Genomic DNA, 47,078 nt, shown 5'->3' with positions numbered 1-47,078 from the left:
TCCCCCGCCCCCCTTACGGGGCGCGGGGCTCTGACATGTGCGGCCCCGCCGCGGGGCGCGCCCAGCCCCCACTACCCGCAGTCAACATCGCACTCACCCCACCGCAGCCGTCCCACCGGCCCCACTCCGCCCCGCCCAGCGGAGCGAACCCGACAGAAACTCCGACCGAACCCCCTGAACACGGAGAACAGACCGGCCGTACTACACGGCACGCCCCGGCAAGAGGGGTCAGACGCACCGCACCTGGAGGGTCGTCCGTTGTTCAGCATCACCGTCCGCGATCACCTGATGATCGCCCACAGCTTCCGCGGCGAGGTCTTCGGACCCGCGCAGCGACTGCACGGAGCGACGTTCCTCGTGGACGCCACGTTCCGCCGCGCCGAGCTGGACGACGACAACATCGTCGTCGACATCGGACTGGCCACTCGGGAACTGGGGGAGCTGGTGAGCGAGTTGAACTACCGCAACCTCGACAACGAGCCCGCCTTCGCCGACACCAACACCTCGACGGAGTTCCTGGCCAAGGTCATCGCCGACCGCCTCGCCGAGCGCGTGCACAAGGGCGCACTGGGCGAGGGCGCCCGCGGACTGGCCGGCATCACCGTCACCCTGCACGAGTCGCACATCGCCTGGGCGAGTTACGAGCGTGCCCTGTGAACAAGCACGCCGACATCATCCCCATGTCCCTGCGCGCCATGCACTTCGTGATGCCCGGCGGAGTGGACGACCTGACCAGGCCCAGCGGCGGCAACACGTACGACGCCCGGGTGAGCCTCGACCTGCCGAGCTTCGGCTGGCAGGTCCACAAGCACGCCATCTCCGGCAGCTGGCCCACGCCCGGAGCCCCGGCCCGCGCCGAACTGGCCCGCACCCTCGCCGAACTGGCCGACGACACCGTCGTACTCCTCGACGGAATCGTCGCCTGCGCAGTCCCCGAGATCATCATCCCGGAGGCCGAACGGCTGCGCCTGGTGGTCCTCGTGCACCTGCCGCTCGGCGACGAGACCGGACTCACGCCCGCGCTGGCCGCCGACCTGGACGCCCGCGAGCGCCGCACGCTGCGGGCCGTGCCCGCCGTCGTGGCCACCAGCGAGTGGGCGGCCCGCAGACTCGTGGCCCACCACGGGCTCGCGCCCGACCGGGTCCATGTCGCCGCGCCCGGCGCCGACATCGCGCCCCTCGCCCCCGGCACCGACGGCGTCTCGCGCCTGCTGTGCGTCGCCGCGGTCACCCCGCGCAAGGGACAGCACCGCCTCGTCGAGGCCCTCGCCACCGTCACCGAGCTGCCCTGGACCTGCGTCCTTGTCGGCGGCCTCACCCATGACCCCGAATATGTGACCGGGCTCCGGGCGCTGATCGACCAGCACGGCCTCGGTGACCGGCTGCACCTCGCGGGTCCCCAGTCCGGTGCCGCACTTGACGCGAGCTACGCGTCCGCCGACCTCATGGTCCTCACCTCGTACGCGGAGACGTACGGGATGGCCGTCACCGAGGCGTTGGCTCGTGGCATCCCCGTCCTCGCCACGGATGTCGGCGGGCTCCCCGAGGCGGTCGGGCGCGCGCCCGACGGCGGGGTGCCCGGCCTCCTCGTACCACCGGAGAACCCCGCCGCTCTCGCCGCCGAACTGCGCGGCTGGTTCGGCGAGGTCGACGTACGCCGTCGGCTGAAGGCCGCCGCGCGCGCCCGCCGGGCCTCGCTGGACGGCTGGGCCACGACGGCCCGGAGCCTGGCGGGTGTGCTGGGGCGACTGAAGGGCGAGGCGAGGAGGGGAGCGGCATGAGCAGGACGAGCATGACGCCGCCGGGGGGTCCGGGGCGCGGGGCGACGACCGCTGAATTCGCCCCTGGGCTCGACGAGGAGACGACCACGGCCTCTCTGGGACGTGGTGAGGGGACGAACCCGGCAGTGTGGCGCGACGAGAAGACGACGACCGGAGCCGTGGTGCAGGTACAGGGGCGGGACAAAGGAACGATTCGGCTCGGCGACCGCACCCGTGGTGAGGCCGACGACGACACACCTCGTTACGCCCCCGAGTGGCTGGAGTTGCGTGAGGGCGCCGACGCGGCCGCGCGGTCGGTCGAGCTCCTCGACCCGTTGCGGATCCGGCTCGCGAACCTGCCGCGGCGGGCCAACGGGCTCGTCATCCACGACCTGGGCTGCGGCACCGGCTCCATGGGCCGCTGGCTCGCGCCCCGCCTCGACGGTCCCCAGCACTGGGTGCTCCACGACCGCGACCCCTATCTGCTCCACTTCGCGGCCGTCGGCTCGCCGCGCTCGGCCGCCGACGGCAGCCGTGTCACGGTGGAGACGCAGCGCGGTGACGTCGCCCGGCTGACCGCGGACGCGCTGGCCGGCGCCTCGTTGGTGACCGCCTCCGCGCTGCTGGACGTCCTCACCCCCGCCGAGATCGAAGCGCTGGCCATCGCGTGCGCCGGAGCCGGCTGCCCCGCGCTCCTGACGCTCTCGGTGGTCGGACGCGTCGAACTCACCCCGGCCCATCCGCTGGACGCCGAGATCGCCGACGCGTTCAACGCCCACCAGCGCCGTGGTGATCTGCTCGGCCCCGACGCGACCACCGTCGCGTGCGACGCCTTCGCCCGGCACGGCGCGACGGTACGGGTGCACCCCAGCGCGTGGCGCCTCGGCCCGGACGAGTCCGCGCTGACGGCGGAGTGGCTGCGCGGCTGGGTCGGTGCGGCCGTCGAGGAGCGCCCGGAACTGGCCGCGCGCGCGGACGTCTACCTTCGCGAACGCCTCGCGGCGTGCGAGAAGGGCGAACTGAGCGCGGTGATCCACCACAGCGACCTGCTCGCGCTGGCCCGGCCGACGGGGGGAGCCTGATGAGCAGCGCCCAAGCGGTGGCGGACGACGCGCAGACCCTGACTGTCCGCGACGACGTGACGTCGCGGACGGGGGGAGACGGTGTCATGTCGCGGGCGGTGCCGGCCGACGCGAACGCGCGCGTGCTCCGGGACGGCATCAAGTCGCGCGCCGTCAGGGACGGAGGCGCGGATGAGCAGGCGGTACGGGACGGCGGGAGCGCGCGAGTCGTCTACGACAGCGTGACTTCGTGGGCCGAACGAGCGGACGAGCGCCGGCAGGCGGTTCAGGCACGGACAAGTGCCGGCCCGAGTACGCCGAGCCCGGCCGCCGACCCCCGTAACCGCTGGGCGCGCTTCACCATCCGGGCCCGCCTCAACTCCCGCACCCTGCGCACCCACTTCGGCACCATCGCCGGCGTGGTCATCCTCGTCGTGCTCACCTGGCGCCTCGGTACCGGTGTCTTCCTGGACGGCCTGCGCCGGATCGACGGTCCGACGCTGCTGGCGGCGTTCGGCATCGGCGTGCTCACCACGGTGTTCAGCGCCTGGCGCTGGTGCGTGGTGGCGCGGGGGATGAAGCTCCGGCTGCCGCTGGGACCCGCCGTCGCCGACTACTACCGTGCGCTGTTCCTGAACGCGGCGCTGCCGGGCGGCGTGCTCGGCGATGTGCACCGTGCCGTACGGCACGGGCAGAGCAGCGGGGACATGGGCCGCGGCGTACGCGCGGTGGTCCTCGAACGGGTCGCGGGACAGGCGGTCCTGGCCGCGGTCGGCGTGGCCGTTCTGCTCACGCAGCCCTCGCCGGTGCTGACGGAGACCCGGCAGCTCGTCGTGCTCCTGGCCCTCGCCTCGGTGTGCGGGGTCGTCACGGTGAGCGCGGTCCGCAGCAAGGGAAGGGCGCCGCGCGCGTCGCGCAGGTACCGGGCCGTGCGTGCCGGGCTCGCCGAGGCGCGTGGGGCGCTGCTGGCGCGCGGCAGCTGGCCGGGCGTGCTGGTCTCCTCCGTGGTGGTGCTGGCGGGGCACGTCCTGATGTTCCTGCTCGCGGCCCGCGCGGCCGGATCGGCCGCACCCGCCGCGGAGTTGGTGCCCCTGGCGCTGCTGGCCCTGATCGCCATGGGGCTGCCGCTGAACGTCGGTGGCTGGGGCCCCAGGGAAGGCGTCACCGCCTGGGCCTTCGGCGCCGCGGGCCTCGGCGCGACCCAGGGGCTGACCGTGGCCGTGGTCTACGGGGTGCTCAGTTTCGCCGCGAGCCTGCCCGGCGTCGGTGTACTGGTGGTGCGGTGGTACGCGGGGCTGCGGCGCCCGCGGGAGGAGAGCGCGGCCGCCGAGCCGGGCCCGGACTCGTACACGGAGTCACCGGGAGCCCGGATCTCGGCCCGCTCGGGAGGGGACGGGGACGACAAATGCCCATCAACGACCGCCGGGAGCCCGGCCTACGAGGTCAGTGGGGTCTCCGAGGTCAGCAGGGAGAAGTACGCCCCGAAGGAGTCGGCCAGCGAGGCCAGGAGGTCCTTCCCTTTCCCGGCGGACGCCATCGAAGGACGGCCGATGACACCGGACTTGGTATAGGCCGCCATGCCGAGGGAGAGCAGATGCCGGCGGTCGTCGGCGACGAAGTCGGTTGTCTCGTAGCCCGGTTTGACCAATTCCGGGTGGGCGTGCAGCAGAATGGAGGTCTCTATTTCCCCCGCGTGCATATCGCTGAGCAGCGAGGTCTGTATCCCGGCCCTGTCCAGCGCCGTCTCCCAGTCCTCCGCGGCCGGGAAAAGAGCCATCCGGGCACCGGCGGCGGTGGATTCCTGGACGACATTGCCGAGTACGTAATTCCCGCCGTGTCCGTTGATCAGGACGAGGGTGTCCACGCCCGACCGGCGCAGCGATTCGGCTATGTCCCGTACCACCGCATGGAGTGTCACGGCGGAAATGCTCACCGTTCCCGGCCAGGCCGCGTGTTCGTGCGAGCAGGAGATCGTCACCGGAGGGAGGAGGTGAACCGGAAATGCGGCAGCGACCTGCTGGGCGATGGCGCACGCGACGAGCGTGTCGGTGGACAGCGGAAGAAACGGACCGTGCTGCTCGTAACTGCCCACCGGAAGCACGGCGATCTGCCGGGAGACGCCGGCGCCTCGTGCCCTTACATCTTCCGTGGTGTCCGCCGGCAACGGTCCCGACACTGTGATCCGTGATTCCGAACCGCCCGAATTGACCATGTTCTCGCGACCTTTCGTCTCTGCTTAGGAACCAGAATCATGACAGAAATAGATGGCGCACTCGCCGGGAAAGCCAGTCCTTCAGGTGTCGAACGGGTCGTGAATGCCCCACTGCCCACGACGTACGGTGATTTCCAGGCCGTCGGCTACCTGGACCGTACCCGCGGAGACGAACAAGTGGCCCTGGTCTTCGGTGACATCCAGGAAGAGGGAATGCTCACCCGGCTGCACTCCGAGTGCCTGACCGGCGACGCGTTCGGGTCCAGGCACTGCGAGTGCGGTCCCCAACTCTCCAACGCCCTGCGGGAGATCGCGGCGGAAGGGCGCGGCATCCTCATCTACCTCCGCGGGCACGAGGGCCGGGGCATCGGCCTGCTCGCCAAGCTCCAGGCGATGAAGCTCCAGGCGGAGGGCCTGGACACGGTCGAGGCGAACCTCGCGCTGGGGCTCCCGGTGGACGCCCGCGACTACGGGGTGGCCGCGGACATCCTGCACGACCTCGGCGTGCGGTCGGTGAGACTGCTGTCCAACAACCCGCGCAAGCGCGAGGCGTTGCTGAGCAACGGCATCAAGGTCGCCGAGCAGGTCCCGCTGTTGATCCCGCCCTGCGAGGACAACATCACCTACCTGCGCACCAAGCGGGAGCGCCTGGACCACGACCTGCCCCACCTGGACGCCGTGGTCGCCCACCGGGTCTGACCCGCAGGGCGGGCGTGAGTGTCACCCGGACGCGCCACTCGCGGTGACAGCGGCCCGGATGCGGGAAGGGAAGGGGAATGAACGACGACGTCCTCTACCTCTCCCGCGACCAGGTGACGGTCCTGCTGGACACCGACGCCGCGATCCGGTCCCAGCGGGCCGCGTTCACCGCGCTCGGTGACGGCACGGCCGAACTGCCCGGGAAGATCATGCATCCGAGCCGGTTCGACGACAGCGTCATGTTCGCGTACCTCGCGCGGCTGTCCGCGGACACCGGGGCCGTCGCCAAGTTCGGCAGCGTCAATCCGGGCAACGCGGCCGCCGGACTGCCGAGCGTGCACGCGGTGATCAACGCGCTCGACCCGGTCACCGGGCAACTCGCCGCCGTCATGGACGGCACGGCGGTGACCACGCTGCGCACGGCCGCGGGCAGCGCCGTGGCCTTCGACGCCCTGGCCACCCCCGACAGCGCCGAACTGGGCCTCATCGGCTCCGGCACCCAGGCCCTGGCGCACGCGCGGGCCGTCGCCCGAGTGCGGGACCTGAGGGCCGTACGGGTGTGGAGCCCGACCCCGGACCGGCGGACACGGGCGGCGCGGCTGCTGGCGGCCGAACTCGGCATCCCCGTCAAGGCCGTCGGCTCGGCGGAGGAAGCCGTGGCCGGACTGCCCATGGTCGCGGCCTGCACACTCAGCAGCACGCCCGTCGTGCGCGGCGAGTGGCTGGCGCCCGGCTGCACGGTCGTGAGCGTCGGGTCCTTCGAGCCGACCCGGAGCGAGGTCGACGCCGAGGTCGTACGCAGGGCCGCTGCCGTAGTCGTCGACGACCCGGCGACAGCGGCGGAGCACGCCGGGCCGTTGGTGGACGCGCTCCATTCGAAGCTGCTGGCGTACGAGGACCTGATTCCGCTCGGCGGTGTGCTCACGGGCCGGTCCGGCGGACGTACGAACGCGCAGGACATCGTCTACTACAACAGCGTCGGCCTCGGCATCCAGGACGCCGCCGCGGCCTGGGCCGTGATCGACGCCGCACGGGAACAGGGACGGGGACGGGACCAAGCTCGCGGAAGGGAGTCGCGTTCATGACCGGTGTGCCCGGGCGTGCGGGGGTCGTCGTCATAGGCGGCGGGGTGATGGGCACGAGCATCGCGTACCACCTGGCGCGGGCCGGGGTGCCCGACGTGGTGCTGGTCGAACGGGACGAACTCGCCTCCGGTTCCACCTCGCGGGCCGCGGGCGGGATACGCGCGCAGTTCTCGGACGAGCTCAACATCCAGCTGGGCGCGCGGAGTCTGGAGGCGTTCGCCCGCTTCGGCGACGAGACGGGCCACGACATCGGGCTGCACCGCGTCGGCTATCTCTTCCTGCTGTCGACGCCGGAGGAGGTCGCGGCGTTCGAGGCCGGGGTGCGGCTGCAGAACGGCCTCGGCGTGCCCAGCCGCATGATGGATCCGGCCGAGGCGCGGCGCCTCTCGCCGCTGATCACCACCGACGGGCTGCTGGCCGCCGCCTTCTCGCCCGACGACGGCCACTGCACGCCCGAGGCCGTGGTCCACGGGTACGCGGCCGCCGCTCGCCGCCACGGCGCGACCGTCGTACGGCACTGCGAGGTCACCGGCATCGAGACGCGCGGCGCCGACATCACGGCCGTCGCCACGAGCCGGGGCCGTATAGCCACCCCGGCCGTCGTCTGCGCGGCCGGCGCCTGGTCACGGGCCGTCGGCGCGATGGCCGGGGTGGACCTTCCGGTGGACCCGCTGCGCCGCCAGATCGCGGTCACCGAACCGGTCCCGGACCTCCCGCCCGGCCTCCCCATGACCATCGACTTCGCCAGCAGCCTGTACTTCCACACCGAGGGCCCCGGCCTCCTCGTCGGCATGTCCGACCCCGACGAGACCACCGGCTTCGCCACCGAGACCCACGACCGCTGGATCCCCGGCCTCTGCGAGGCCATGGAGCACCGTGCCCCCGCTCTCCTCGACCTGCGCAGGACGGGCGGCTGGGCGGGCCTCTACGAGATCACACCGGACCACAACGCGCTGATCGGCGAGGCGAGTTCGGTGTCCCGCTTCCTGTACGCGACCGGGTTCTCCGGGCACGGATTCCTGCAGGGGCCCGCGGTGGGCGAGGTCGTCCGGGACCTGTTCCTGGGGCACGTACCCTTCGTCGACATCAGCCCCCTGCGCGTCGAACGGTTCGCCGCCGACGCCCCGCGACCGGAGGTCAACCTCGTATGACCGAGCTGTACTTGTGGCTCCGCCACGAGACCCGCACCACCGAACGCCGCACCCCGATCGTGCCGTCCGACGCGCGGCGGCTCGTCGAGAGCGGAAGAGTGCGGGTGACCGTCGAGGACTCCCCGCAGCGGATCTTCCCGATCGAGGAGTACGAGGAGGCCGGGTGCCGGATCGCCGACCCGGGCGGGTGGGTGTCGGCGCCGCCGCACGCGGTGATCGTCGGCCTCAAAGAACTCCCGGACGCGCCGGCCGAACTGACCCACCGGCACATCTTCTTCGGGCACGCCTACAAGGGGCAGCCCGGTGCCGAGCCGCTGCTGCGCAGGTTCGCGGCCGGGGGAGGGGCGCTGCTGGACCTGGAGTACCTGGTCGACGACCAGGGCCGCAGACTCGCCGCGTTCGGGTTCTGGGCCGGCTACCTGGGCGCCGCCCTCGCCGTGCTCCACCACCGGGGCGGCCTCGACACCCCGCTCACGCCCACCTCCAAGGAGGAGATGGAGGCCGAACTCCGCGCCTCCACCGGCGACTTGAGCGCCCTGGTGATCGGCGCCCTGGGACGCAGCGGCCGCGGGGCGCGCGTCGCACTCGGTGAGGCGGGCGTCGATCCCACCTGCTGGGACCTGGCCGAGACCCGAGACCTGGACCGACGGGCCCTGCTCGACCACGAGCTGATGGTCAACACCGTGCTCACCACCCGCCCGATTCCGCCCTTCCTGACGGACAAGGACCTCGACGGACCGGACCGCCGCCTGCGCACCCTCGCGGACGTGACCGTGGACGTCGGCTCGCCCATGAACGTCCTGCCGGTCTACGACACGACCACCGACTGGGACCACCCCGTACGGCGACTGCGCGAGCGGCCCCCGCTCGACCTCATCGCCATCGACAACCTGCCGTCCCTGCTGCCCCGTGAGGCCAGCACCGACTTCTCGGCCGCGCTGCTGCCCCAACTGCTCGACTTCGAGACCGGCGGACCGTGGGGGCGCTGTCTGGACCGGTTCCATGACGCCAGCCGTGCACTCGGCGTCGAGGCCACCCGTGAACTCGGTACCGAAGTAAGGGAGTCCGGCGATGAGTGACGCGCTCGCGGCGAGCGGCACCGTCCACTGGATCGGCGCGGGCCTGTCCACCGGCAGCGGTCTGGCCGCGCTGTGCGACGCGGCCGACCGCGTACGCCTCTGGCACCGCACCGAGGAGCGCGCGGCGCGGAGCCTGGAGGGCCTGGGCCTCACCGGTCGCGCCGAGCCCCGCGCGTACACGCTCGCCGCCCTTACCGCCGAACTGGCCCCCGGCGACGTGGTGGTCTCCATGCTCCCGGCCCCCGAACACGCTCCGCTGCTCGCCGCCTGCGTGGCCCGCGGCGCCCACTTCGCCTGCTCCAGCTACGTCTCCGAGGCGGTCCTCGACCAGGTCCCCGAGGCCACGGCGGCCGGCGTCGTGGTCCTCACCGAGGCCGGCCTCGACCCGGGCCTCGACCACCTCTTCGCCCAGGGTCTCATCGCCCGCGCCCGCGAGGAGATCGGCTCGGAGGCGGCCGCCGAGGTCAGCCTCACCTCGTACTGCGGTGGCATCCCCGCCGTCCCCAACGACTTCAAGTACCGCTTCAGTTGGGCCCCGGCAGGCGTCCTCAACGCGCTCCGCTCACCCGCCCGCTACATCGAGGACGGCGCCGAGACGACGGCCCTCCGACCCTGGGAGGTCACGCGCCCCCACGTGGTGGACGGCGAGCCCTTCGAGGTCTACCCGAACCGCGACAGCGTCCCCTTCCTCGACCAGTACGGACTGCCTCCGGCCTGGAAGCCCCAGACCTTCATCCGCGGCACCCTGCGCCTCGCCGGCTGGCTCGACGCCTGGCAGCCGGTCTTCGAGGAACTCCGGCAGGGCGACGACCGACGCATCGCCGCACTCGCGCAGGAGTTGGCGGCTCGCTACCCGACCACGGACGCCGACCGCGACCGGGTCGTCCTGGCCGTGTCGCTGGACGTGCGCGACAGCTCGGGACGGACGTGGTCGGGGCGCTATTCGCTGGACATGGAAGGCGATGCCGAGGAGAGCGCGATGGCGCGGTGCGTGTCGCGGACGCTGGCGCTCGGTGTGCGGCGGATTCTCGGGGGAGGCTTGCCGCCCGGCCTCAACCGTGCCGCGGAGACCGCGGCACGTTCCGAGGAGTGGCTCACCGAACTGGCCGAAGACGGGATCGACTTCACGCTCCGCACCGGCGGCTGAGTTCGGTGGCGGGGGCGGCGAGCGCGCCGCCCCCTTGCGGGTGGGTCAGGCGATCCGGGACTGGCTCACGACGGTGGCTGTCGGTATGCAGGAGTCCTCAGCTGCGAGCAGGAGAGACGGTCCGCTGAGGGTTGCGACAGCAATGATTGCCAGGATGGACAGCGTGAAGGGCGCTACCCGGAGAGTGCGGTTCACTCGAGCCTCTCGAACTTGTAGTGATTCGAACGCACGTATCTGCCAAGCAAGTTCGTGCGCGTCAGTACGGCGTGAGTACTAGGCGATCACCTGCGCGTAGATCGTCGATCAGCGGCATACGCGGCCAACCGAAGCGTTACAGGTCGCAACCGATCAACTTCGATCAGCCTGGCGCGGATTCGATCGGCGCTCCCGGAGTCGAGCCCTTCGAGGAGGGTCAGGGCGTGCTGCCAGAGTGCGCGAGCCTCGGTGAATCGGCCGGGTCGGCGATTCGTTGGTAGCGGTGCCAGCCGACCGTGTCGGGCTCGGCCAACAACGTGTACGTGTGCATGCGATGCGCGATCGCCGGACGGCTCACGGAGGCGGCTCCCTACCTGGACCAGGCCATCACCGCCTGGGAGGAGACGGGCTACTTCCGGGGCACCGGCCTGGCCCGCATCGTGCTGGGCGAGATCGCTCTGGCCTCGGGCGACCCCTCGCTCGCCGTGGCGCACTTCGACCGTGCCCACACCACCCTCGCGGCCGTACCGGATCCACACGACACGGCGCGTGCGCTGGCCTTCCTGGGCCGCGCACGCGCCTGCGCGGGAGAGTACGAGTCCGGTCTGGCCCAACTCACCAGTGCCCTAAGGACGTTCGAGCACTCCGGGTCGGTCCACTGGCAGGCCCGCACCCTGGAAATGCTCGGCCAGACCGCACAGGACGGCGACCACTTGGACACCGCCCGCGACTATTACCAGCGCTCCCTCGCCCTGTGCACGCCGATCAGCATCGAGGACGCGCGCCGGCTGAGGGAACGGCTCGACGGCTTGCCGACCGGTTGAGTGCGGGAACCAGCCACCCGCTCGCTCCGCGGCCACACAGCCACCGCCGACGAGCGGAAGCAGGACCAGCACACACCCGGGGTGCGAGGCCGGCAGCCCCTCCGCCTCCGCCGTCGCCCCCGCGACGTCCCGCCGCGGACGGCGGCCGTGGAGGACGTCCGCGAGGAGGCTCCTCCCCGCGCGGCTGGACGGTGTCCTTGCCGGGCGCTTGCAGAATCCTTGCCCCCTCGGGAATCGACAGGCAATGAGCCGACCCGCACCGCTCAGCCGCCGAGTGCTTCCCGCACGAACTCCTTCAGTTCCCGGAACGACGGCCTCCCGGCGGGCCGCAGCTGTGCCATGAACTGCACGGTCAGATCGTTGCGCGGGTCGACCCAGAACGTCGTACCCGCCGCCCCGCTCCAGCCGTACGCCCCCACGCTCTCCGGAGACTCCGTGCGGCCCGCGTCGATCACGACCGAGACGCCGAGACCGAAGCCGAGGCCCGCGTTGAAGGGCTGGGCGTGGATCGGGCTGCTGCCGAAGGTGTGGAGGTCGCCGGGGAGGTGGTTGGCGGCCATGGTGTCCACCGTTCCGGGGGAGAGAAGGCGGACGCCGTCGAGTTCGCCGCGTCGGCGGAGGAACTCCATGAACCGGTGATATTCGCGGGCGGTCCCCACAAGACCGCCGTTGCAGTTCAGCAGACGGGGACGCGCGCGCACCGGAGGGTCCGGGACCGGGGCGATCCCGCCGTCCTCGTCCTCCTGGTACAGCACCGCCAGCCGGTCCGCCTTCTGGGGCGGGACCCAGAAGCCGGTGTCCGTCATCCCCAACGGCTCCAGGACCCGCTCGGCGAGGAACGCGTCGAGCGGCCGGTCCGACACCACCTCGACGATCCGCCCGACCACGTTGGTGGCGACGGAGTAGTTCCACTCCGTCCCCGGCTCGAACTGGAGCGGCAGGCTCGCGTACGCGTCGCACACCTCGGCCAGATCCGCGTCCTTCGGCGCATGCGCCGGGAGGTCGATCCCCGCGGCCCGGTAGAGCGCGTCGACGGGGTGGACGCGGTAGGCGCCCATGGTCAGGCCGGCGGTGTGGGTCAGGAGGTGCCGGATCAGGACGGGGCCCTCGGCCGTACGGGTCCTGACGTCCTGGCCGGTGCCACTCTCGTAGACCCGAAGGTCGGCGAAGGCCGGCAGGTAGCGGGCGACCGGATCGTCGAGGCCGAACAGGCCCTCCTCCTGGAGCATCAGCGCGGCGACGGACACGACAGGCTTGGTCATCGAGTAGAGCCGCCACACGGTGTCCGCCGTGACCGGAAGCCCGGCCTCCCGGTCGCGGAGACCGTACGACGTGAGATGCGCGACACGGCCGTGACGGGACACCGCAACCAGGTACCCGGGGAGCGGACCGTCGTCCACGCGGCGGGCGAAATACCGGTCCATACGGTCCAGTGCCACCGGATCCAGGCCGACCTCGGCCGGATCCACCTCTTGTTGCAACCGAGTCATCGCCTGCCTCCGGCTGTCGGTCGTGGGCGGTATGAGGGAGGTGTCCCCCCAATGAAATCTATGGCCGTGGCCGCGCACCCGCGACCACCCGCGGTGCGGCGCGCGCACCCCCCGCCGCCCCAGGACATCTGACGGGCGCGCGAGGCGTTCGTCGGGCGATGGCGTGCGCCAGTGCGCTGAACTGCGGCGCGACCCCGGATCCGTAACCCCGGGTCGTACGTCATAAGAGGCGAATGGCTGCCCCATGCACGGAGGATCGGCCGAGCCGGACCGGACCAAGAACCGGATCAAGGACCGGACCGTTCAAATGATTACGGAGCGTGAGGCAACCATTCGCCTGTTCGATTCGTATATCTCCGTGGAAGCCCAGCAGACCCGCCGGGCGGCGTGACGCCGGAGCGTCACCGTCCGCTTGGTCGGGTAAGCACCGAGCAAGGAGAACCGATGCGACCGTTCGCGCTCAACTACGCCCGTCCGGCCCAGCAGTTGGAGGTCAGCGTTCCGTATGCGTACGACCCCAGACTGCAGTTGAACGTCCTCCCTGACGGGCGGCTCGCCGCCCATGACTACGCCCTGTTGCGGGAGTTGGGGGCCACCACCTCGACCGCGGGCTCGAAGACCCACTTCGACGACTGAAGACGGACCCGCGACAATGACGGTTCTGATCCTGACGTGCGAACAGGATGTGACCGCGGACATGGTGGTGGCGGAGCTGGACCGGAGTGGCGTCCCGGTCGTCCGCCTCGACCCCGCGGATCTGCCCGGCGCGGTGGCGCTGTCGGGCGAGTACGTGCACGGCGCCTTTCGCGGGCATCTGTCCGCCGGCGGCCGGCTGGTGAGTATGAGCGGACTGCGGTCCGTCTGGGTCCGCAGGCCCGGCGTCCCCGCGACCCGCGTCGACGAGCCGTCCGACTGGCTGACCGAGGAGTCCGGGCAGGCGCTCTACGGCATGCTGCGCTCCACCGGCGCGCGCTGGATGAACCACCCCGACGCGGCCCGCCGGGCCCGCCACAAGCCCTGGCAGCTGCGCCTTGCCCAGCGCAGCCGGCTTCCCGTGCCCGCCACCCTGATCACCACGTTCCCGCAGGCCGCCCGCGACTTCGCGGACCGCTTCCCGGACCTGGTGGTCAAGCCCGTCTCGGGCGCTCACCCGCAGGAACCGCCCAGGGCGGTGCCCACCAGCAGGGTCGCACCAGAGACGGACTTCGCGGCCGTCGCCTTCGGCCCGACCCTGCTCCAACGGCGGGTGGCCAAACGGGCCGACATCCGGCTCACCTGCGTCGGCGACCGGATCCACGCCGCCCGAAAGGCGGTCGACCCGGGCGCCGACCCCGGCGAAGTGGACGTACGGTTCGCCACCTCCGACGCTCCATGGCGGCCGGTCGAGACCCCGGCATACATCGCCGCGGGCGTGCACGCCTATCTCCGGGAGGCCGAACTGGCCTACGGCGCCTTCGACTTCGCCGAGGACGCCGACGGGATGTGGTGGTTCCTGGAGTGCAACCAGTCCGGCCAGTTCGGATTCGTACAGGTGGAGACGGACCAGCCCATCGCGCGCGAAGTCGCCGACTGGCTGGCCGCCCCCGGCGCGGACAGCGGTACGCCGTCCAACGACGGCAGGGCGCGGATCGCCGGGGGGCACGGATAGGACCGGCGCCGGGTCACGTCCCGGCGCCGGACACGACGAGGACCAGCGACTCGACGAGGCCTAGCTGAGCCGTACCGACAGTCCGCGCGCCGTGAAGACCGGCTCGGCGTGGAAGCCGTCGACCGTGATGCTGCCGAACCGGCCTTGCAGCGCCCGGGTGTTGATGACCGGGAGCGTGACGCCCCGCTTGGGGGAGAGGGATTCGTCGAACCTGATGACGAGCGCGCTGCCCCGGTCGAGCAGCACGCGGCGGCTCACCGTCAGGGCCGGTTCGCCGTCGTCCGCGAGCGTCACGTCGAGGGTCGTACCGGACGACTGGGTGTACGCGCCCCGTACCCGGAGCGGGGAGGTGGTCCGCAGGGTGCCGCCCTTCACTCGTACGTCGCCGCACCCCAGCGCGTCCGTGGAGCCGGTCGCGAGCACACCCGCCTCCAGCGTGGTGCCGCCGGTGTAGTCGTTCGCGCCGGTCAGGGTCAGCGCGCCGCTGCCCCGCTTGATCAGCGCGCCCCGGCCGCCGATGTCGTTGCGCCAGGTGTCGGCCGCGCCGAAGCCTCCGGCGGCGGCGTCCAGGGCGACGTGCACGTCCGCGTCGAACGCCCCGTAGCCGTCGGCGGCGGCGAAGAGGTTCAGGCGGCCCCACTTCTCCCAGCCGTCCAGCAGGACGTACCCGGCGGGCAGCGCCGTCGTGCGCAGCACCTCACGCCGCTGGGCCGCCGAGAGGTACGGCAGGCGCGTCTCCAGGAGGACCTCGGCGCCCTTCGGCACGCTCATGCGGTCCCACGCGGGCCGCTTGGGCAGGACGTACGTCAACCGGGGCCCGACCGCTGCCGAGTTGGCGGCGCGGTCCGCGTACGGGTCGGTGCCGGGGCCCGCCGAGTGCGCGTAGGCGTACAGGGTGTCGGCGGTCGTGCCGGTCCGCTCCTGGAAGTACGCGGCGGCCTGGGCGCGGGCCGCCGCCTTGAGGTCCGCGTTCTTCGGGTCGGCGAGGGCCGCGGCGGCGAGGGCCGTGGCGAGGACGCGGCCGCCGATCACGTCGACGGTGGAGTGCATGCCCGCCACGATGCGCGTGTGGGCGAGCTCGGAGGCGCGGGCCACCAGCTCCTGGAACCGCTCGGGGACCGCGTACGCCAGTGCCAGCGCCGCGAGGTAGAAGGCGTTGGAGTGACCGCTGGGGAAGCCCCCGTCGTCGTCCGCTGTGGCGCTGCGCTGCCACAGCAGCTGCGGGGCGACCACGACGTCGGAGTCGTAGACGGGGAAGCCCAGCGCGTCCTTCTCACCGGTGTCGATGGCCTCGCTGTCCTCGTTCAGGCGCCATGGACGGGGGTACTGGTAGGAGAACTTGGAGGGGTTGCTCGACGCGAACGGGCCGCGCACGGTGTCGACCAGCTGGGCCACCTTGCCGAGGTCCGAGGCGTGGGAACCGGCGCCCAGCGCGGAGCCCGCGGGCGCGTCGGCCGGCAGCGCGTCGCTGATCCGGCCCGACGGAGTGCCGTCCGGTGCCGAGGTGATGCCGGTGACGGCTTTCGCGCCGCTCTTGTAGAGGTCGGCGAGCGGACCCAGGCCGGCGATCATCGCGTAACTCTGGTGCTGGCGGTCGTAGATGAAGGCCGTCTTGGCCTCGGCCTCCGTGCGGCGCGCGGTGACGCGCACGGAATAGCGCACGTTGGCGCGCAGGACCTCCGGCATGAGCGGGGTGCCGGTGTCCCAGGTGGCGCCCGTCTTCCAGATGCGCGCGAAGCCGTCGAGGATGTGCACGGCCGCGTTGGTCTCGGGCGTGAGGTTGGCGACGACGTTCGTGGTGTACGAGTCGACGAAGGCGGCGGGCGCGTTCGTGGCGGCCGAGGCCGTGGCCGCCGGCCAGGCCACGATCACGGGGCCCGCGACCAGCCCGGCCGAGACGCCCACGGAACCGCGCAGGAACACGCGCCGGTCGATGGCGGACCTGCCGCGAGGGGGACGGGGGTGCGCACCGGGCATGGGGTGCCTCTCCTTCTGGAGTTATGACGGGGGGTGTGACAGGAGTGGTGACAGGGGTACTGGCGGGAGATGTGGCATGAGTGGTGACAGGGGTACTGGCGGGAGATGTGGCACGAGTGGTGACAGGGGCAGTGGCAGGAGTTGTGACGGGAGTGGGAACTCGTACTGATCACGTGAGCTGAACCCGGACTTCTGAACGCGAGTTGAACTCGTGGGTTCACCCTGGAGTGGCGAACCCGACAGTCTCGGAAACAGACCGGAGCTCGCGTCGCCTCACCGCAGCGACCGGGCCAGCGCCACGGCCCCCTCCACCGGCGGCGCCCGCAACGGCCGCGGCCGTGCCGACGGCAGCGCCTCGGCCAGCGCGGCGGTGAACGCCTCGTACAGCACCGGCTGCACGAGCACCGTGCTGCCCGCCACCACCACGTCGCCCACCGGCACCCCGCGCTCGGTCAGCCGGACCACGAGCGAAGCCAGCGCCCGACCGCCCTCGGCGATCACCTGACGGGCGAGCGGCGAGCCGTCCTCGGCCGCCGCGAACACGGTCGGCGCGTGCTTCCCCCACTCGGCGGAGACATCCTTCGCGCTCTCCAACGCCGCGCCCAGGGCAGGCACTTCGGGCACACCGAAGGCGGTGGTGAGACGGCCCGCGAGGACGTCCGGCGGGTCGCCGCGGTCGTACGCCGCCCATACCGCCCGCGCCGCCTCGCGCACCAGACCGGCCGAGCCGCCCTCGTCGCCGAGCACCGCACCCCAGCCGCCCACCTGGACCCCGGCGCCGTCGGCCAGCCGGCCCACCGCGACCGAACCGGTGCCGGCGACGAGACCGACGCCCTTGTCCAGACCGGCCGCGGGTACGAGGAGTTCGGCGTCGCCCACGACGAGGCAGGGGACACCGATGAGCGCGTGCAGAGCGGAGCGGATCTCCCCGCACTGGCGTGGCGTCTCACAGGCGTGCGCGCCGACGGCCACGGCTGCCGGGCGCGCGCCTTGGGGCAACGTCTCGTCGATCAGCGCGGCCAGCCACCCGGCGGCGGCCCCGGGATCGTGCGGTCTCCAGCCACTGCTCGTACGCACATGATCGGCGACCACACTCTGTCCGGAGCCGGAGCTGCCCCCGGCCTCCGCGCGGAGGTGCGTCTTTGTGCCGCCCACGTCGATTCCGACGGCGATGGGCGTGGGGTCCTGCACGGAGCCTCTTTCGTCGTTGCGCGGAAGTGCGCATGCGAAGCGAACGGCGGGCGAACCGTGTCTATGGACAAGCGGTGGCAAGCGGTGAAAGGAGTTAGGGAAGCCCCGGGACGGGCCTCTGGCGAGCGCGGCAGGCGAGTACCGCGAGAGTTCGTTAGGAAGTTAACTAACGAAGTAGGGTGCGTCAAGAGCTACGGAATAGGCAGGGAATCCCGACGCCGTACAGCCCTTACGACCAGACAGTCGCGGCACGACCTGAGGGAGAGCATGAACCTGAGCGAGAGTGCCCGCGCGGTGTTCGCCGTACTGGCGGCCGCGGGCACCGCCACCCGCCCCCAGCTGGCGGCCGGTGCGGGCCTGTCCAAGCCGACCGTCTCCTCCGCCGTGGCGGAGCTCGAGGCCGCCGAACTCGCCACCCACTCCGGCACCGTCTCCGGCGGTACCGGCCGTTCCGCCGCCGTCTACGCTCTCGGCCCGGCCGCCGGCGCCGTGCTCGCCGTGGACCTCGGTCCCACCCACACTCAGGTGCGAGGCTGCGCCCTGGACGGCACTCTGCTCGCCCAGGGCACCGGCTCCCGGGCGGATGCCGCCGACACCGTGCGCAAGGCCCTCGATGTGCTGCCCGTCGGCGCTCCGCTGCGCGCCATCGTCGTCGCCGTGGGCGACGTCACCGCGCAGGACCAGGAGGGCACCGGTATGCGCCCCGCGACCGCCAAGGCCGGCCCTGCCTTCGACGCCATGGCCGTCGCGCTGCCGCCGGGCGTTCCCGTCCACCTCGAGAACAACGTCAACTGCGCCGCGCTCGCCGAGCTGCACGAGGGCGCGGCCCGCGGCCGCCACACCTTCGGCTATCTGCGGATCGGCGTGGGTATCGGCCTCGGCGTCGTCATCGGCGGCCAGGTGCTGCGCGGAGCGAACGGCGCCGCCGGAGAGGTGGCCCGACTGCCCTACCCGTGGGACGAGAGCAGCGAACCGCGCCACGAGGCCCTGGAGGAGCGCATCGGCTCGCGCTCCCTCCTGCGCCGGGCCGCGGCGGCCTGGCAGGACGCCGACGGCCCGTGTCCCCGCACCGCCGAGCGGCTCTTCGCCCTGGCCGAGGAGGGCCATGCCGCGGCCCGCACCGTGGTCGGCCATCATGCGGCCGACGTGGGCCGGCTCGCCGCCGCCGTGGCCGCCGTGCTGGACCCGGGACTGATCGTGCTGGGCGGCGGCACCGGCGCGTACCCGCAGCTCCTGCCCGGTGTACGGGCCGAACTGGCCCGGCTGAGCTGGCCCACCGAGGTGGTCAGCAGCACGGTCGGCGACAGCGGCACCGTGGCGGGCGCGAGCCGTTTTGCCGTGGACCGTGGAATTCAAACCGTGACCGGTGGTATGCGAGTCAAGCATTGACGGGTCAGCCGTAGGTCTGCCAATGTCCGGACAAGCGCTTTCCATGGCCGGCGGGACCCGGCCCTGGGTGAGGCGTCCCGCTGTACGTGACGTACGGCAGCCGTGCGAGGGCGCGCTCGTGCGACGGCGGCCCTCAGTGGCCGGGGATCTCCACCCGTCAGTGCGATGCGGCCGGGCGAGGCCGCGCGCCGGAAGGCATACCCCAGGGAAAAGAACCCGAGCCGCTCGACGGCCAGGGGATCCGTCACGCACATCCAGGAGGACCCGGTGGGTCACCAGATCTCGCGCAGAACCCTGCTCCGCACCACGAGCGGCATCGCCGTCGCCGGCACGCTCGGCAGCGCACTCAGCGCCTGCAGCGGAGGAACCGGCGCCGGCAGCACCAGCAGCGACCTGACCATGATTTGGTGGGGCAGCGACGACCGGCACGCGGCCTACAAGAAGGCGCTCGCCGCCTTCCAGAAGAAGAACTCGAAGATCAAGATCCGGGAGACCTACTCCGGCTACGACGGGTACTTCGACAAGTTCAACACCAACATCGCCGGCGGCAGCGCCCCGGACCTGCTCCAGATGGACACCGCGCTGGTCGCGCAGTACGCCCGCAAGGGCGTCCTCGCTCCGCTCGACTCCTACGTCGGCAAGGACCTGGACCTCACCGGATTCGCCAAGACGCTCCTCGCGGCCGGCACCGTCGACGGCAAGCTCTACGGCGTCCCGTCCGGCATCGGCGTCAACCAGCTCACCGTCAACCGCACCGGCCTGGAGAAGCTGGGCCTGAAGCTGCCCGACCGCGAGTGGACCTGGGCCGACCTGAAGAAGATCTCCCAGGACGTCTACAAGAAGAGCGGCGGCAAGATCTACGGCGTCGACGACGGCGGTGGCGGCACGCTCCAGTGCTTCGAGATCTTCGCGCGAGAGAAGGGGCAGACCTTCTTCTCCGAGGACGGCAAGAAGCTCGGCTTCACCGCCGACACCCTCCAGGAGTGGTGGGAGTACTGGGCCGACATGCGCAAGGCCAACGCCTGCCCGCCCCCGGCGATCACCTCCGCCGCGCACAACGACCTCACCAAGAACGCGGTCGTCATCGGCAAGGCCCTGTTCACGTTCGACTCCGGCGTCTACGGCGCGGGCGGCTCCATCACCGACGCGCAGCTGGACTTCCTGCCCACCCCGCAGGGCGACTGGTCCGGCGCCCGCGAGGGCAACTTCGTCAACGGCGGTGTGCTGCTGAGCGCCACCAAGGCCAGCAAGAAGGTCGCCGACTCCGTGAAGATCATGTCGTTCTTCGCGCAGGACGAGACGGCGATCAAGGACATGCAGCTGCTGCGCGGCATCCCGCCGACGGAGAAGGCCCGCAACCTGATCGTCTCGGGCCTGACCGAGACGGACAAGCTGAACATGGCGAACGCCGACTACATCTCCCAGCGCGTCGGCAAGGCGGCCAACGCGCTGGCCGCGCCGGTGCCGCCGCCGCAGGGCGCCGACCAGATCTGGGACCTGCTGTTCCAGTCCAATCTCGCCGTCGCCTTCGGCAAGAAGTCGATCAAGGGGCAGCTGGGCGAGTTCTTCGACCAGGCAGCAGGAATCCTGGGCGGGTAGCTCCGCCGGTAGCTCCGCGGGTAGTGCGGCACTTCGGCTGCGGGCCGTTCGTGGCTGGTCGCTCCCCCACTCTCGGGTTCGCTCGAGCGGGGGGAGACCTCCATCGCGGCGGAGCCGCAAATGTCACAGCCCCGCGCCCCTTACGGGGCTTCGACGGATGCGCTCAGTCTCCGCCGCGCATCAGCACAACGGGAGAGGGTCAGGGAGAGATGACTATGACCACCGCGCAGACCGACGAGGTCGTCAAGGAGCAGCCTGCTCCCGTGACCCCGTCCGACCAGCGGGAGCGCGACCGTATGCGCCGTCGCCTCGCCAGACGGCGGGGCGGGGGCTGGTGGCCGTACCTCTTCCTGGCCCCCTGGTTCATCGGCCTGTTCGGCCTGACGATCTACCCGATGCTCGACTCGCTGTACCTGTCCTTCACCAACTTCGACCTGCTGACGTCCGCGCAGTGGGTCGGCCTGGACAACTACGACCGCATGTTCACCGACGACCCGGTCTTCTGGGACTCGGTGAACGCCACGCTCTTGTACGTCGTCGTCTCCGTGCCGCTGAAGCTCGCCCTCGCCCTCGCTGTGGCGATGCTGCTCAACCGCGACCTGAGGGGCATCGGCCTCTACCGGGCCGCCTTCTACCTGCCGTCCCTGCTCGGCGGGGCGGTGGCCATCGCCATCGTGTGGCGCCAAGTGTTCGGCGGCGACGGCCTGTTCAACGACTTCCTCGCCTGGTTCGGCATCAAGGGCCAGGACTGGATCTCCAGCCCCGACACCGCGCTCTACACGCTCATCCTGCTGGCCATCTGGCAGTTCGGCACCCCGATGGTCATCTTCCTCGCCGGTCTGAAGCAGCTGCCGAAGGACGTGTACGAGGCGGCCGCGATCGACGGCGCCGGCAACGTCACCCGGTTCTTCAAGATCACCCTGCCGCTGCTCACCCCGATCGTCTTCTTCAACGTGGTCCTGCAGATCATCGACGCGTTCAAGACGTTCACCCCCGCCTTCGTGGTCAGCAACGGCTCCGGCGGCCCGCTCAACTCGACCATGCTGTACTCCCTCTACCTGTACAAGAAGGGCTTCACCGACCTGCAGATGGGATACGCCTCGGCGCTGGCCTGGGTGCTGTTCCTGGTCATCGCGGGGTTCACGGCGGTCAACTTCATCGCCAGCCGCTACTGGGTCCACTACGACGACTGAGCGAGGAGTCCTTCACCCCATGTCCGCCGTCACCACCCCGAACGGGTCGCCGCTGCAGCGGCTGCGCTCGCTCACCGGCTCCCGCCGCATCTTCATCCACACGCTGCTCATCGGCGTGGCGATCGTCATGCTGTATCCGCTGCTGTGGATGCTGAGCAGCTCGTTCAAGCCCGACACCGAGATCTTCACCAGCCCAGGGCTCATCCCGAACAAGCTGCGCCCGGAGAACTACTCCGAGGGCTGGAGCGGCTCCGGCAACTCCTTCTCCCTCTACATCACCAACTCGCTGATCGTCACGATCGGCGCCGTGATCGGCAACGTGATCTCCTGCTCGCTGGCGGCCTACGCCTTCGCGCGCTTCGAGTTCCGGGGCAAGAAGATCTGGTTCGGCCTGATGCTCGGCACGCTGATGCTGCCCACCCAGGCCGTCCTGATCCCGCAGTACACGATCTTCTACAACCTGACCTGGATCAACACGTACCTGCCGCTGATCGTGCCGAAGTTCCTCGCGGTGGACGCCTTCTTCATCTTCCTGATGGTCCAGTTCATCCGCTCCATCCCGCGCGAGCTGGACCAGGCGGCCATGATGGACGGCGCCAACCCCCTGCAGATCTACTGGAAGATCATCCTGCCGCTGATGAAGCCGGCTCTGATCACCACCACGATCTTCACGTTCATCTGGACGTACGACGACTTCCTCCACCAGCTCGTCTACCTCCAGCAGAACGACAAGTTCACCGTCCCCCTCGGCCTGACCCTGTTCCTGGACCAGACCAGCGGCTCCTCGTACGGCGCGATGTTCGCCATGTCGACGCTTGCCCTCCTGCCCACGCTCATCTGCTTCCTCATCTTCCAGAAGAGGCTGGTGGAAGGCCTGTCCACCACCGGTATGAAGGGCTGAGCACGTGTATCTCCCGCGCCAGCGCGGCCAGTTGCACCACCTTCCGGACGACTCGGCCGCGTACGACGCCGTGCTCGCCGGCGTCACCGAGACGGCCCTGGCCCGCCTCACCCGCGAGGGCAGCCTGGAGAACCCGGCCGCGGGCGACGACATCGGCGACACCTCGCTCGGCATCACCTCGCTGCTCGCGCTCGCCTGGCACCGCACCAAGGACCCACGCCTGCCGGAGGCGGTGCGGCACAGCCTCGCCTTCCACCTGGACTCACGGGTCTTCACCGAGGACAACCCGGGCTACCCGAACCTGACGGTACGCAACTCCGGTCTCCCGTACGCCCGTTACGTACTCGCTCCCGGCGCGCACCCCATCGGCGACTGGCCGAGCACGGTGTGGGCGCTGCTCCAGGCCGTGAACGTCCTCGACGCGGCGGACGGGCTCGTCGAGGACGAGCAGTACCGCGAACTCCTGGGCGTGGCGGGCGGTTACTGGCGCTGGCTGACAGAGGCCACGGTCTTCAATCCGCAGGACGCGGCGAACCAGGCCATCGGGTGCGTGGTGGGCGGGCTGATGCTGGCCCGCCATCTCCCCTCGGAGGACGGCGAGTTGGTCCGGGCGCGAGCCCTGCGCCTGTACGCGGACGAGATCCGCGCCCGGCGCGTGAGCGACCGCGGCGCCCCGCTGCCTCCCGAGCACGGCGGCGCGTACGACAACAACTACGGGCCGATCTCCCTCTCCTTCCTCGCTCAGGCCCACCGGATCAGCGGCGAGGAGGTCTTCGCGGAGGACGGCGACACGCTCGCCCGCTACATCGACGCACGGCTCTGCGGAAGCGGCTTCGACATCGGCGGGCCGCGCTACAGCGAGCAGCACTCCGGCTTCGAATCGGTCCTCGGGCTGCGCTACTTCGGCCGGCGCGTCGGCGCCGACCTCGGCCGCTACGCCGGGGACACGCGCTGGGGCCGGCACGCGGTCGGGGGTGACGGAGACCTCGACGGGCACTTCGCGTTCATGCTCGTGTGGCAGATCCAGGACACCACGCGCTGGCACCGCTCGCCCCGTACGGCACCCGCCTGCCACCAACTGCGGTCCGGCACGGTCACGGTGTCCTTCGACGACCGTATGACCCCGTCCGTGATCGAGGCGGGCGGCACGGCGCTCGTGGCGGCCGCGGTCAACCGGCAGCACGGATTCGGGCCCGTGACGGACGGCTTCCTGCTGTGCCGTCCGATGGGAGCGGTACGGGTGGCGGACCACCGGGTGGGCGGCCTCGCGGCCAAGCTCGTGAGCAAGCCCGTCGTCGGCCGGGACCATGTGCTGCGCCATGTTCAGTCGTTGTACGTCACGGACGGCACGCGACTGTGGATGACCGTCGTGGTCGAACGGCTCGGCGGGGAACGGTACTTGCTCGCCGGGATGCCGTATGTGGCCGCGGAGGGAGACCGGTTCCGTCGGGTCGGCGACTTCCCCCTCGTCGCGGCCGCCGGGGAGCTGCGTCTGACGCACCCCGCGGAAGGCGGCCCGGACTCCTTCGACGCCCGGAGCGAACTGACCCAGGAACAGGCCGCGTTCGCGCTGGCCGCCGACCCGCGCGGGTACGGCGACCCCGACGCGGGCTGGCGGCACGTGCGGACGACGACCGCCCTGGAAGCGGGGCCCGCGCCCGACGCACCGGACGGGCTCGACGTCTTCGCCGTGCGCTACGGGGAAGGGGACCAGCGGTTGAACGTGGTCTGTGAGCGTTCGGAGGAGGGGCTCGTCCTGCGGACGGAGTCCTTCACGGCGACGCTCGGCGGACCCGACGCGCACGGCGAACCGCAGCTCACTCTGCGGGACGCCGGGCGCTGACGGGGCTAGGGGGCTGCCGCGGGTGCGGTCGGCGCCGATCCGCATGTGCGGGGGCTGCTCAGGCCGATACCGTCTCCCGTCCGGGTGACTTCTGGGGCGCACGCTCGCCGAGCTGCTCCGTGGGCACCTTGTGCGTCTCGCGTGCGGTGAGCACGGCGATCACCGGCGGGACGCACAGCGCGGCGGTGAAGAGGGCCACGGCCATCCAGTCGTCGCCGTCCGGACCCGCGATCTGCGCGGCGAAGGTCACCGCGAACCCGGCGATGGCGAAGCCGATCTGCGTGCCGATGGCCATGCCCGACAGGCGGACCCGGGTGGTGAACATCTCGCCGTAGAAGGACGGCCAGATACCGTTCGCCGCGCTGTAGACGACACCGAAGGTGACGATGCCGAGGATCAGGACCAGCGGGTACGAGCCGGTGGAGATGGACCACAGGTAGGCGAACATCATCACCGCGCTGCCGGCGGCGCCGATCAGGAAGACCGGACGGCGGCCGATGCGGTCGGACAGGGTGGCCCACAGCGGGATCGCGGCGAGCGCGACGAGGTTGGCCAGCGCGCCCACCCACAGCATGGACGTACGGTCCATGCCGACCGAGTCGCTGGTCGCGTACGCCAGTGCCCACACGGTGAAGATGGTGCTGACCGAGGCCACGAGGGCGCCCGCGACGACCCGCAGTACGTCGGCCCAGTGGTCGCGCAGCAACACGGCCAGCGGCATCTTCGGAACACCCTCGGTGGCGGCCTGCTGGGTGAAGGTCGGGGTCTCGTGGAGCGTGCGGCGGATGACGTAGCCGACGACGGCGACCGCGATGCTCATCCAGAACGGGATGCGCCAGCCCCAGGAGAGCAGCTGGTCCTCGGGAAGCGCGGCGATGGGAATGAAGACCAGCGTGGCGAGGAGCTGGCCGCCCTGAGTGCCGCTGAGCGTGAAGCTGGTGAAGAAGCCGCGCCGGTCCGGCGGCGCGTGTTCCAGGGACATGGAGTTGGCGCTGGCCTGCTCGCCGGCGGCCGAGATGCCCTGCAGGACACGGCAGAGGACCAGCAGGACCGGGGCGAGCGTGCCGACCTGGTTGTGTGTCGGCAGACAGCCGATGAGGAACGTCGACAGACCCATCAGGATCAGCGTGAAGACCATGATCTTCTTGCGGCCGACCTTGTCACCGAAGTGACCGAGGAACAGCGCGCCGATCGGGCGGGCCGCGTACGCGACACCGAAGGTGGCCAGCGACAGCAGGGTCGCGGTGGCCGGGTCCGAGTCGTCGAAGAAGACATCCGGGAAGATCAGCGCGGCGGCGCTGCCGTAGATGAAGAAGTCGTAGTACTCCAGGGCGCTGCCGATCCAGGCGGCCGTGGCGGCTTTCTTCGGTTGGCCGGGGGGCGCGTCGAGGGGTGCGGCGGGGACGGACACGGCGTGCTCCTTCGAGGGACTGGAGAGTACTCCGACGGGAGCGGAGTGAGCGGAGGGGAGAGATGCCGAGACCCTGGGGTGACGGGTCGGCCGCGCCGGGTGCGTGCCCGGCTAATTAACCCACTGGATAGTTAGTAGCGGTTGGCTACGGATGTTGCGCTCACGTTTCCCGGGTGTCAAGAGGTCGCGCCTAAGGATCTGTGCGGTCCTCGGACCGCTCAGCCCGCCGAGCGGTCGGCCGTCAGGTAGGCGATGACCATGTCGCCGAGCATGGTCCGGTAGTGCTCCCGCTGGTCGGGTGCGACCAGGTCGCGGCCGAAGAGCGCGCCGAACGTGTGCCGGTTGGCGACCCGGAAGAAGCAGAACGAGCTGATCATCGCGTGCAGGTCCACCGCGTCGACGTCGGCCGTGAACAGGCCCGAGCCGCGGCCCGACTCCAGGATGCGGCGGATCACGTCGAGCGCCGGCGAACCGATCTTCCCCAGCTCCTCGGAGGCGGCGATGTGCTCGGCCTCGTGGATGTTCTCGATGCTCACCAGGCGGATGAAGTCGGGGTGCGCCTCGTGGTGGTCGAAGGTCAGCTCGGCGAGCCGCCGGATGGCCGCGACGGGGTCCAGGTGCTCGACGTCCAGCTGCTGCTCGGCCTGGCGGATCACGGTGTACGCCCGCTCCAGCACCGCAGTGAACAGCTGCTCCTTGCCGCCGAAGTAGTAGTAGATCATCCGCTTCGTGGTGCGGGTGCGGGCGGCGATCTCGTCGACCCGGGCCCCGGTGTACCCGGCCCGGGCGAACTCCCGCGTCGCCACGTCGAGGATCTCTGCCTTGGTGCGGGCGGCGTCGCGGGTGCGGCCGCCGGGTCGCGCCGGCTCTTCGACAGTGGTCATCGGATTCCTTCGGGAGAGGCCTGTGCCCGCGATTGTAGAAGCCGTTGTCCGGGGCATGGAGTCGTATCCGGTCGGGGTGCTTCCGGAGGCTTCCCGGAGGCGTCTCACCTCTTCCCAGGAGTTCCAGGGCGTGGTACGACTAACGAACCAGTTCGTACATTAGCTTCGTAGGTAAGCCAGGAGGTCCGCCGTGGCGCAGGACTCGTATCTCGTCGGGCTGATCGGTTCCGGCATCGGCCCCTCGCTCAGCCCCGCGCTGCACGAGCGGGAGGCGGACCGACAGGGCCTGCGCTACCTGTACCGGCTGATCGACATCGACACCCTCGGCGTCACGCCGGACGCGGTGGGCGACCTGGTGCGCGCCGCCCGGGACCTGGGCTTCGACGGGCTGAACATCACGCACCCCTGCAAGCAGCTCGTCATCGAGCACCTCGACGCGCTCGACCCGCAGGCCGAGGCGCTCGGCGCGGTCAACACCGTCGTCTTCGAGGACGGCCGTGCGACCGGCCACAACACGGACGTCACCGGGTTCGCCGCGTCCTTCGCGCGCGGGCTGCCCGATGTCCCGCTGGAGCGGGTCGTGCAGTTGGGCGCCGGTGGCGCGGGGGCGGCCGTCGCGCATGCCACGCTCACGCTCGGTGCGGGGCACGTCACCGTGGTCGACGCGCTCCCCGACCGGGCCGCCGACCTCGCCGCCTCCCTGAACGGGCACTTCGGTGCGGGCCGCGCGAGCGCCGCAGCCCCGGACCGGCTGGCCGCGCTGGTCGGCGGCGCCGACGGGCTCGTGCATGCCACGCCCACGGGGATGGCCGCGCACCCCGGGCTGCCGTTCGCGGCCGGGTTGCTGCATCCGGGGCTCTGGGTGGCCGAGGTGGTCTATCGGCCCCTGGAGACCGAGTTGTTGCGTACCGCCCGTGCGGTTGGCTGCGCCGCCTTGGACGGGGGTGGCATGGCCGTCTTCCAGGCTGCGGACGCCTTCCGGCTGTTCACCGGGCGGGAACCCGACAGTGCCCGCATGTTGGTGGACATCGCCGAGTTGGCCGGTGCGGGTGCTTTCAGCTGAGAGCGCCTGATGGGTGGGGTGGTCCGGGTACTGCGGCGGGTTCGGGGTGGTGGGGGTTGCTCGCGCCCCGCGGCGGAGCCGCAAATGTCACAGCCCCGCGCCCCTTACGGGGCCCCTGTCCCCAGCCGTTCGTCGTCGTGAAGCAGCACCGAAGGAGCATCAACGTGCGTACGTCCATCGCCACCGTCTCTCTCAGCGGATCCCTCACCGAGAAGCTCACGGCCGCCGCCCGGGCGGGCTTCGACGGGGTCGAGATCTTCGAGAACGATCTGCTCGCCAGCCCCCTCACACCGGAGGAGATCCGCGACCGCTGCGCCGACCTCGGTCTGAGCATCGACCTGTACCAGCCGATGCGCGACATCGAGGCCGTGCCGGCGGACGAGTTCGAGCGCAATCTGCGCCGGGCCGAGCACAAGTTCCGGCTGATGGAGCGGCTCGGTGCCGACACGGTTCTGGTGTGTTCCAGCGTCTCTCCGCTCGCCGTGGACGACGACGCGCTCGCCGCCTTCCATCTGCGCCGACTCGCCGAACTGGCCCAGGGCTTCGGCATCCGCGTGGCGTACGAGGCGCTGGCGTGGGGCCGACACGTCAGTACGTACGACCACGCCTGGCGCATCGTCGAGGCCGCCGGACACCCCGCGCTCGGCACCTGCCTGGACAGCTTCCACATCCTCGCCCGCGGCTCCGATCCCAAGGGCATCGAGGACATCCCCGGCGAGAAGATCTTCTTCCTTCAGCTGGCGGACGCCCCGCTGATGGCGATGGACGTACTGCAGTGGAGCCGTCACTACCGCTGTTTCCCCGGACAGGGCGGCTTCGACGTCGCCGGGCTCGTCGGGCATGTGATGCGCGCCGGGTATCAAGGACCGCTCTCGCTGGAAGTGTTCAACGACGTGTTCCGGCAGGCCGAGGCCGGGCCGACCGCCGTCGACGCCCTGCGCTCGCTTCTCGTGCTCCAGGAGAGCGTCGGCCTCACCGAGCCGCCCGCGCCCGTCGTGCCGACCGGGATCGCCTTCGCCGAACTGGTCACCCCCGACGTCGAACCGCTGTCGGAGATGCTCGACGCGCTCGGCTTCGCCCGCACGGCCCGGCACCGCAGCAAACCGGTGGACCTGTGGCAGCAGGGCGAGGCCCGGGTGCTGCTCAACACGGGCCCGGCCGCCCGCCGCGACGGCACCCAACTCGCCGCCATCGGCCTGGAGTCGCCGGACCCCGCGGGCGCGGCCCGACGTGCCGAGTCCCTCCTCGCCCCCGTACTGCCGCGCCGCCGCGCCCCCGAGGACGCCCCGCTCGACGCGGTCGCCGCACCCGACGGCACGGAGCTCTTCTTCTGCGCCACCGACCGGCCCGAACTGGCCGGCTGGACAGGCGACTTCGAGCCCGTCGCGCACAAGCCGCCCAAGTCGCCCACCGGCGGCGGCGTCCGCCGCATCGACCACCTGGCCCTCACCCAGCCCTGGCACCAGTTCGACGAGGCGGCCCTCTTCCACAGCAGCGTCCTCGGGCTCGGCGCCCACGAGAGCGTCGACGTCGCCGACCCGTACGGCCTGCTCCGCAGCCGTGCCGTCACCAACGCCGACGGCAGCGTACGCATCGCCCTCGGCGTCGGCCCCGCCCCCGCCGCCGACGAGGGCGGCCGCGCCCAGCACATCGCGCTCGCCACCGACGACGTCGTCACAGCGGCCCGCCGATTCCGCGACGCGGGTGGACAGTTGCTGCCGATGCCCGCGAACTACTACGACGACCTCGCGGCCAAGTACGAGTTCACCGACGCCGAGTTGGACACCTACCGCGAACTCGGCATCCTCTACGACCGGGACGCGGGCGGCGCGTTCCGCCACTGCTACACGGGGACGATCGGGCGCGTCTTCTTCGAACTGGTCCAGCGCGACACCGGCTACCGCGGCTACGGCGCACAGAACGCTCCGGTGCGACTGGCGGCCCAGCACACCCAGCGACCGGTGCGCTGAACCACGACGGCACGCGCCGGTCCTGACCTGGTCGATCGCGCTATACCACTGCTTGCGTCAGGGCCGCAAGCAGCCGGACATTACCCGCCAGTTGACATTGAAACCTCAATAACCACCGCTATCATCACCGTCTACGGAGCGACCGTCCACCGATCACCACGGCGGCTGTACGGCATCGGCCTCACCCCCCACTCACACATGACGCGGCAGGTCACGCCCGCCCGCGCTTCGTGCTGGACGGAAAGCGGCGGATCCATGAGCAACAACAGGGGCAGAGGGCTGCAGGCCAATGTCCTCGGTACGTTCGACACGGTGGTGATGGCGGTAGCCGGCAGCGCACCGGCGTACTCGCTGGCCGCGACCACCGCGGTCCTCGTCGGCGCGGTCGGCCTGGCCAGCCCCGCGGCGCTCCTGTACTGCGCGATACCCATGCTGGGCATAGCCCTGGCGTTCAGCTACCTCAGCCGGATCGACACCAACGCGGGCGCCAGCTACTCCTGGGTCGGCCGCACGCTCCACCCCTTCCTGGGCTTCCTCAGCGGCTGGGCCCTGGTGGTCTCCGCGACCATCTTCATGGTCGCCGGCTCGCTGCCCGCCGGTTCGATGACGCTCTCCCTCTTCGACGAGGGGCTCGCGGACAACACCGCGCTGTCCACCGTGGTCGGCGCGGCCTGGTTCCTGGTCATGCTGTTGGTCGTGCTCGGCGGCGCCCGGCTCACCGTCCGCGCGCAGCTAGTCATGTCCGGTGTCGAGCTCGCCATCCTGGCCGTCTTCGCGGTCGGCGCCCTCCTGCACACCGACAACGCCCGGCCCTTCGACTGGTCCTGGCTCGGCTTCAGCCACTTCGACGGGGCGAGCGGCTTCGCGTCAGGCGCCCTCATCGCCGCCTTCTACTACTGGGGCTGGGACGTCACGTCCAACCTCAGCGAGGAGACCAAGGACAGCCGCCGCACCACGGGCCTCGCGGGCCTGATCGGCCTGGGCATCGTCTTCCTCCTCTTCGAGCTCTTCACCATCGCGGTGAACGTCATCCTCTCCACGGAGCAGATCCAGGCCAACGACGCCAACGTGCTCGCGGTGCTCGGCGAGGAGATCTGGCCGGGCTGGGGCGGCAAGCTGCTGATCGTCTCCGTGATGCTGTCCACCATCGCCACCCTGGAGACCACGCTCATCCAGGTCACGCGCTCGCTGTTCGCGATGGGACGCGACCGCACCATGCCGGGCGCCCTGGGCAAGGTGCACCGAGAGTGGAACACCCCGTGGGTCGCCATCGCCGTGGTCGGCGCGGTGGCCCTGGGCATGTTCGTGGCCTCCAACGCCCTCGGCTCGGTCGGCGACATCCTCTCCGACGCCATCGCCGCCATCGGCCTGCAGATCGCCGTCTACTACGGACTGGCCGGCATCGCCGTGGTCGTCGCCTACCGCAAGACGCTGCTGAAGTCCGCGTCCAACTTCTTCTTCGGCGGACTGTGGCCGTTCCTCGGCGCCCTCTTCATGTTCTGGATCTTCGTAGAGTCGCTCGGCGAACTGAGCGGCGCCTCGATCACGATCGGCATCGGCGGGCTGGCCGTCGGCCTGATCCCCATGCTCTGGTACTGGAGGCAGGGCAGCGACTACTACCGGCCCGCGCGACTCGACGCCAGCCAGGTCGTCGAGACCGACTACATGGCCGGGACCGACCACATACCCGACGGCCACGCCGCCGCGGCGGCCGAGCGGTCCCACGTACACCAGGGTCTCCCCACCGACTTCTGAGAGGGACCCGATGGCGCGAGAGCGTTTCACCCCCGACTTCGACCCCGACTGCGGCGACGCGCCCCTCACCTCCGCCCGCCAGGACATCGTCATCGGCCGCTGGCAGGGACTGCGGGAGCTGCTGCGGGCCACCGGCGCCGACTGGGTCCCGCGAGGCCACCGGATGCGGCTGCTCGCGCTGGCCTGCGCGAACACCTCGACGGCCGAGTCCTGGCTGGCGGCCGAGCCCCACAGTCCCGACGCGCTGGTACTGCGGGCCGCGACCGAGACCGCGCGGGCCTTCTACGTGGCCATCGCCGCGGGCCGGGGCGTACCCATCCACCAGAACCGCATCGACACCGCGGTCATGGCCTGCCTCCGTGCCGCGAAGGCGCATCCCGAGGACCCCACACCGTGGATCTCCCTCATCGCCGTCGCGCGCCTCTATCCCACCGGCGTGCGCCAACAGGAACTGGGCCGCTGGTGGGACGAGTTGTACATGCGCGACCCGTACAGCGTGGAGGGCCACCTCCAGGTGCTCCACTACTACTCGGCGCGCTGGCACGGCACGCACGGGATGATGTACGACTTCGCCCGGGACGCGGCCGGCGTGGCACCGCCGGGCTCCGCGCTGCCGGTCCTGGTGCAGTTCGCCCGCGTGGAGGAGTACCGCTACCTCCTGGACGGGACGAAGGGACAGCAGAACGCCCTGGTCGGGACCGGCCAGCACTGGAACCACGACGGAGCCGTCAACGACGTACAGCGCACCTGGCGGCGCTGGATCGAGGAACGCGCCGACACGACCATCGAACCCGGGGAGGTGCAGCACCTCAACTACCTGACGCACGCCGCGTGTTACGCCGAGGTGCCCGACATCGCCGCCGCCCTGTTCCGGCTGCTGGGCACGCGCGCGACCCGGACGCCCTGGTCCTACACGGGCGATCCGGAGAAACAGATCGTCAAGTGGCAGCGACCCGAAGCACCGCGCGTGAGCCCTTGAGGAGGGCCGGGCGGAGTTCGGCCCCGGCGGTCGACGGCCCGTGGCCGTGGTGGTGTGCTCACCATCCGTCGCGCCGCTGCGATCGGGTGGAGGTCGGCGCTATCGAGGTCCGCGCGGGCTTCTACCGCAACGTTCGCGCCACCCGCCACCCGCCACCTGATCATCGAGGCGCTCGACCGGGCCCTGCGCGGCGAGTCGGTGATCCACGGCGAGGAGGGCCCCCGGGGCGACGGACTCGAGGCGCTCTACATCACCGGCCACAGCCTCGGCGGCGCGATGGCCGCGCTGATGGGAGTCGGCCACGGCCCGGGTCGCTACGTCAACGCCCTTGCTCCACCTGTGTGTTGAGCGAGTTCGGAGACGTGTTGTAACCCGGGCCGTCGCCGCTCGAGCCGCTATGTCCGTGCGTTCCACTCCGCGATGACGGGGCGCCCGTGCTCGGTCGAGAGCCGGCTCACCGTCCCCGTCGCGAGCTGGAACAGGCGCCCGTCCCCGGCGGGGAGGCCGAGCCGGCGGGCGGTCAGGACGCGCAGGAAGTGGGAGTGGGCCACCAGCACCACGTCACCCTCGCCGAGTGCCGTCTCCACGCGGGACAGCACGCGGTCGGCACGCCGCCCCACCTCGTCCGGCGACTCGCCCGGGTGCCCGTCCGGGCCGGGCGGCACACCGTCGGTCCACAGGTACCAGTCGGGACGGGTGCGGTGGATGTCGACGGTGGTGACACCTTCGTACGCGCCGTAGTCCCACTCGTGCAGATCGGGCTCGGGCACGGCCCCGGTCAGACCCGCCAGGTCCGCGGTCCGTCTGGCACGGCCGAGCGGGCTGGTGAGCGTGAGGGCGAAGGTCCGTCCGGCGAGCAGCGGGGCGAGGGACTTGGCCTCCTCCTCGCCGTGCTGGGTGAGGGGCAGGTCGGTCCAGCTGGTGTGCTGGCCCGACCGACTCCACTCGGTCTCGCCGTGGCGGACCAGCAGGAGATCACCCATGATTCCTACTTCGTGGACTCGACGGCGTGGCCGCCGAACTGGTTGCGCAGGGCCGCGATCATCTTCATCTGCGGGGAGTCGTCCTGACGGGACGCGAACCGCGCGAAGAGCGACGCCGTGATCGCCGGGAGCGGTACGGCGTTGTCGATGGCGGCCTCGATGGTCCAGCGGCCCTCGCCGGAGTCCTCCGCGTAACCGCGCAGCTTGCTCAGGTGCTCGTCCTCGTCGAGGGCGTTGACGGCCAGGTCGAGCAGCCAGGAGCGGATGACCGTGCCTTCCTGCCAGGAGCGGAAGACCTCGCGCACGTCCGTGACGGAATCCGCGGCCTGGAGGAGCTCCCAGCCCTCGGCATAGGCCTGCATCATGGCGTACTCGATGCCGTTGTGGACCATCTTCGAGAAGTGCCCGGCGCCGACCTTGCCGGCGTGGACATAGCCGTACGGGCCTTCCGGCTTGAGTGCCTCGAAGATCGGCTGGAGCCGGTCGACGTGCTCCTTGTCGCCGCCGACCATGAGGGCGTAGCCGTTCTCAAGTCCCCATACGCCGCCGGAGACGCCGGCGTCGACGAAGCCGATGCCCTTCGTGCCCAGCTCCTCGGCGTGCTTCTCGTCGTCCGTCCAGCGGGAGTTGCCGCCGTCGACGACGGTGTCGCCGGGGGAGAGCAGGTCGCCGAGTTCGTCTACGACCGACTGGGTCGCCGCCCCGGCCGGGACCATCACCCAGACCACGCGCGGGCCTTCGAGCTTGTCGACGAGTTCGGCGAGGCTGTTGACGTCGGCGAGGTCGGGGTTGCGGTCGTAGCCGATGACGGTGTGGCCCGCGCGACGGAGCCGCTCCCGCATGTTGCCGCCCATCTTGCCGAGGCCGATGAGACCGAGTTGCTTCGCTGCCATGTCAGTTCACTTCTTCCGGAGAGTGCGGTACGTGGCCACGAGGGCGGCGGTGGACGGGTCGAGGCCGGGGACTTCGGTGCCTTGGGTGAGGGCGGGTTCGACGCGCTTGGCGAGGACCTTGCCGAGTTCGACGCCCCACTGGTCGAAGGAGTCGATGTTCCAGACGGCGCCCTGGACGAACACCTTGTGCTCGTAGAGGGCGATGAGCTGGCCGAGCACGGACGGGGTCAGCTCGGCGGCCAGGATGGTGGTCGTCGGGTGGTTGCCCTTGAACGTCTTGTGCGGGACCAGTTCCTCGGGCACCCCCTCGGCACGCACCTCGTCCGGCGTCCTGCCGAAGGCGAGGGCCTGGCCCTGGGCGAACAGGTTGGCCATCAACAGGTCGTGCTGGGAGGCGAGTTCGGGGCTCAGCTCGTCGACCGGATTGGCGAATCCGATCAGGTCGGCGGGGATGGTCCTGGTGCCCTGGTGGATGAGCTGGTAGTAGGCGTGCTGGCCGTTGGTGCCGGGGGTACCCCAGACGACCGGGCCGGTCTGCCAGTCGACGGGGTGGCCGTCGCGGTCGACGGACTTGCCGTTGGACTCCATGTCCAGCTGCTGAAGGTAGGCGGTGAACTTGGACAGGTAGTGCGAGTACGGGAGCACGGCGTGCGACTGGGCGTCGAAGAAGTTGCCGTACCAGATGCCCAGCAGACCGAGCAGCAGCGGCGCGTTGGCCTCCGCCGGGGCGCTCTTGAAGTGCTCGTCGACGATCCTGAAGCCGTCGAGCATCTCGCGGAACCGGTCCGGGCCGATGGCGAGCATCAGGGAGAGGCCGATGGCGGAGTCGTAGGAGTAGCGACCGCCGACCCAGTCCCAGAACTCGAACATGTTCGCCACGTCGATGCCGAAGCCGGCGACCTTCTCGGCATTGGTGGACAGCGCGACGAAATGCCTGGCGACGGCGTCGGGGTTGCCGTCGAGCCCGGCCAGCAGCCAGGTCCGCGCAGAGGTGGCGTTGGTGATCGTCTCGATCGTGGTGAAGGTCTTCGAGGCGACGATGAACAGCGTCTCGGCCGGGTCCAGGTCCCGGACGGCCTCGTGCAGGTCGGCGCCGTCCACATTCGACACGAACCGGACGGTCAGGTCGCGGTCCGTGAAGGCGCGCAGCGCCTCGTACGCCATCGCGGGGCCCAGATCCGAGCCGCCGATGCCGATGTTGACGACGTTGCGGATGCGGCGGCCGGTGTGCCCGGTCCACTTCCCGGAGCGGACCTGCTCGGCGAAATCGGCCATTTTGTCGAGCACCGCGTGCACGGCCGGGACGATGTTCTCGCCGTCGACCTCGATCACGGCGTCGCGCGGCGCCCGGAGGGCGGTGTGCAGGACGGCCCGCTGCTCGGTGACGTTGATCTTCTCGCCGCGGAACATGGCGTCGCGCAGGCCGAACACGTCGGTGGCGGCGGCCAGTTCCTGGAGCAGGGCGAGCGTCTCGTCGGTGATCAGGTGCTTCGAGTAGTCGATGCGCAGGTCGCCGACGCGCACCGTGTAACGCTCGGCCCGCTCCGGGTCCGTGGCGAACAGCTCGCGCAGCCGCGGGTGGAGGAACGCGCCGGCGCGGTGGTCCTCCAGGGCCGTCCACTCGGGGCGGCGGGTGAGCCTGGGAGTGGTGTCAGGCACGGCTCTTCCTTTCGTCGCTGTCTCCGCGCAGGGCGACGGCGTACATCTCGTCCGCGTCGAGGCGGCGCAGCTCCTCGGCGATCAGCTCGGAGGTGCTGCGGACCTTCAGTGCCAGGGTGCGCGAGGGCTGGCCCGGCAGGGACAGGGTGGCGAGGGGGCCCTCGGGCCGGTCGATCAGGAGCTCACCGTTCTCGGCGCCGAGGCGGACGGCGGTGACGACGGGACCCGCGGTGACGACTCGCTCGACCGGGACCTGAAGGCGGGCCTCCAGCCAGCGGGCCAGCAGCTCGGCGCTCGGATTCTCGGCCTCGCTCTCGACGGCCGCCGAGACGATCTTCGCGCGGGCCTGGTCGAGGGCGGCCGCGAGCATCGAGCGCCAGGGCGTCAGCCTGGTCCAGGCCAGGTCGGTGTCGCCCGGCGCGTACGAGGCGGCGCGGGCCTCCAGGGCCGCGAGCGGAGCCTCGACCGCGTACATGTCGGTGATCCGGCGGGCCGCGAGGGCACCCAGCGGGTCCTTGGCCGGGATCTCGGGCGCGTCCACCGGCCACCAGACGACGACCGGCGCGTCCGGCAGCAGCAGCGGCAGGACCACCGAGTCGGCGTGGTCGGACACCTCGCCGTACATCCGCAGCACGACCGTCTCACCGGTGCCGGCGTCGGCGCCCACGCGGACCTCCGCGTCCAGGTGCGACTTCGTGCGGTCCTTCGGCGTGCGGGCGTGCCGCTTGATGACGACCAGGGTGCGCGAGGGGTGCTCGTGCGAGGCCTCCTCGGCCGCCTTGATCGAGTCGTACGCGTTCTCCTCGTCGGTCACGATGACCATGGTCAGAACCATGCCCACGGCGGGGGTGCCGATAGCGCGTCGCCCCGCCACAAGGGCCTTGTTGATCTTGCTTGCCGTGGTGTCGGTCAGGTCGATCTTCATGGCCTGCGCCAGCTCCGTCCGTCTCGTGCGAGCATCTCGTCGGCTTCCTCGGGACCCCAGCTGCCCGACGCGTACCGCGCGGGCTTGCCGTGCGCGTCCCAGTAGTCCTCGATCGGGTCGAGGATCTTCCAGGACTCTTCCACCTCCTGGTGACGGGGGAAGAGATTGGCGTCGCCGAGCAGGACATCCAGGATCAGCCGTTCGTACGCCTCCGGGCTCGACTCCGTGAACGACTCGCCGTACGCGAAGTCCATGGACACGTCCCGGATCTCCATCGACGTACCCGGCACCTTCGATCCGAAGCGCACCGTCATGCCTTCGTCCGGCTGGACGCGGATGACGATCGCGTTCTGGCCGAGCTCCTCGGTGGCCGTCGAGTCGAAGGGGGAGTGCGGGGCGCGCTGGAAGACGACGGCGATCTCGGTGACGCGGCGGCCGAGGCGCTTGCCGGTCCTCAGGTAGAAGGGGACGCCCGCCCAGCGGCGGTTGTCGACCTCCAGCTTGATCGCCGCGTAGGTGTCGGTGATCGACTCCGGGTTGATGCCGTCCTCTTCGAGGTAGCCGATCACCTTCTCGCCGCCCTGCCAGCCGGCCGCGTACTGGCCGCGCACGGTGTGCTCGCCCAGGTTCTCCGGCAGCTTCACGGACTTGAGGACCTTGAGCTTCTCGGTGAGCAGCGAGTCGGCGTCGAAGGCGATGGGCTCCTCCATGGCGGTCAGCGCCATGAGCTGGAGGAGGTGGTTCTGGATCACGTCGCGGGCCGAGCCGATGCCGTCGTAGTAGCCGGCGCGGCCGCCGATACCGATGTCCTCGGCCATCGTGATCTGGATGTGGTCGACGTACGACCGGTTCCAGATGGGCTCGTACATCTGGTTGGCGAAGCGGAGCGCCAGAATGTTCTGGACGGTCTCCTTGCCGAGGTAGTGGTCGATGCGGAACACCTGGTCCGGGTCGAACACCTCGTGCACGACCTGGTTCAGCTCACGGGCGCTCGCCAGGTCGCGGCCGAACGGCTTCTCGATGACCGCGCGCCGCCACGAACCCTCCGGCGCGTCCGCGAGCCCGTGCTTCTTGAGCTGCTTCACGACCTTCGGGAAGAACTTCGGCGGTACGGAGAGGTAGAAGGCGTAGTTGCCGCTGGTGCCCCGCGAGGCGTCCAACTCGTCGACGGCCACGCGGAGTTGCTTGAACGCGTCGTCGTCGTCGAAGGCGCCCGGGATGAACCGCATGCCCTCGGCGAGCTGCTGCCAGACCTCCTCGCGGAACTCCGTACGGGCGTGCTCGCGCACCGAGTCGTGGACGACCTGCGCGAAGTCCTGGTCCTCCCAGTCGCGGCGGGCGAACCCGAGGAGGGAGAAGCCCGGGGGCAGCATGCCTCGGTTGGCCAGGTCATAGACGGCCGGCATCAGCTTCTTGCGGGACAGGTCACCGGTGACGCCGAAGATGACCAGGCCCGACGGGCCGGCGATCCGGGGGAGCCGCCGGTCGCGGGGGTCACGGAGGGGGTTCTCCCAGTCGGACGTGAGGTCCAGTGCCTGGGCGAGGGACTCCGCGGTGACGTCGGCCGCGGTGGCTTCCGTCACGGTGGCGGCCGCGTCCGGCGCCGCCTCGGTGGCGTCCGGTGCCGCTCCGGCCGCCGCCTCCTGAGCGACGGCCCCCTTGGGAAGGCGCTTGCTCATTCCCCGTCAACTCCCTTGCTGCTCAGCGACTTCGCGACGGCGTCCAGCAGTTCGACCCACGCGGCGTCGAACTTCGAGACACCCTCGTCCTCCAGCTGCCGCACGACCTCGTCGTACGAGATACCCAGCTTTTCCACGGCCTCGAGATCCGCGCGGGCCTGCGCATAGCCGCCGGTCACCGTGTCGCCGCGGACGTCACCGTGGCCGGCGGTGGCGTTCAGCGTGGCCTCGGGCATCGTGTTGACCGTGCCGGGCGCGACCAGCTCGTCGACGTACAGCGTGTCCTTGTAGGACGGGTCCTTGACGCCGGTCGAGGCCCACAGGGGGCGCTGCTTGTTGGCGCGGGCCCCGCCGAGGGCGGTCCAGCGGCCGTCCGTGAAGACCTCGTCGTACGCCTCGTACGCGAGCCGCGCGTTGGCGAGCGCCGCCTTGCCCTTGAGCGCGAGTGCCTCGTCCGTGCCGATCTTCGTCAGCCGCTTGTCGATCTCGCTGTCGACGCGGGAGACGAAGAAGGAGGCGACGGAGTGGATGGTGGAGAGGTCGAGACCCGCGGTCTGCGCCTTCTCCAGGCCCGCCAGGTAGGCGTCCATGACCTCGCGGTAGCGCTCCAGCGAGAAGATCAACGTGACGTTGACGCTGATGCCGAGGCCGATGACCTCGGTGATCGCGGGCAGGCCCGCCTTCGTCGCCGGGATCTTGATCATCACGTTCGGGCGGTCGACCAGCCAGGAGAGCTGCTTGGCCTCGGCGATCGTCGCCGCCGTGTTGTGGGCGAGACGCGGGTCGACCTCGATGGAGACCCGGCCGTCCCGGCCGCCGGTCGCGTCGTACACCGGTCGCAGGATGTCGGCGGCGGCGCGGACGTCGGCGGTCGTCATCATCCGTACGGCCTCGTCGACCGTGACGCCGCGGACGGCGAGGTCGGCCAGCTGCTCCTCGTAGCCCTCGCCCGAGCCGATCGCGGCCTGGAAGATGGAGGGGTTGGTGGTGACGCCCACCACGTGCTTGGTGTCGATGAGTTGGGCGAGGTTGCCGGACGAGATGCGCTTGCGCGACAGGTCGTCGAGCCAGATGGAGACGCCCTCGTCGGAGAGGCGCTTGAGGATTTCCGCGGTTGCGATTGCTTCGGTCACAGTGATCATCTTCCTTCGTGCGATCGGGTTAACCGCGGGCGGCGGTAAGAGATTCCCGGGCGGCGGCGGCCACGTTCTCGGGGGTGAAACCGAACTCGGCGAACAGGGTCTTGGCGTCGGCGGAGGCACCGAAGTGCTCCAGCGAAACGATGCGCCCGTTGTCACCGACGTACCGGTACCAGGTCAGACCGATCCCGGCCTCGACCGCCACGCGGGCCTTCACCGACGGCGGCAGCACACTCGCGCGGTACTCGGGGGACTGCTCCTCGAACCACTCGACGGACGGCATCGACACGACACGCGTACCCACACCATCGGCTTCAAGCTGCTCACGCGCCTCGACAGCCAGACGCACCTCTGAACCGGTGGCGATCAGGATCACGTCGGGCGTCCCGGTGGAGGAGTCACGCAGGACGTAACCGCCCTTCGCCGCGTCGGAGTTGGCCTCGTAGGTCGGCACGCCCTGGCGGGTGAGGGCCAGGCCGTGCGGGGCCGGGTTGGTGGCGTGCCGCTTGAGGATCTCGGCCCAGGCGATCGCCGTCTCGTTGGCGTCGGCCGGGCGGACGATGTTCAGACCGGGGATCGCGCGCAGTGAGGCCAGGTGCTCGACCGGCTGGTGGGTGGGGCCGTCCTCGCCGAGCCCGATCGAGTCGTGCGTCCACACGTACGTCACCGGGAGCTGCATCAGCGCGGACAGCCGGACCGCGTTGCGCATGTAGTCGGAGAAGACGAGGAACGTGCCGCCGTAGATACGGGTGTTGCCGTGCAGCGCGATGCCGTTCATCTCCGCGGCCATCGAGTGCTCGCGGATACCGAAGTGGATCGTGCGGCCGTAAGGGTCGGCCTCCGGCAGCGGGTTGCCCTTCGGGAGGAACGAACTCGCCTTGTCGATGGTCGTGTTGTTCGAGCCCGCGAGGTCGGCGGAGCCGCCCCACAGCTCGGGGAGCACACCGCCCAGCGCCTGCAGCACCTTGCCGGACGCGGCGCGGGTGGCGATGGACGTGCCCGCCTCGAACGACGGCAGCGCGGACTCCCAGCCCTCGGGCAGCTGTCCGGCCACGACACGGTCGAAGAGCTTGGACCGCTCCGGGTTGGCCGTCCGCCACTCGGCGAGCTGCTTGTCCCAGGCGGCGTGCGCGTCGGCACCCCGGTCGAGGGCTTCGCGGGCGTGGCTCAGAACCTCGTCGGCGACCTCGAAGGTCTTCTCCGGGTCGAAGCCCAGCACGCGCTTGGTGGCCGCGATCTCGTCCGCGCCGAGCGCCGAACCGTGCGAGGCCTCGGTGTTCCGGGCGTTCGGCGCGGGCCAGGCGATGATCGTGCGCATGGCGATGATCGAGGGCCGCTCGGTCTCGGCCCGCGCCGCCGTGAGCGCCGCGTACAGCGCGTGGACGTCGATGTCGCCGTCGGCCGAGGGCTCGATCCGCTGCACATGCCAGCCGTACGCCTCGTACCGCCCCAGCACGTCCTCGGAGAAGGCCGTGGCGGTGTCGCCCTCGATGGAGATGTGGTTGTCGTCGTAGACGAAGACGAGGTTGCCGAGCTTCTGGTGGCCGGCGAGGGACGAGGCCTCGGCGGAGATGCCCTCCTCCAGGTCGCCGTCCGAGACGATCCCCCAGATCGTGTGGTCGAAGGGGGACTCGCCCTCGGGGGCCTCCGGGTCGAACAGGCCGCGCTCATAGCGGGCGGCCATCGCCATGCCCACCGCGTTGGCGACCCCCTGGCCGAGCGGACCGGTCGTCGTCTCGACCCCGGCCGTGTGCCCGTACTCGGGGTGGCCCGGCGTCTTCGAACCGTGTGTACGGAACGCCTTCAGATCGTCCAGCTCCAGCTCGTACCCGGAGAGGAAGAGCTGGGTGTAGAGAGTCAGCGAGGTGTGGCCGGGGGAGAGGACGAAGCGGTCGCGGCCGGTCCACTCGGGGTCCGCCGGGTCGTGACGCATCAGCTTCTGAAAGATCGTGTACGCGGCCGGGGCCAGGCTCATCGCCGTACCCGGGTGTCCGTTGCCGACCTTCTGCACGGCGTCAGCCGCAAGCAGACGGGCGGTGTCGACGGCACGCCGGTCGAGCTCGGTCCACTCAAAGCTGTCAGGTGTCTGTGTGCTCATCTTCAAGAGGTCCTCGATAGGAGCGGAGCAACTGCTCGGATGCGTTCAAACTTAAAAGTCGGACTTTTAAAGGGGAAGGTGGCCCTGTGTCAGCCTGTGGTGAAAGTGGGACAACGACTGCGGGGCCGAGCCGGCGCGAGAGGGACATGGCGGACACAAGCACCGAATACGAAGACGACCGGGCCGGGATCAGAACCTTTCCCTTCCCCGCCGACCTGAGCGTCCTGGGCGTGGGCATGCAGGTCGGACCGATGGAACCCGGCCGCACCTGGCACGCGGAAGCGGCGGCCGAGCGCGTCCACCGCATCGACTTCCACGCGGTCATGCTGATCCGGGGCGACCCCATCAGGCACATGGTCGACTTCACCGAGTACGAGGTCTCCGTCGGCGAGCTCCTGTGGATCCGCCCGGGCCAGGTCCACCGCTTCTCCAGGACGGCGGCGTACCGCGGAACGGCCCTGATCATGCAGCCCGGCTTCCTGCCGCGCGGCATCGTCGAGGCGACCGGGCTCTACCGCTACGACCTGCCGCCCCTGCTGCGGCCCGACCCGGCCCAGCTCGCCGCGCTGGAGAACTCCCTCGCCCAGCTGGAGCGCGAGTACCTCGACACCGGCACCCTGCCGCTCAGCCTGCACACCTCGGTGCTCCGGCACACCCTGACCGCGTTCCTGCTCCGCCTGGCGCACCTCGCGGCCAGCTCGGCCGACGCGGCACGCGAGCAGACCGACACCACCTTCACCCGCTTCCGCGAGGCGGTCGAGAAGGGCTTCGCCACCAACCACAGCGTCAGCGCCTACGCCGACGCGCTCGGCTACTCCCGCCGTACCCTCGTCCGCGCGGTCCGCGCCGCGACGGGAGAGACGCCGAAGGGATTCATCGACAAACGGGTCGTCCTGGAGGCGAAGCGGCTGCTGGCCCACACGGACCTGCCGATCGGCCGCGTCGGCGCGTCCGTGGGCTTTCCCGACGCGGGCAACTTCTCCAAGTTCTTCCACCAGCACACGGGTACGACGCCGGTGGCGTTCCGGACGGAGCTGAGCTGAGCTGAGCTGAGTGGGGGGGGAGTGGAGCGGAGGTGAGCGCGGACCGGGGTCGTGGAAAGGGGCGGGCCGTGTGGCCCGCCCCTTGATGCCGCCCGGTAACTCCCCTCTCAGCGACCGAAGTTGAACCAGTTCATGTTCACGAAGTCCGCGGGCTGGCCGCTCGTGAAGGTCACGTAGACGTCATGCGTCCCGGTAACGTTGCTGATGTTCGCCGGGATGGTTCTCCAGCTCTGCCAGCCGCCGGTGTTGGCGACGGAGAAGCTGCCGATCGGAGCGCTCGTACGGCTGTCCAGACGGACCTCGACCAAGCCGCCCACGCCGGTCGCGGCGCCGCTCGCGACCCGGCCGTAGAACTGACTGGCCGCCGCCGAGCCGAAGTTGACGCCCTTGTAGAGGGCCCAGTCGCCGTTGCCGAGGGAGCCGAGGTTCTGGCCGCCACCGGAGTCGGTGGTGGTCTCGGCGCTCACGCCACTCTGGCTGTCGTACGACTCGGCCTGGATGGCGGTGTACGCGTCACGGTTGCCGGTCGGGGGAGGCGTGGTGCCGCCGCCACCGGACTGGAGGACCTGGACGTAGTCGACGACGAGCGGGTGTCCGGGCACCGTGGCGCCGTCCGGGCCGCCGCCGAAGGCGTCCACGAAGGCGCCGCCCATCGCCACGTTCAGGATGATGAAGAAGCCGTGGTTGGTGGCGTTGGCCCATGTCGTCGCGTCGACCTGGTTCGCCCGGACCGTGTGGTAGTTGGTGCCGTCGACGTAGAAGCGGATCTCCTCCGGGCTCGTCGACCGGTCCCACTCCATGCCGTACGTGTGGAAGCCGGCCTGGCAGGTCGTGCCGGGGCAGGCGGTGGAGCCGCCGAGGCCGGTCGTCTCGTTGCAGGGGCCGCCCGGGTTGGTGCCGCAGTGCATGGTGGCCCACACGGTGTTGACGCCCTGGACGTTCTCCAGGATGTCCAGCTCGCCGACGCTCGGCCAGTTCTGGTAGTTGCCGCGGTAGGGCGCGCCCAGCATCCAGAACGCCGGCCAGTAGCCCCGGGCGGCGGCGCCCGTCACGTTCGGCATCTGAATCCGGGACTGGACGCGCAGCTTGCCTCCGGCGGGCGGCTGGAAGTCGGTGCGGTTGGTCTCGATACGGCCCGATGTCCAGTTGCCGGAGGCGTCGCGCCGCGGCGTGATCCGGAGGTTCCCGGAGCCGTCCAGCGCCACGTTGTTGGTGCTGGAGGTCATGGTCTCGATCTCGCCGGTGCCCCAGTTGGCGGGGCCGCCGGGATAGCTCGTGCCGGTCGCGTACTGCCAGTTGGCGGTGTTGACGCCGGTGCCTGCGGCGCCGTTGAAGTCGTCGACGAAGACCTGGGTCCAGCCGCTCGGCGGCGCGGGCGCGTCCGCCCGCGCGGCCGAGGCCCCGGCCGCCGCCAGGCTCAGGACGCTGACGAGGGCGATGAGTACGCGCCGGAGCGGGCCGCGCCTTGCTGGTGGTCTCAACGGTGGTCTCGCTGGTGTGCCGGAAGTTTCACTCATAGGTGCCTCTTCGGGTACGGAGTGGGGGTGCGCGGGTGTTTTTGAGAGCGCTCTCAACGCAGCTGCGCGGGCCAATGTGCTCTTTGGCACTCCGGTCGTCAAGAGGTGTAGCCCAGAAAGTCCTTAGGGAGGAGGGGAGTTCAGGCCCTGAACGGGGCCGCCAGCGGCCTCGGCGACTGGCGGCCGGCAGGGAACTCCTTCGCATGCTCGTCGACCGCTGAGGTGACCGATGGGCTCGTCCTTTGGATCGGGCGCGTGCCAGGCTGGGATTCCTGTGGGGAGCTCCTGATGGGCCCTGGGCCCCTCCGAGCGCGAGCCCACCCTGAGCTTGAGTTTTCCGGCGCTGGTACGCCGCAGGCAGGCGTCCTCCGGGACGGTCTGCGTGTGAGGGTCCTATGAATCCATGAGGCGTTTGAACACGCCAGGGTTCTTCTGCGTATGGAGTTGGGGGATTTCCATGCCGGGCCGGCCACGAAGCGTAGGAGAAGTGCCGTGGGACGCAACACGCGAAGACGCCCAACAGGCGGACGACGCGCGACCTTTGCAGCGGTCGCGCTGATGTTGGGCGGAGGTGGGCTGGTAGCGGCGAACGTCTACGCCACGGCCTCCGAGGGCGACTCGGCCGCGGAGTCGGCTCCGAACCGGACTGACCAGGTCCTGGCTTCGGGAGCCGCCACGATCGACTGCCCGGACGTCGGCAATCAGCTGACGGCGGTGCCGGACCAGGCGAGGGCTGAGGTGGACAGGGAACTCGCCCTCCTGGACAAGCAGATCGCCGAGGCCTATCAGCGGCTGCAGAACTCGGCGCAAGCCGTGCGCCAGGACGCCGGGTTCGCCGACAGCGCGATCATGAATCCGCTGAAGGACAAGCGGACCGCGACCATCGACCGGATCGTGATCGCCATCGACCGCGTGGGTGACGCTCCGCAGGGTCTCGACGCCTTCGCGCCCTGTATCTTGCGCGCTTCCGGCAACCAGGCCGACCAGGGCCAGGAGGGCGGGCAGAACGCCGACCAGGGCGGCGACGGCCAGGACGGGAGCGGCGACAACCAGGAGGAAGGTCAGGACCAGGGCGACGGTCAGGACCAGAACCCGGGCGATGCACAGGACGAGAATCAGGGCGACCAGCAGGGCGGTAACGGTGGTCAGGCCGGCAACGGGCCCGTGGCCGCGGACTTCGTGGACATCACCACCGTCCAGCCCAACGCGCAGAGCGCGAGCGGGAAGGGCGACGCCTCACGCGGCAGCTTCACCACCAGCTGTGGTGTGAACGCGAACGGACTGTTCAACTCCGACAACGTGATCGTGGCCCCTGGTGTCAGCAACGGTGCCCATCACTTCCACGACTACGTCGGCAACCAGTCCAACGACGCCTTCGCCAGCGACGAGGACCTGGCGGCGGCGGACACGACCTGCGAGAACGAGGGCGACAAGTCCTCGTACTTCTGGCCCGTGCTGCGCCTGCAGAACGGCGTCCAGGAGCAGGACGCCGCCTCTCCCGGCGGCGGCATCGAGGGCAACGCCGGTGAGATCGTCACGCCCAAGCAGGTCACGATGACGTTCGTGGGCAACCCGCGCGGCGAGGTCACGGCCATGCCGAGTCTGCTGCGCATCATCACCGGGGATGCCAAGGCGTTCGTCAACGGCACGGCCAACGCCAATGCCTCGTGGAGTTGCACGGGGCTCGAGGACCGGCAGCTGAAGGACAAGTACCCGCTCTGTCCCAAGGGCAGTGACGTGGTCCGCACCTTCAAGTTCCAAAGCTGCTGGGACGGTCGGAACATCGACAGTGCCAACCACCGCACTCACGTGGCGTTCGCCGCCGCGGACGGTAGTTGCGCGGCCGGCTTCCGTGCGATTCCGCAGCTGGTGCAGCGCATCGTCTACGACGTGGACGCGCCCAGCCTGAAGGACGGCGGTCGAACGACCCCGCTGTTCGCGGTCGATTCCTTCCCGGAGCAGGTGCACAAGCCGGTCACCGACCACGGCGACTTCATCAACATCTTCGACGAAGAGCTCATGCGGGAGATGGTGGACTGCATCAACGACGGCCGAAAGTGCGACGCCGCCGCTTCCGACGGCGCGGGGGGCTCCGAGGGTGAGGAGCCGGGGAACACGCCGGCGCCGACACCTGACGCTCCGTCCGGTGGGAACGGCCAGGACGACGAGCCCGCGGACGCCGGTGGCAAGGATGACGAGCCTGCGGACACCGGGGGCCAGGAGACGCCGGAGCCCTCCACCACCACGCCGGTCACCGAGCCGGCGGGCGGCTCGGACAGCGACCGCGACAACGCGGCGCCCAAGATCGAAACGTCACCACCGGCTGTTCAGAGCGATCCGTCCGCATCGGCGGGCAGCTCGGACGCCAACAACGCCGATGACACCGACAGCAGTGACAGCGTCGGCGCGGTGCCAGGCCCTGAACCGACGCCGTCCACAGGTGGGAACGATCCGTCGGCCGGTTCGCAGTCCGAACCGCAGGCGACCGGAGGTCTGGCTGACACCGGGGCTCAATTGTGGCCGGCCGCGGCCGGAGCGGTCCTCTTGATCGCCGGCTTTGTACTGCTCCGCCGTTTCGGCAACGGGTCCCGCTGACACCGTTCTCGGGCGAAAGGCGCAGGGCGATCGGGCACACA

37 protein-coding genes and 1 pseudogene are annotated in these 47,078 nt (G+C 70.6%); 24 read left to right on the top strand and 14 right to left on the bottom strand.

Translation table 11 applies throughout. The features are described 5' to 3' along the window. Positions 1 to 258 precede the first annotated feature (258 nt). The 4 genes and pseudogenes from ACTWQR_RS46130 to ACTWQR_RS46115 all read left to right on the top strand — a co-directional run. A complete protein-coding gene (locus ACTWQR_RS46130) occupies positions 259 to 657 on the top strand; it encodes a 6-pyruvoyl trahydropterin synthase family protein (RefSeq protein WP_443233309.1) in 399 nt (132 codons plus the stop codon). 23 nt (positions 658 to 680) lie between these two features. Beyond that, positions 681 to 1,781, top strand: coding sequence for a glycosyltransferase family 4 protein (locus ACTWQR_RS46125; RefSeq protein WP_443233311.1), 1,101 nt, complete (start codon positions 681 to 683; stop codon positions 1,779 to 1,781). Further along, entirely contained in the window at positions 1,778 to 2,842 is a 1,065-nt protein-coding gene (locus ACTWQR_RS46120; protein WP_443233308.1) for a class I SAM-dependent methyltransferase, read from the top strand. The genes ACTWQR_RS46125 and ACTWQR_RS46120 overlap by 4 nt, the downstream gene beginning before the upstream one ends. Further along, positions 2,842 to 4,017, top strand: a pseudogene (locus tag ACTWQR_RS46115) (lysylphosphatidylglycerol synthase transmembrane domain-containing protein); the annotation flags it as partial. The gene ACTWQR_RS46120 and the pseudogene ACTWQR_RS46115, both read left to right, overlap by 1 nt. A 239-nt stretch (positions 4,018 to 4,256) precedes the next feature. Here the strand turns inward: ACTWQR_RS46115 and ACTWQR_RS46110 are convergent. Further along, entirely contained in the window at positions 4,257 to 5,033 is a 777-nt protein-coding gene (locus ACTWQR_RS46110) for a creatininase family protein (RefSeq protein WP_443233307.1), read from the bottom strand. A gap of 39 nt (positions 5,034 to 5,072) precedes the next feature. On the opposite strand from ACTWQR_RS46110, the gene ribA reads away from it, so the two are divergent. The 6 genes from ribA to ACTWQR_RS46080 all read left to right on the top strand — a co-directional run bounded on the left by ribA (position 5,073) and on the right by ACTWQR_RS46080 (position 11,213). Then, the gene (gene ribA / locus ACTWQR_RS46105; RefSeq protein WP_443233306.1) at positions 5,073 to 5,732 is read left to right on the top strand and encodes a GTP cyclohydrolase II; all 660 of its coding nucleotides are present in this window, start codon (positions 5,073 to 5,075) and stop codon (positions 5,730 to 5,732) included. Positions 5,733 to 5,809: 77 nt separating this feature from the next. Then, a complete protein-coding gene (locus ACTWQR_RS46100) occupies positions 5,810 to 6,817 on the top strand; it encodes an ornithine cyclodeaminase family protein (RefSeq protein ID WP_443233305.1) in 1,008 nt (335 codons plus the stop codon). After that, complete coding sequence (locus tag ACTWQR_RS46095) at positions 6,814 to 7,968, top strand: NAD(P)/FAD-dependent oxidoreductase (protein ID WP_443233304.1); 1,155 nt, start codon at positions 6,814 to 6,816, stop codon at positions 7,966 to 7,968. Before ACTWQR_RS46100 ends, ACTWQR_RS46095 begins: the two co-directional genes overlap by 4 nt. Then, positions 7,965 to 9,047 (top strand): saccharopine dehydrogenase, encoded by a 1,083-nt coding sequence (locus ACTWQR_RS46090; RefSeq protein ID WP_443233303.1) that lies wholly within the window; start codon positions 7,965 to 7,967, stop codon positions 9,045 to 9,047. Before ACTWQR_RS46095 ends, ACTWQR_RS46090 begins: the two co-directional genes overlap by 4 nt. Continuing rightward, positions 9,040 to 10,194 carry a saccharopine dehydrogenase family protein gene (locus ACTWQR_RS46085; protein WP_443233302.1) on the top strand — a complete coding sequence of 385 codons (1,155 nt, stop codon included), beginning with the start codon at positions 9,040 to 9,042 and terminating at the stop codon, positions 10,192 to 10,194. The genes ACTWQR_RS46090 and ACTWQR_RS46085 overlap by 8 nt, the downstream gene beginning before the upstream one ends. 491 nt (positions 10,195 to 10,685) lie before the next feature. After that, positions 10,686 to 11,213 carry a tetratricopeptide repeat protein gene (locus tag ACTWQR_RS46080; RefSeq protein ID WP_443233301.1) on the top strand — a complete coding sequence of 176 codons (528 nt, stop codon included), beginning with the start codon at positions 10,686 to 10,688 and terminating at the stop codon, positions 11,211 to 11,213. A 263-nt stretch (positions 11,214 to 11,476) separates the two neighbouring features. Here the strand turns inward: ACTWQR_RS46080 and ACTWQR_RS46075 are convergent, their stop codons facing one another. Further along, positions 11,477 to 12,703, bottom strand: a complete 1,227-nt coding sequence (locus tag ACTWQR_RS46075) for a serine hydrolase domain-containing protein (RefSeq protein ID WP_443233300.1) — start codon at positions 12,701 to 12,703, stop codon at positions 11,477 to 11,479. Between the two features lie 444 nt (positions 12,704 to 13,147). On the opposite strand from ACTWQR_RS46075, the gene tgmA reads away from it, so the two are divergent. Both tgmA and tgmB read left to right on the top strand, forming a co-directional pair. Next, complete coding sequence (tgmA, locus tag ACTWQR_RS46070; RefSeq protein WP_443233299.1) at positions 13,148 to 13,339, top strand: putative ATP-grasp-modified RiPP; 192 nt, start codon at positions 13,148 to 13,150, stop codon at positions 13,337 to 13,339. Between the two features lie 16 nt (positions 13,340 to 13,355). Then, positions 13,356 to 14,351: an ATP-grasp ribosomal peptide maturase gene (tgmB, locus tag ACTWQR_RS46065; RefSeq protein ID WP_443233298.1), complete on the top strand. Its 996-nt coding sequence runs from the start codon at positions 13,356 to 13,358 to the stop codon at positions 14,349 to 14,351. A gap of 60 nt (positions 14,352 to 14,411) precedes the next feature. Here tgmB and ACTWQR_RS46060 read toward each other — a convergent pair whose 3' ends face one another. Then, positions 14,412 to 16,328, bottom strand: a complete 1,917-nt coding sequence (locus ACTWQR_RS46060) for a phosphatase PAP2 family protein (RefSeq protein ID WP_443233297.1) — start codon at positions 16,326 to 16,328, stop codon at positions 14,412 to 14,414. 273 nt (positions 16,329 to 16,601) lie between these two features. After that, positions 16,602 to 17,519: a BadF/BadG/BcrA/BcrD ATPase family protein gene (locus ACTWQR_RS46055; protein WP_443233296.1), complete on the bottom strand. Its 918-nt coding sequence runs from the start codon at positions 17,517 to 17,519 to the stop codon at positions 16,602 to 16,604. 267 nt (positions 17,520 to 17,786) lie between these two features. Between ACTWQR_RS46055 and ACTWQR_RS46050 the strand changes: the two genes are divergently transcribed. The 5 genes from ACTWQR_RS46050 to ACTWQR_RS46030 all read left to right on the top strand — a co-directional run bounded on the left by ACTWQR_RS46050 (position 17,787) and on the right by ACTWQR_RS46030 (position 24,444). After that, positions 17,787 to 18,908, top strand: a complete 1,122-nt coding sequence (locus ACTWQR_RS46050; RefSeq protein ID WP_443233295.1) for an ROK family transcriptional regulator — start codon at positions 17,787 to 17,789, stop codon at positions 18,906 to 18,908. 267 nt (positions 18,909 to 19,175) lie between these two features. After that, positions 19,176 to 20,507: an ABC transporter substrate-binding protein gene (locus ACTWQR_RS46045; RefSeq protein WP_443233294.1), complete on the top strand. Its 1,332-nt coding sequence runs from the start codon at positions 19,176 to 19,178 to the stop codon at positions 20,505 to 20,507. Positions 20,508 to 20,722: 215 nt separating this feature from the next. Continuing rightward, positions 20,723 to 21,700, top strand: a complete 978-nt coding sequence (locus ACTWQR_RS46040; RefSeq protein ID WP_443233293.1) for a carbohydrate ABC transporter permease — start codon at positions 20,723 to 20,725, stop codon at positions 21,698 to 21,700. 19 nt (positions 21,701 to 21,719) lie between these two features. Next, on the top strand, positions 21,720 to 22,601 hold the full coding sequence (locus ACTWQR_RS46035; RefSeq protein ID WP_443233292.1) for a carbohydrate ABC transporter permease: 882 nt from the start codon (positions 21,720 to 21,722) through the stop codon (positions 22,599 to 22,601). 4 nt (positions 22,602 to 22,605) lie between these two features. Then, entirely contained in the window at positions 22,606 to 24,444 is a 1,839-nt protein-coding gene (locus tag ACTWQR_RS46030; RefSeq protein ID WP_443233291.1) for a hypothetical protein, read from the top strand. A 58-nt stretch (positions 24,445 to 24,502) separates the two neighbouring features. On the opposite strand, the gene ACTWQR_RS46025 is transcribed toward ACTWQR_RS46030, so the two are convergent. After that, positions 24,503 to 25,855: an MFS transporter gene (locus ACTWQR_RS46025; RefSeq protein ID WP_443233290.1), complete on the bottom strand. Its 1,353-nt coding sequence runs from the start codon at positions 25,853 to 25,855 to the stop codon at positions 24,503 to 24,505. Between the two features lie 218 nt (positions 25,856 to 26,073). Further along, positions 26,074 to 26,739: a TetR/AcrR family transcriptional regulator gene (locus ACTWQR_RS46020; protein ID WP_443233289.1), complete on the bottom strand. Its 666-nt coding sequence runs from the start codon at positions 26,737 to 26,739 to the stop codon at positions 26,074 to 26,076. A 190-nt stretch (positions 26,740 to 26,929) separates the two neighbouring features. Between ACTWQR_RS46020 and ACTWQR_RS46015 the strand changes: the two genes are divergently transcribed. From ACTWQR_RS46015 to ACTWQR_RS45995, 5 genes are all read left to right on the top strand, one after another. Next, positions 26,930 to 27,802 (top strand): shikimate dehydrogenase, encoded by an 873-nt coding sequence (locus tag ACTWQR_RS46015; RefSeq protein WP_443233288.1) that lies wholly within the window; start codon positions 26,930 to 26,932, stop codon positions 27,800 to 27,802. Positions 27,803 to 27,966: 164 nt separating this feature from the next. Then, complete coding sequence (locus tag ACTWQR_RS46010) at positions 27,967 to 29,772, top strand: bifunctional sugar phosphate isomerase/epimerase/4-hydroxyphenylpyruvate dioxygenase family protein (protein WP_443233287.1); 1,806 nt, start codon at positions 27,967 to 27,969, stop codon at positions 29,770 to 29,772. Between the two features lie 255 nt (positions 29,773 to 30,027). Next, positions 30,028 to 31,527 (top strand): APC family permease, encoded by a 1,500-nt coding sequence (locus ACTWQR_RS46005; RefSeq protein WP_443233286.1) that lies wholly within the window; start codon positions 30,028 to 30,030, stop codon positions 31,525 to 31,527. Positions 31,528 to 31,537: 10 nt separating this feature from the next. Further along, positions 31,538 to 32,506 (top strand): hypothetical protein, encoded by a 969-nt coding sequence (locus tag ACTWQR_RS46000; protein WP_443233285.1) that lies wholly within the window; start codon positions 31,538 to 31,540, stop codon positions 32,504 to 32,506. A 54-nt stretch (positions 32,507 to 32,560) separates the two neighbouring features. Continuing rightward, positions 32,561 to 32,854, top strand: a complete 294-nt coding sequence (locus tag ACTWQR_RS45995) for a hypothetical protein (protein ID WP_443233284.1) — start codon at positions 32,561 to 32,563, stop codon at positions 32,852 to 32,854. Between the two features lie 47 nt (positions 32,855 to 32,901). Here ACTWQR_RS45995 and ACTWQR_RS45990 read toward each other — a convergent pair whose 3' ends face one another. From ACTWQR_RS45990 to tkt, 7 genes are read right to left on the bottom strand one after another with little or no spacing between them, the layout of a single operon-like run. Next, positions 32,902 to 33,489, bottom strand: a complete 588-nt coding sequence (locus ACTWQR_RS45990) for a histidine phosphatase family protein (RefSeq protein ID WP_443233283.1) — start codon at positions 33,487 to 33,489, stop codon at positions 32,902 to 32,904. 5 nt (positions 33,490 to 33,494) lie between these two features. Then, complete coding sequence (gnd, locus tag ACTWQR_RS45985; protein ID WP_443233282.1) at positions 33,495 to 34,382, bottom strand: phosphogluconate dehydrogenase (NAD(+)-dependent, decarboxylating); 888 nt, start codon at positions 34,380 to 34,382, stop codon at positions 33,495 to 33,497. Positions 34,383 to 34,388: 6 nt separating this feature from the next. After that, positions 34,389 to 36,041 (bottom strand): glucose-6-phosphate isomerase, encoded by a 1,653-nt coding sequence (gene pgi / locus ACTWQR_RS45980; RefSeq protein WP_443233281.1) that lies wholly within the window; start codon positions 36,039 to 36,041, stop codon positions 34,389 to 34,391. Beyond that, entirely contained in the window at positions 36,034 to 36,966 is a 933-nt protein-coding gene (opcA, locus tag ACTWQR_RS45975; RefSeq protein WP_443233280.1) for a glucose-6-phosphate dehydrogenase assembly protein OpcA, read from the bottom strand. The genes pgi and opcA overlap by 8 nt, the downstream gene beginning before the upstream one ends. Continuing rightward, positions 36,963 to 38,645 (bottom strand): glucose-6-phosphate dehydrogenase, encoded by a 1,683-nt coding sequence (gene zwf, locus ACTWQR_RS45970; protein ID WP_443233279.1) that lies wholly within the window; start codon positions 38,643 to 38,645, stop codon positions 36,963 to 36,965. The genes opcA and zwf overlap by 4 nt, the downstream gene beginning before the upstream one ends. Then, positions 38,642 to 39,787 (bottom strand): transaldolase, encoded by a 1,146-nt coding sequence (tal, locus tag ACTWQR_RS45965; RefSeq protein WP_443233278.1) that lies wholly within the window; start codon positions 39,785 to 39,787, stop codon positions 38,642 to 38,644. Before tal ends, zwf begins: the two co-directional genes overlap by 4 nt. A gap of 19 nt (positions 39,788 to 39,806) precedes the next feature. Beyond that, the gene (gene tkt / locus ACTWQR_RS45960) at positions 39,807 to 41,882 is read right to left on the bottom strand and encodes a transketolase (RefSeq protein ID WP_443233277.1); all 2,076 of its coding nucleotides are present in this window, start codon (positions 41,880 to 41,882) and stop codon (positions 39,807 to 39,809) included. Between the two features lie 146 nt (positions 41,883 to 42,028). Between tkt and ACTWQR_RS45955 the strand changes: the two genes are divergently transcribed. Continuing rightward, positions 42,029 to 42,925 carry a helix-turn-helix domain-containing protein gene (locus ACTWQR_RS45955; protein ID WP_443233276.1) on the top strand — a complete coding sequence of 299 codons (897 nt, stop codon included), beginning with the start codon at positions 42,029 to 42,031 and terminating at the stop codon, positions 42,923 to 42,925. Positions 42,926 to 43,032: 107 nt separating this feature from the next. Here the strand turns inward: ACTWQR_RS45955 and ACTWQR_RS45950 are convergent, their stop codons facing one another. After that, entirely contained in the window at positions 43,033 to 44,442 is a 1,410-nt protein-coding gene (locus ACTWQR_RS45950) for a glycoside hydrolase family 16 protein (protein WP_443233275.1), read from the bottom strand. A 558-nt stretch (positions 44,443 to 45,000) separates the two neighbouring features. On the opposite strand from ACTWQR_RS45950, the gene ACTWQR_RS45945 reads away from it, so the two are divergent. Next, the gene (locus ACTWQR_RS45945) at positions 45,001 to 47,037 is read left to right on the top strand and encodes a DUF1996 domain-containing protein (protein WP_443233310.1); all 2,037 of its coding nucleotides are present in this window, start codon (positions 45,001 to 45,003) and stop codon (positions 47,035 to 47,037) included. Positions 47,038 to 47,078 lie beyond the last annotated feature (41 nt).

It is taken from the genome of Streptomyces sp. 2A115 (assembly GCF_052245575.1).
Classification (GTDB): domain Bacteria; phylum Actinomycetota; class Actinomycetes; order Streptomycetales; family Streptomycetaceae; genus Streptomyces.
This window is presented reverse-complemented; position numbering and strand designations above follow the sequence as displayed.

Coding starts and splice junctions, on each gene's coding strand:
- ACTWQR_RS46060 (WP_443233297.1), bottom strand. CDS start 16,328: ATGCCCGGTGCGCACCCCCGTCCCCCTCGCGGCAGGTCCGCCATCGAC.
- tgmB (WP_443233298.1), top strand. CDS start 13,356: ATGACGGTTCTGATCCTGACGTGCGAACAGGATGTGACCGCGGACATG.
- ACTWQR_RS46095 (WP_443233304.1), top strand. CDS start 6,814: ATGACCGGTGTGCCCGGGCGTGCGGGGGTCGTCGTCATAGGCGGCGGG.
- ACTWQR_RS46090 (WP_443233303.1), top strand. CDS start 7,965: ATGACCGAGCTGTACTTGTGGCTCCGCCACGAGACCCGCACCACCGAA.
- ACTWQR_RS46125 (WP_443233311.1), top strand. CDS start 681: ATGTCCCTGCGCGCCATGCACTTCGTGATGCCCGGCGGAGTGGACGAC.
- ACTWQR_RS45945 (WP_443233310.1), top strand. CDS start 45,001: ATGTTGGGCGGAGGTGGGCTGGTAGCGGCGAACGTCTACGCCACGGCC.
- ACTWQR_RS45955 (WP_443233276.1), top strand. CDS start 42,029: ATGGCGGACACAAGCACCGAATACGAAGACGACCGGGCCGGGATCAGA.
- ACTWQR_RS46000 (WP_443233285.1), top strand. CDS start 31,538: ATGGCGCGAGAGCGTTTCACCCCCGACTTCGACCCCGACTGCGGCGAC.
- ACTWQR_RS46005 (WP_443233286.1), top strand. CDS start 30,028: ATGAGCAACAACAGGGGCAGAGGGCTGCAGGCCAATGTCCTCGGTACG.
- tkt (WP_443233277.1), bottom strand. CDS start 41,882: ATGAGCACACAGACACCTGACAGCTTTGAGTGGACCGAGCTCGACCGG.
- ACTWQR_RS46120 (WP_443233308.1), top strand. CDS start 1,778: ATGAGCAGGACGAGCATGACGCCGCCGGGGGGTCCGGGGCGCGGGGCG.
- ACTWQR_RS46035 (WP_443233292.1), top strand. CDS start 21,720: ATGTCCGCCGTCACCACCCCGAACGGGTCGCCGCTGCAGCGGCTGCGC.
- zwf (WP_443233279.1), bottom strand. CDS start 38,645: ATGAGCAAGCGCCTTCCCAAGGGGGCCGTCGCTCAGGAGGCGGCGGCC.
- ribA (WP_443233306.1), top strand. CDS start 5,073: ATGACAGAAATAGATGGCGCACTCGCCGGGAAAGCCAGTCCTTCAGGT.
- gnd (WP_443233282.1), bottom strand. CDS start 34,382: ATGGCAGCGAAGCAACTCGGTCTCATCGGCCTCGGCAAGATGGGCGGC.
- opcA (WP_443233280.1), bottom strand. CDS start 36,966: ATGAAGATCGACCTGACCGACACCACGGCAAGCAAGATCAACAAGGCC.
- ACTWQR_RS46110 (WP_443233307.1), bottom strand. CDS start 5,033: ATGGTCAATTCGGGCGGTTCGGAATCACGGATCACAGTGTCGGGACCG.
- ACTWQR_RS46100 (WP_443233305.1), top strand. CDS start 5,810: ATGAACGACGACGTCCTCTACCTCTCCCGCGACCAGGTGACGGTCCTG.
- ACTWQR_RS46020 (WP_443233289.1), bottom strand. CDS start 26,739: ATGACCACTGTCGAAGAGCCGGCGCGACCCGGCGGCCGCACCCGCGAC.
- ACTWQR_RS46085 (WP_443233302.1), top strand. CDS start 9,040: ATGAGTGACGCGCTCGCGGCGAGCGGCACCGTCCACTGGATCGGCGCG.
- ACTWQR_RS46075 (WP_443233300.1), bottom strand. CDS start 12,703: ATGACTCGGTTGCAACAAGAGGTGGATCCGGCCGAGGTCGGCCTGGAT.
- tal (WP_443233278.1), bottom strand. CDS start 39,787: ATGATCACTGTGACCGAAGCAATCGCAACCGCGGAAATCCTCAAGCGC.
- ACTWQR_RS46050 (WP_443233295.1), top strand. CDS start 17,787: ATGAACCTGAGCGAGAGTGCCCGCGCGGTGTTCGCCGTACTGGCGGCC.
- ACTWQR_RS46040 (WP_443233293.1), top strand. CDS start 20,723: ATGACCACCGCGCAGACCGACGAGGTCGTCAAGGAGCAGCCTGCTCCC.
- ACTWQR_RS45990 (WP_443233283.1), bottom strand. CDS start 33,489: ATGGGTGATCTCCTGCTGGTCCGCCACGGCGAGACCGAGTGGAGTCGG.
- ACTWQR_RS45950 (WP_443233275.1), bottom strand. CDS start 44,442: ATGAGTGAAACTTCCGGCACACCAGCGAGACCACCGTTGAGACCACCA.
- tgmA (WP_443233299.1), top strand. CDS start 13,148: ATGCGACCGTTCGCGCTCAACTACGCCCGTCCGGCCCAGCAGTTGGAG.